Raw genomic sequence first — 56,825 nt, 5'->3', positions numbered from 1 at the left:
GGATTTCTAGCAGGTCGATGGAGCCTTCGCCCCAAGCGGTGGTCGGCTCCACCCACAGGCTTGGGCGTTTGCTGTACCAGTCCACAGTGTCCTGATAGCTGGCGAATTCGTGGTCGGTCTGCACCAGCCCGAAGCCTTTCGGGTCGGTGTCGGCGAACGCATTGAATTGCAGCTTGGCTGGGTTATTCAGAGGGCGGCAGACCCACTCGCCATTGCCGCGCCACATGGCCAGGCGGTCCGAGTCGTGGATCTGCGGGTGGATGGTGTCGCACATGCGGCGCTCGTGGGTGCCGCAGCTGAACATGCTGGTCATCGGTGCGATGCCCAATTGTTCGATGGCCGTGCGCGCATTGATATGCGCGTCAATGGCCATCACCACCTGGTTGGCCTGGCAGTCGATATCGAAGCGGTAGGCACCAGTGGCGCTCGGCGAGTCGAGCAGGGCATAGACCACGAAGCGGGTAGCGTTCTTATCCGGGGTTTCGAACCAGAACTGCGTGAAATCTGGGAATTCTTCGCGTTTTTTCGCGTAGGTGTCGATTGCCAGGCCACGCGCGGACAGGCCGTACTGGCCGGTGGAATCCACCGCGCGGAAATAGCTGGCGCCGAGAAACGACAGCACATCATGACGGTCCAGCTCCGGCGCCTTGAACAGTTTGAAGCCGGAGAAACCCAGGTCGCCGGTCAGTTGCTTGGTGTCGACCGTAGTTTTTTCATAGTTGAACAGCGAAGGGCGGAAATGCACCTCACGGGCTTGGCGGGTCTTAGGGTCGACGCTGTGCATGCGCACCGGCGTCTTGAAGCCCATGCCGACGTGGAAGAACTGCACGTCCAGTTGGCCATTCAGCTCTTTCCACAGCGAATGGTTTCGGTCGTAGCCGATGGCGTTGAAATTCTGCGGGGTCATGCTCGCCAGGGTCGGCGGCAGCACCTGTTTGGTGTCTTTGTAGGCGGTTGCGGCCAGTTGTTTGGCCTGGGCCTTGAGCGATTCGAAGTCGAACGCCACGGCTTTCCCATCGGCGGCGCGGTTCCCGGCCCATGCTTGGGCGGCGAGCAGGCCACTGGCCGACAGACCGGTATAAGCCGCAATGGCCATGGACGCTTTGAGCAAATTCCTACGATGCATAGAGACAACCTGTCGTGAGCAAATCCCGCGCCGTTCCTGGCACGTGCTGGATCAGAAAGTACGGTTCGGACATGCCTTCGGCCAAACGCAACGAACATTAAACAGACGCCGGATAGCTTAAGCGGTTCGATGGTGTAGGAAAAATGATTGATGGCGGGGTGATAGCATTGCAAGTGCGACAAGACATTTCCGGGGCTGTGGGGCAACCACATTACTCACGAATTATGAAGATCCAATGTGGGAGAGGGCTTGCTCCCGATAGCGGTGCATCAGCCAACTATTTCAGTGCTGACCCACTGCTATCGGGGGCGAGCCCCCTCCCACAAACAGTTTTGTATTGCCTGTCAGAGGTGTGTTTCAGGCCACTTCGCCCACGGCTCGGTACGCCTCGTCGATCGCCGCATGCGCGTACGCACTCCAGGCCGCGTCCGAGTTGGCGATGCTCACATGCCCCAACGGTTTGCGCGCCAGGTTCATCAGCGCTTCACTTTCGTCGGCGTCATCGAACAGGCTGTTGGAAAAATACGCATAGCCATGGGACCAGCGATTCACGGTGATCGCCAGGATATCCGTCTCATGGTTGAACCCGCCCGGGCCTAGCATGCGTTGCAGTTGGTCACGTAATTGCGCTTCCAGTTGCTCGAATGTCTGCCCATACAACCGGCCGCGTCCGGCGCGGGCCTGGTCGCGGGCGTTCATGCCGCTGTTGGGGCTGGTGGGCACGTAGACCATGTGCAAGCCGATGGGCTGCGTCGGGTCGCGCGGGTGGTCGTAGCCGCCCATGCTCACCGGGTAGTCCAGCTTGATGCGGCTGTAAGGCTGGGTAGCTGCGTAGATTTCATGCACACCCAACTTCTCAAACGCCTGCCAGTTACGAATCACCACCTTGGTGTACACCAAGGGGAATTTCACGTTCTGGCTCAACGCATGGGCCTGGGGCGCGGGCAGGCCCTTGAGCAGGTACGGAATCATCATGTTGTAGCAGGCCAGGATGCAGCGTTTGCCGCGTACTTGTGCGAGTTGGCCGCCTCGGCTGTAGCCGATATGTACGCCGTCGCCGACATTGCGCACACTCACCGCCGTGCTGTTCAAGCGCAGGCGCACCGGCGCCTTGGGTTGGTCGAGCCTGGCATAGTCGAAGGGCGCCAGCACGATATCGTCCATGGTGTGCCCCGGCGCCACCCCCGGAATCAGGCTGCGCACCAAGAGGCGCGCCAGCGACGCGTTGCCGTCCGGGAAGTGGTAGATGTAGGGCTCTTCCATTTCTGCCGCAGCTTCTTCACTGATCGGCGTCAGGTTCATCCCCGCGAAGCCAGGGAAACCGACGTTATAAGCGTCGGACGCAGCCACGGCATCAATGCTCAAGGCCATAAAGTCATTGGTGCGGCTCTGGAAGTATTTCACCGCACCTTCCGACAACCCCACGTTCTTGAGCAGGAAGTCCCGGTAGCTGGTGGCCGCCAGATAATCGGCCTTTTCCTCGGCCGTTTTGCCCGGCAAGTAGTCCTTGGGCGCAGTGTGCAGTTCGATCAACGCCTGGCGGTCCGCAGCCGGCAGTGGGAAATCATTGATAAAGTCTTTCAGGGCGCGCCCATGCAGCTGTTCCGGGGCGATATCGTCGGCCACCATCGGCGTCGGGTCGCCGGTCACCAGTTTGTCTTCGCCGAAGTTTTCCTTGTCGAAAAATACCCCGCGCGACAGCCCCAGGCTGGGGTAGAACGGGCGGTCGAAGGCGGTTTCGAAGCGCTTGATATTCACCCCGAGCTTTTTCAACAAACCGTTCACTTGCTCGCTGAACAGGTGGGTGGGCGACTGGAAGGCTTCGCTGCCGCCATAGCCGATGATCATGCGGCCGCCGGCCTGGAACTCATTGCGTTTGGCATGGCCGCCGAAATCGTCATGGTTTTCCAGGATCAGGATTTTCGCCTTGGGGTGCTTCTCACGGTAGAACCACGCCGCCGCCAGACCGCTCAGGCCACCGCCGACCACCACCAGGTCATAGTCCTCGGTGATCGGCAAGGTATCGGTGTCAAAGACCTTCTTTTCCCAGCCCATCTGATGCGCCACTTCGAACGAACCGACATGACTGCCGCGCAGGCCGGTGAGGGCGGGTGGGTAATAGCGACCGTCGGGGGCGGCCTGGAGAATCTGCAGCGGCGTGATGCCGGCAGCAATGGTGATGGCGACGCCGTTGAGGAAGTCGCGGCGGGTGATGTCCATGGGGGATCCTGAAAATTATTGTTATTAGCCCCCCTGCAAGCGCCTGCTTGCAGGGGGGCGGCGAATCAATGCTTGAACATCACATGCCGGACCGTGGTGTAGTCCTCCAGCCCATACATGGACATGTCTTTGCCATACCCCGACAGTTTCTGACCGCCGTGGGGCATTTCGCTGACAAGCATGAAATGGGTGTTCACCCAGGTGCAGCCGTATTGCAAGCGTGCGGCCAGGCGATGGGCGCGTCCTACGTCGGCCGTCCACACGGATGACGCAAGGCCGTAGTCCGAATCGTTGGCCCAACCCAGCACCTGGGCTTCATCCGAGAATTTGGTAACCGACACCACCGGCCCGAACACCTCGCGGCGCACGATTTCGTCGTCTTGCTGGGCGTCGGCCAGCACGGTCGGTTCAAAGAAGAACCCGTTGCCTTCTACGGCCTTGCCGCCGGTGATCAGCCGGATATGCGATTGCGCCACGGCACGTTCGACAAACCCGGCCACGCGGTCGCGGTGTTGTGCGGTGATCAATGGCCCCAGCTCGGTGCTTGGGTCATCCTGCAAACCGTACTTGATGCTGGCGACCGCCGCGCCGAGTTTCTCGACAAAGGCGTCGTAGATGTCCGCCTGGGCATAGATGCGACACGCCGCCGTGCAGTCCTGGCCGGCGTTATAGAAACCGAAGGTGCGGATGCCTTCCACGGCGGCGTCGATGTCCGCGTCGTTGAAGATAATCACCGGTGCCTTGCCGCCCAGCTCCATGTGCATGCGCTTCACGCTGTCGGCGGTGTTGGCGATGATGTTCGCGCCGGTGGCGATGGAACCGGTCAGCGACACCATGCGCACTTTCGGATGCTGCACCAGCGGGCTGCCTACTGTCGGGCCGCGGCCAAACACCAGGTTGAGCACGCCGGCCGGGAAGATTTCCGACGCCAGTTCCACCATGCGCAATGCCGTCAGTGGGGTTTGTTCCGACGGTTTGAGCACCACGGTATTACCGGCGGCCAGGGCCGGGGCGATTTTCCAGGCGACCATCATCAGCGGGTAGTTCCACGGTGCGATGGACGCGATCACGCCCACCGGATCGCGGCGGATCATTGAGGTATGGCCGGGCAAGTACTCGCCGCCGGCCGAACCGCTCATGCAGCGACTGGCACCGGCAAAGAAGCGGAACACGTCGGCAATCGCCGGGATCTCGTCGTTCAGCGCGGCGCTGTAGGGTTTGCCGCAGTTGTCCGACTCCAGCTTGGCCAGTTCTTCGCCGTGGGCTTCGATGGCGTCCGCCAATTTGAGCAGCAACAGCGAGCGGTCCTTGGGCGCGGTTTGCGACCAGCTTTCGAACGCGGCATCGGCGGCGCGCACGGCGGCGTCGACCTGGGCTTCGCTGGCTTCGTTGATTTCCACCAGCACACGGCCCAGGGCCGGGTTGAAGATGGCCTGGGCCGGGCCTTCGCCTTGTACCAGTTGGCCGTTGATCAGCAGTTTGGTTTGCATGATTGAGTCCTCCAAAAAACGCGTGTTATTTCCCTGAAGAAACCGGATTTAAATGTGGGAGGGGGCTTGCCCCCGATGCCAGTGGCTCAGTGACAGCTGTGTTGGCTGTCACACCGCTATCGGGGGCAAGCCCCCTCCCACATTTGAACCGCGTTCCTTCAGTGGCCAAGTTATTTACCGCCGCTCCCCGCCACGCTTTCACCGCCGCGGGTCAAGTAATAGGCGCCCAGGATCGGGAACATCGTCACCAGCATCACCAGCATCGCCACCACGTTGGTCACCGGCACATCCCGTGGCCGGCTCAACTGGTTGAGCAGCCACAGCGGCAAGGTGCGCTCATGCCCGGCGGTGAAGGTGGTGACGATGATTTCGTCGAACGACAGCGCAAACGCGAGCATGCCGCCGGCCAGCAGCGCCGAGCCCAGGTTGGGCATGATGATGTAGCGGAAGGTCTGCCAGCCGTCGGCGCCCAGGTCCATCGACGCCTCGATCAGGCTGTGGGAGGTGCGGCGCAAGCGGGCGATGACGTTGTTGTAGACGATCACCACACAAAAGGTGGCGTGGCCGACGATGATGGTGAACATCCCCGGCTCGATGCCCAGGGTCTTGAACGTTGCCAGCAACGCGATACCGGTGATGATCCCCGGCAATGCAATCGGCAGGATCAGCATCAGCGACACGCCCTGTTTGCCGAAGAACTCACGCCGGTACAGCGCCGCGGAAGCCAGTGTGCCGAGCACCATAGCGATCAGGGTGGCGATGGCGGCGATCTGCAGCGACAACTTGATCGCTTCCAATACGTCGGGCCGTGCGAACGCCACGCTGAACCACTTCAGGGTGAAGCCCTGGGGCGGGAAGCTGAACGCCGCTTCTTCGGTGTTGAAGGCGTAGAGGAAGATGATCAGGATCGGGAAGTGCAGGAACACCAGGCCGCCCCAGGCGGCTATGCGCAAACCGAGAGATGCTTTTTCAGAGTGCATCGAAGGCCCCCAGGCGTTTGACGATGGACAGGTAAATCGCGATCAGCACGATCGGCACCAAGGTGAACGCCGCCGCCATGGGCATATTGCCGATGGCGCCTTGCTGGGCGTACACCATGCCGCCGACGAAGTAGCCCGGCGGGCCCACCAGTTGCGGCACGATAAAGTCGCCCAGGGTCAGCGAGAACGTGAAGATCGATCCGGCGGCGATCCCCGGCACCGACAGCGGCAAAATCACCTGCATAAAGGTCTGGCGCGGCTTGGCCCCCAGGTCGGCCGAGGCTTGCAGCAGCGACGGCGGCAAACGCTCCAGGGACGCCTGGATCGGCAGGATCATGAACGGCAGCCAGATATAGACGAACACCATGAACCGTCCTAAGTGCGAGGTGCTCAAGGTGCTGCCGCCCACGCCAGGAATGCCCAGCACAAAGTGCAGCAGCGGCTCCAACCCCAGGTGCTGCACAAACCACTGCGCCACGCCGCCCTTGGCCAGCAGCAAGGTCCAGGCGTAAGCCTTGACGATGTAACTGGCCCACATCGGCATCATCACGGCGATGTAGAAAAACGCCTTGGTCTTGCCGGTGGTGTAGCGCGCCATGTAATAGGCAATCGGGAAGGCGACGATGGCGCTGGCGATCGACACCACGATCGCCATGCTCAGCGTGCGCAGGATGATGTCGAAGTTCGACGGCTGGAACAGCGCGGCGAAGTTGGCCAGGGTCAGGTCCGGGGTAACCGCCATGGTGAAGTCGTCGAAGGTGTAGAAGCCTTGCCATAGCAAGGTCAGCAACGAGCCCAGGTAGATAGCGCCGAACCAGATCAGCGGCGGCACCAGCAGCATCGCCAGGTATAGATTGGGCTTGCGGTACAGCAGGTTGGAAAACCTGCGCATCGGCGCGTGTTGGGAAAGGGCCAGGCTCATGTCACACCTCGCCTGCGCTGTCAGTCAGCGGCGTCATGGCTTCCCGCGCCCAACGCGCGGTGAGGGGCTGGCCGACCTGATGGGCGCCGCTGGTGTCCAGCCACTGGTTGTTGGCCTGGCTGATGCTCAGGGTCTGGCCGTTGTCCAGTTTCAGCTCAAAACGGGTGGCGCTGCCCTGGTACTGGATGTCATGCAGCACGCCGCTGATCTCCACATCGCCAGCGCCCAGCGGGCCTTCGGCAAACCGCACATGTTCCGGACGGATCGAAAACGGTTGGGCGCTGCCGCTCAAGCGCTGGGCCAGTTCGCCCCGAATCACGTTGGAGGTGCCAACGAATTCGGCGACGAACGCCGTGGCCGGTTTCATGTAGAGGTTGCGCGGGGTGTCGACCTGTTCGATACGGCCTTTGTTGAACACCGCCACGCGGTCGGACATGGACAGCGCTTCGGTCTGGTCGTGGGTCACGAAGATAAAGGTGATGCCGAGCTGGCGTTGCAGCTTTTTCAGCTCGCTTTGCATCTGCTCGCGCAGCTTGAGGTCGAGGGCGCCCAGGGGCTCGTCAAGCAACAGCACGCGCGGGCGATTGACCAGCGCGCGGGCCAGGGCCACCCGTTGGCGCTGGCCGCCGGAGAGTTGCACCGGTTTGCGTTCGCCGTAACCGCCCAAGGCCACCATGCCCAGGGCTTCTTCGGCGCGGTTGAGCCGTTCGGCCTTGCCCACGCCTTTGACCTTTAGGCCATAGGCCACGTTGTCGCGCACATTCATATGGGGGAACAGCGCGTAATCCTGGAACACGGTGTTCACATCGCGCTGATACGGCGGCAAGCCGGCGGCTTCCTCACCATGAATGCGGATCGAGCCGGCGCTGGGTTGTTCGAAGCCGGCGATCAGCCGCAGGCAGGTGGTCTTGCCCGAGCCGGAAGGGCCGAGCATGGAAAAGAACTCGCCGTCCTCAATATCGATGCAAACCCGGTCAACGGCTTTCACTTCGCCGAACTGACGGGAAACGTGGGTGAATTGGACTGCAAGCGTCATGGTGCGGTGCTCCAAAAAGGCGCGGGTCGTCGCAGCGGCCCGGCCTGGACTTCTGAAAAAACAAAACATCTGTGAGTGCGGTCAATGTGGGAGGGGGCTTGCCCCCGATACCAGTGGTTCAGTGAAAGCTGGGTTGGCTGTCACACCGCTATCGGGGGCAAGCCCCCTCCCACAGTAGGTCTATGCCGTCTTGATGGTTTTAACGGCCGCCCATGATCGCAATGTAGTCCTGGGTCCAGCGGCTGTACGGCACGAACTTGCCGCCTTCGGCCTGTGGGGTTTTCCAGAAGGCGATCTTGTCGAACTGGTCGAAGCCATTGGTCTTGCAACCCTCGGCGCCGAGCAATTCGCTCTCCTTACACGCGGCCGGCACCGCTGGCAGCGAGCCGAACCAGGCGGCGACATCGCCCTGGACCTTCGGCTGCAGCGACCAGTCCATCCACTTGTAGGCACAGTTGGGGTGCTTGGCCTCGCTGTGCAGCATGGTAGTGTCGGCCCAGCCGGTGGCGCCTTCCTTGGGGATGGTCGAGGCGATCGGTTGTTTCTCATTGACCAGCCCGTTGACTTGGTACGGCCAGGCACTGGAGGCCACCACGCCTTCGTTCTTGAAGTCGCTCATTTGCACGGTGGTGTCGTGCCAGTAACGGTGGATCAGCGGTTGCTGGGCGCGCAGCAGGTCGAGCACGGCCTTGTATTGCGCTTCGGTCAGCTCGTAGGGGCTCTGGATTCCCAGCTCCGGTTTGGTGGCCTTGAGGTACAGCGCCGCGTCGGCGATGTAGATCGGGCCGTCATAGGCCTGCACGCGGCCCTTGTTCGGCTTGCCGTCCGGCAGGTTCTGCGGGTCGAACAGCACGCTCCAGCTAGTGGGCGCGGTCTTGAACACGCTGGTGTTGTACATCAGCACGTTCGGCCCCCATTGGTACGGGGTGCCATAAGTTTGCTGGCCGACCACGTACCACGGCGCATCCTTGAGGCGCGGGTCGAGGTTTTTCCAGTTGGGAATCAGCGCGGTGTTGATCGGCTGCACACGCTTGCCGACGATCAACCGCAGCGACGCATCGCCGGAGGCGGTGACCAGGTCATAGCCGCCCTTGGCCATCAGGCTGACCATTTCGTCAGAGGTGGCGGCGGTTTTCACATTGACCTTGCAGCCGGTTTCCTTCTCGAAACCGCTGACCCAATCGTAGGCTTTGTCGCTTTCGCCACGTTCGATATAGCCGGGCCAGGCGACGATATCCAACTGGCCTTCGCCGGCGCCGACCGCCTTGAGCGGTTCGGCGGCTTGCAGGCTGGCGCTGGCCAGCAGCGCGGTGGTCAAGGCACTGAGCAGTGCGGTCTTGTGCGCGGACATGGGGGTTCCCTCTTCTTTAATTATGGTCGGGGCAGTGTGTGAAGCCGTGATGCATGAGCTTAGTTGTTGTTTTAAAGGTGCTGACCGTGACGCGCCATGATGTGGCGCACCACGCTGTAGTCCTGTAACGAGTCGCTCGACAGATCTTTCCCGTATCCCGAGCGCTTCAAACCGCCGTGGGGCATTTCGCTGACCAGCATGAAGTGGCTGTTGATCCAGGTGCAGCCGTATTGCAGGCGTGCCGCCACTTGCATGGCTTTGTCCAGGTTCTGGGTCCACACCGAAGAGGCCAGGCCGTATTCGGAATCGTTGGCCCAGTCCACCGCTTGCTCCAGTTCGTCGAAGCGGGTCACGGTGACCACCGGGCCAAACACTTCGCGCTGCACGATCTCATCGCTTTGCTTGCAACCGGCCAGCAGGGTGGGCTGGTAATAGAAACCGGCACCGGAATGCACGGCGGCGCCGGTGACCCGTTCGATATGCGGTTGGCCGAGGGCGCGTTCGACAAAGCTGGCGACGCGGTCGCGCTGGCGTGTGCTGATCAGCGGGCCGAGTTCGTTATCGGCGTCGCGTTTGCCGGCAAAGCGCAGGCTGCCGACGGCCGCGCCCAGCTCGGCGACCAATTTGTCGTGAATCCCGGCCTGGGCATAGATACGGCATGCGGCGGTGCAATCCTGCCCGGCGTTGTAATAGCCATAGGCGCGCACGCCTTCGACCACGGCCTGCAGGTCGGCGTCGTTACACACGATCACCGGTGCCTTGCCGCCCAATTCCAGGTGCGTGCGTTTCAGGGTTTTGGACGCGGCTTGCAGAATCTTCTGGCCGGTGACGATATCGCCGGTCAGCGACACCATGCGCACCTTGGGATGACTGACCAAATGGCTGCCGACCCCTTCGCCGCCGCCGCACAAAATGTTGATCACGCCCCGTGGCAGCAGCTCTTTGAGCACGGGTGCCAGGGCCAGGATCGACAGCGGCGTGTGTTCCGACGGTTTGAACACCAGGGTATTACCGGCGGCGAGGGCCGGGGCGATCTTCCACGCGGCCATCATCAACGGGTAGTTCCATGGCGCAATGGAGGCCACCACGCCGATCGGGTCGCGGCGCACCATGCTGGTGTAGCCCGGCAGGTATTCGCCGCTCAATTGGCCAGTCTGGCAACGCACGGCGCCAGCGAAGAAGCGGAACACATCCACAGTGGCGCTCAAATCATCCTGACGCGCCAGGTGCAACGGCTTGCCGCAGTTCAGCGATTCCAGACGGGCCAGGTAGTCGGCTTGTTTTTCAATAGCATCGGCGATGCCCAGCAGCAGGTTGGCGCGTTGCTGCGGCGTGGTCCGCGACCAACCGGCAAAGGCGCGGTGGGCGGCAAGGATGGCGCTTTCGACTTGCTCGGTGCTGGCTTCGGCGATTTGAGTCAGCACTTCACCGGTGGCCGGGTTGAGGATCGGCTCGACAAACCCCTGGCCTTGAACCAGTTCGCCGTCGATCAGCAACGCAGTGAGCAGCGGGGTGGACGCGCCGGACATTTTTCGCGATCTCTTTTCTTGTGTGGCCATGGGCGTTCTCTTACAAGGCGCCCGGCTTTCTCTTATGGATGAGTCGAGAGTAGAGGGCGGGCGCGAGGTCAACAAATACTAAATACTGAATGCAGCATTCGATTAAATAGATGGCTTGCGTGGGTGCGGTTGTTCGCGTGCCACAGTGAGGAACGGGTCCACCAGGGTCGGACGCGCGGTGCCACGGCGCCAGGCCAGGCCGACATCCAGAGTCTGGCTGAGGTCTGCAATCGGCCGCGCTTCAATAATGTCGCCTTCCAGCGACCAGGGGCGGTAGGTCATGTCCGGCTGGATCGACACCCCCAGGCCCGCCGCCACCAAGCTGCGCACCGCTTCGGTGGATGCCGTGCGCAAGGTCACACGCGGTTGCAGGCCGGCGCCGGCCCACAGGCGCTGAGCGTTGTGGCCCATTTCATCGACGTTCAACTGAATCAACGGTTCGCGTGCCACATCAGCCAGGTTGATGCTGTCGTGCTCCAACAACGGGTGCTGCGCCGGCAGCCACAGGCGGTGGGGCGAGTGGGTCAGGACTTCGGTCTGCAGGGCATGACGGTCTTCGAGGTTGGACAGGATCAGCACGCCCACGTCGATTTCGCCGCTGACCAGCAGATGTTCGATATACGGGCGCTCGTCTTCCATTACGCGGATTTCCACATTGGGGTACGCGCGCTGGAAGCGGGTCAGCAGGTCGGCCAAGTAGTAGCCGGCCACCAGGCTGGTCACGCCGACGATCAATTGCCCGGCTACCTGGTCGGTGCTCTGTTGCAGGCTGCGCTTGGCGTTGTCGACGGTGGCCAGAATCAGGTGTGCCTGGCGCAGAAACTGATGGCCCTGGTGGGTGAGGGTCATGCCCTTGGCGTGGCGATTGAACAGGTTGACGCCAATCTCCTGCTCCAGTTGCTGGATCGCCAGGGTCAGGGTCGACTGAGAGATGAACGCGGTTTGCGCGGCGGCGGAGATCGAGCCGGTCTCGGCCACGGCAATGAAGTGGCGGATTTGACGCAAGGTCATCATGCTGGAATTACCAGAAGGCTGTTTTTATAGAAGTACCTGAGTGTATATCGATTTATACGATAGGCAGCGGCGTTACATCTGGAAGCACTCTAGATCCTGGTTTTTTGGCACTTAGTTTTACGCTGGCAGCCTATTGGTCCTATGAACCCAAGTGTCTGGAGGCTGTTATGAACACCCGTGGATTGCTCGATCAGTTGCTCAAGTCTGGTCAGGACATGTTGCAGAATAAGGCCGGCGGCCAGCGCAAACAGGAAGACAAGGGCGCCTTGGGCGGTCTGCTCGGCGGTGGCGGCCTGGGCAGCCTGCTCGGTGGCGCTGGCGGGGGAGCCCTGGCGGCGGGTGCCATGGGGCTGTTGCTGGGTAACAAAAAAGCCCGCAAATTCGGCGGCAAGGCCCTGACCTACGGCGGTTTGGCCGCCTTGGGCGTCATCGCCTACAAAGCCTATGGCAACTGGCAGGCGCAACAGGCCAGTGCGCCCCAAGGCGAACCGCAAACCATCGACCGTCTGCCACCGGCCCAGGTCGAGCAGCACAGCCAGGGCATCCTCAAGGCGTTGGTCGCCGCCGCCAAGGCCGACGGCCATGTAGACGAGCGTGAGCGCGCGCTGATCGAAGGCGAGTTCACCAAACTCGACAATGACCCCCAATTGCAACACTGGCTGCATGCCGAACTGAACAAGCCCCTGGACCCGGCGGATGTCGCCCGCGCCGCCGACACCCCGGAAATGGCCGCCGAGATGTACATCGCCAGCGTGATGCTGGTAGATGAGGAAAACTTTATGGAGAAGGCGTATCTGGATGAGTTGGCGCGCCAGCTCAAACTGGAGCCGGGCTTGAAGGTGGAACTGGAAAAACAAGTACGGCTTAACCAATAACCACCGGTTTAAAACAAAATGTGGGAGGGGGCTTGCCCCCGATAGCGGTGCATCAGTTGCAGGTTTTCCAACTGAGGTATCGTCATCGGGGCAAGCCTCCTCCCACAGGCGTTTTAGCGTTTATGTCGGTTGACCACCAAACCCATTCATAAATGAGCGCTGCTGCTCAGCTATACTCCCCTCCATTTGAATGGCCCTTCGAGGAAGTACTGTGAAGAATTGGACCTTGCGCCAACGGATCCTGGCAAGTTTTGCGGTCGTTATCGCCATCATGCTGTTAATGGTCGTGGTCTCTTATTCACGGTTACTGAAAATCGAGGCTGGGCAAGAAGCCGTGCGCGATGACGCTGTGCCGGGGGTTTATCTGAGCTCAATGATCCGCAGTGCGTGGGTCGACAGCTATCTGCAGACCCTCGATATCATCGGTATGCGCGAAGACAAAACCCTGACCAGTGCCGACAAGACCGATTACCAGGGTTTCGAAAAGCGCATCGAACAACAAATGGCCAATTACGAGAAAACGATCGGCAACCAGGCCGATCGTATGGAGTTCGATAACTTCAAGGCCTCGCACAGCAATTACAACAAGGTCCTGGCGCAAGTACTCGATCGCATCCAGGCCAACGATTTGCCGGCCGCCCACGAGTTGCTGGATGAGCAGTTGACGCCGATCTGGATTGAAGGTCGCATGAAACTCAACGACATCATCGCCGAAAATAAAGGCGTGTCCGATAACGCAACGTCCGCCATCGATGAAGCAGTGGTCTCCGCCAAGATCAGTTTGTTCGTGTCGCTTGCCGTGGCGATTCTGGCTGCTGGCCTGTGCGGTTTGCTGCTGATGCGCGCGATCATGTCGCCCATGCAGCGTATCGTCGAAATTCTTGAGGTCATGCGCACCGGCGACCTGAGCAAGCGTCTGAACCTGTCGCGCAAGGACGAGTTCAACGCGGTCGAAACCGGCTTCAACGACATGATGACCGAGCTGACCGCCCTGGTGTCCCAGGCCCAGCGCTCGTCGGTGCAGGTGACCACTTCGGTCACCGAGATCGCCGCCACCTCCAAGCAGCAACAGGCCACCGCCACCGAAACCGCGGCGACCACCACCGAAATCGGTGCCACGTCCCGCGAAATCGCCGCCACCTCCAAGGACCTGGTGCGCACCATGACCGAAGTTTCCACCGCCGCCGATCAGGCATCGGTGGCTGCCGGTTCCGGTCAGCAGGGCCTGGCGCGCATGGAAGAAACCATGCACTCGGTAATGGGCGCCGCCGACCTGGTCAACGCCAAGCTGGCGATCCTCAATGAGAAGGCCGGCAACATCAACCAAGTGGTGGTGACCATCGTCAAGGTCGCCGACCAGACCAACCTGCTGTCGCTCAATGCCGCTATCGAAGCCGAGAAGGCCGGTGAGTACGGGCGCGGCTTCGCTGTGGTCGCCACCGAGGTGCGGCGCCTGGCCGACCAGACTGCCGTGGCCACGTACGACATCGAGCAGATGGTGCGTGAGATCCAGTCGGCGGTGTCGGCCGGGGTGATGGGCATGGACAAATTCTCCGAAGAAGTGCGCCGCGGCATGTTCGAAGTGCAGCAGGTGGGCGAGCAGCTGTCGCAGATCATCCATCAGGTCCAAGCCCTGGCGCCGCGAGTGCTGATGGTCAACGAAGGCATGCAGGCCCAAGCCACGGGGGCCGAACAGATTAACCACGCGCTGGTGCAATTGGGCGACGCCAGCAGCCAGACGGTGGAGTCCCTGCGTCAGGCCAGTTTCGCCATCGATGAACTGAGCCAGGTTGCGGTGGGTCTGCGCAGCGGCGTGTCGCGTTTCAAAGTCTGATGAGCGAACTCGCGGCTAAACGCGGCGCCGTCCCGGCAGCGAAAAAAGCGTTGTTCCTGGTGTTTCATATCGGCAGCGAACGCTATGCCCTACGGGCCACCGAAGTGGCCGAAGTACTGCCGCGCCTGCCGCTCAAACCCATCGCCCACGCTCCTGTGTGGGTGGCCGGTATTTTCGCCCATCGCGGCGCGCTGGTGCCGGTCATCGACCTCAGTGCCCTGGCCTTCGGCACGCCGGCCCAGGTACGGACCAGCACGCGGCTGGTACTGGTGCATTACCAACCGCAGCCCTGGGTCGAGGCGCGCCGGCTGGGGCTGATTCTAGAGCAGGCCACCGACACCCTGCGTTGCGGCCTTGAAGAGTTCCAAGCGTACGGCCTGGACAACCGCGAGGCGCCCTACCTGGGGCCCGTGCGCGAAGATGCAGAGGGCCTGATGCAGTGGATCGGCGTTAATGATCTGCTCACCGATGACGTGCGCGCCCTGTTGTTTTCCAGCGAGCTGAGCCTATGAGCAACGACCCGCGCTTCTTTGCCTTCCTTAAGGAACGCATCGGCCTGGACGTGGCGTCGGTGGGCGAGGCCATCATCGAGCGGGCCGTGCGCCAGCGCAGCCAGGTTGTTGGGGCACTTACCCCGGACGATTACTGGCAGCGCCTGCAACGCTCCCACGACGAGCAGCAAGCGCTGATCGAAGCGGTGATCGTCCCCGAGACCTGGTTTTTCCGTTATCCCGAATCCTTCGCCACGCTGGCGCGCTTGGCCTGCGCGCGCTTGGCCGAGATCAAGCAGATGCGCGCCCTGCGTATCCTTAGCCTGCCGTGTTCCACCGGGGAAGAACCTTACTCGATCGCCATGGCCCTGCTGGATGCCGGGTTGGCGCCGCATCAGTTCAAGGTGCAGGGCATGGATGTCAGCCCGCTGTCGGTGGAGCGCGCCCGGCGCGGCGTGTATGGCAAGAATTCGTTTCGCGGCGGTGATTTGGCCTTTCGCGAACGCCACTTCACCGAGCACAGCGACGGTTACCACATCGCCGACCGCGTGCGCGAACAGGTGCGTCTGCAAGTGGGCAACCTGCTTGACCCGGCGCTGCTGGCCAATGAGGCCAGCTACGATTTTGTGTTTTGCCGCAACCTGTTGATCTACTTCGATCAACCGACCCAGCAGCAAGTGTTCGAAGTGCTCAAGGCCCTGACCCACGTCGACGGCGTGCTGTTTATCGGCCCGGCCGAAGGCAGCTTGTTGGGGCGCCACGGCATGCGCTCGATTGGGGTGCCGCAGTCCTTTGCCTTCAGTCGGCACGCGGAACCGGTCAGGCCCGAGCCGACCTTCATACCGATGCCCAAGCCGCAACGCACTGCGGCGCCGCTTCCGGCTAAACCACGGCCGTTCAGCACAGTGAGTGCCCAGGTAGTGCCGATCAAGGCGCCACCCTCCGAAGCGGGCGCCTTGCTCAGCCGTATCGCCACCCTGGCCAACCAAGGCAAAAGTGCCGAGGCCCGCGCCATGTGCGAACAGTATTTGAGCGACCATCCCCCGGCCGCCCAGGTGTTCTATTGGCTGGGGCTGCTCAGCGATGTGGAGGGCAGTGCCCAGCAGGCCCAGGGGTATTATCGAAAAGCCTTGTACCTGGAACCCCAGCATCCGCAGGCCCTGATGCAGTTGGCCGCGCTGCTGGAATCCCAGGGCGACAGTGCGGGGGCGCGTCGTTTGCAGGCGCGGGCCGCCCGCAGCGAGCGAGCTGACAGTGAGTCCAAACCATGAGTAGCCCCGACGCGCTCGACACCACCGGCCTGGACCTGACCCTGGCCGACACCCAAGCCATCGACGATTGCTGGAACCGCATCGGCGTCCATGGCGACAAATCCTGCCCGCTGCTGGTGGAACACATCCACTGCCGTAACTGCTCGGTCTATTCCGCCGCGGCCACGCGCCTGCTGGACCGCTATGCCTTGCAACAGGACGACCGTCGCGCTCACGTCGCCGAGACGGTCGACGAGGACGTGGCGACCCGCTCGCTGTTGATGTTCCGCCTCGGTGACGAGTGGCTCGGCATCGCCACCCGTTGCCTGGTGGAGGTGGCGCCGCTGCAACCGATCCATTCGCTGCCGCACCAGCGCTCGCGCGCCTTGCTCGGCGTGGCCAATGTGCGCGGTGCGCTGGTGGCGTGCTTGTCGCTGATGGAACTGCTCGGTCTGGATGCCACTGACAGTGGGCCTAGCGGCGCACGGGTCACACCGCGCATGTTGATCATTGCCGCGCAGGATGGCCCGGTGGTGGTGCCGGTGGATGAAGTGGACGGTATCCACGCCATCGACGAGCGTACGTTGAGCGCGGCGTCGGTGTCCGGCACCCAGGCCAGCGCGCGCTACACCCAGGGCGTGCTGCAATGGAAGGGCCGCAGCCTGCGCTGGCTGGACGAGGCACAATTGTTGTCTGCCGTGACACGGAGCCTTACATGACCCCCGACCAGATGCGTGATGCTTCGCTGCTGGAACTGTTCAGCCTGGAAGCCGATGCGCAGACCCAGGTGCTGAGCGCGGGCCTGCTGGCCCTGGAGCGCAACCCGACCCAGGCCGACCAACTCGAAGCCTGCATGCGCGCGGCCCACTCGCTCAAAGGCGCGGCGCGCATCGTGGGGGTGGATGCCGGGGTCAGCGTGGCCCATGTCATGGAGGACTGCCTGGTCAGTGCCCAGGAAAGCCGTCTGTATCTGCAACCTGAACATATCGATGCATTGCTGCAAGGCACCGACCTGCTGATGCGCATCGCCACCCCCGGCAACGACGTGGGGCCAGCGGATATTGAAGCGTATGTGGCGTTGATGGAGCGCTTGCTGGACCCCTCGCACCCGAGCCCCGGCGTTGCGCCGCCAACAGTACCCGAGCCAGCCCCCGAGCCGGTGCTTGAAGAACTGCCGCCGGAGCCCGAGCCCGCGCCGCCCGTCACCAGCGACCCACCGCGTCAGGGCAAGCGCATGACCGAAGGCGGCGAGCGCGTATTGCGCGTGACCGCCGAGCGCTTGAACAGCCTGCTGGACCTGTCGAGCAAGTCTTTGGTGGAAACCCAGCGCATCAAGCCCTACCTGGTCAGCCTGCAGCGCCTCAAGCGTATTCAGAGCCAGAGCGTGCGTGCCCTCGACACCCTCGATGGCCAGCTCAAGACCCAGCACCTGAGCCTCGAAGCCCAGGAGGCCCTGGCCGATGCGCGCCGCCTGCTGGGCGAAGCCCAGGCGCTGCTGGCGGAAAAAACCGCCGAGCTCGATGAGTTCGGCTGGCAGGCCGGGCAGCGCGCCCAGGTGCTCTATGACACCGCGCTGGCCTGTCGCATGCGCCCGTTTGCAGACGTGCTGGCGGGGCAGGTGCGCATGGTGCGCGACCTGGGCCGCAGCCTGGGCAAGCAAGTCCGGCTGGAAATCGAAGGCGAGAAAACCCAGGTCGATCGCGACGTACTGGAAAAACTCGAAGCGCCCCTCACTCATCTGTTACGCAATGCCGTCGACCACGGTATCGAAATGCCCGAGCAACGTGTGCTGGCGGGCAAACCGGCCGAAGGGCTGATCCGCCTGCGCGCCTCGCACCAGGCTGGTCTGTTGGTGCTGGAGCTGAGTGACGACGGCAATGGCGTGGACCTCGAACGCCTGCGCGGCACCATTGTCGAGCGCAAGCTGTCGCCGCTGGAGACCGCGCTGCGCCTGAGCGAAGAGGAGTTGCTGACGTTCCTGTTCCTGCCGGGTTTCAGCCTGCGCGACAAAGTCACCGAAGTGTCCGGGCGCGGCGTCGGGCTGGACGCGGTGCAGCATATGGTGCGCCAACTGCGCGGCGCGGTGGTGCTGGAACAAGCGGCGGGGCAGGGCAGCCGTTTCCATCTGGAGGTGCCGCTGACCCTATCGGTGGTGCGCAGCCTGGTGGTCGAGGTCGGCGAAGAGGCTTATGCCTTCCCGTTGGCGCATATCGAACGCATGTGCGATCTGGCGCCGGAAGACATCGTGCAACTGGAAGGTCGCCAGCATTTCTGGCACGAAGGCCGGCATGTCGGCCTGGTCGCCGCCAGCCAATTGTTGCAGCGACCGGCCGGGCAGAGCCCTTCGGAAACGCTGAAAGTTGTAGTGATTCGTGAGCGTGATGCGGTGTATGGGATTGCCGTGGAACGCTTTATCGGCGAGCGCACCCTGGTGGTGTTGCCGCTGGATGATCGCCTGGGCAAGGTCCAGGATATTTCCGCCGGTGCATTGCTCGACGACGGCTCGGTGGTGCTGATCGTCGACGTCGAAGACATGCTGCGTTCGGTGGACAAACTGCTCAATACCGGGCGCCTTGAGCGTATCGCCCGGCGCAGCCAGCAGACCGCCGAAGCTCCGCGCAAACGCGTGCTGGTGGTGGATGACTCGCTCACGGTGCGTGAATTGCAACGCAAATTGCTGCTTAATCGCGGCTACGAAGTGGCCGTGGCCGTCGATGGCATGGACGGCTGGAACGCCTTGCGTTCCGAGGATTTCGACCTGCTGATCACTGACATTGATATGCCTCGCATGGACGGTATCGAATTGGTCACACTCTTGCGCCGTGACAGTCGCCTGCAATCGTTGCCGGTGATGGTGGTGTCGTATAAAGACCGCGAAGAAGACCGCCGACGCGGGCTCGACGCCGGGGCCGATTATTACCTGGCCAAAGCCAGTTTCCACGACGACGCCTTGCTCGATGCCGTGATGGAACTGATCGGAGGTGCGCGGGCATGAAGATCGCCATCGTCAATGACATGCCGCTGGCCATCGAGGCTTTGCGCCGAGCGTTGAGTTTCGAGCCGGCGCATCAAGTGGTGTGGGTGGCCAGCAATGGCCTGGAAGCGGTGCAGCGCTGCGCCGAACTGACCCCGGACCTGATCCTTATGGACCTGATCATGCCGGTAATGGACGGTGTGGAGGCCACGCGCCAGATCATGGCCGAGACCCCGTGCGCGATTCTGATCGTGACCGTCGACCGCCAGGCCAATGTGAGCCGCGTGTTCGAAGCCATGGGCCATGGCGCCCTCGACGTGGTGGATACGCCGGCGTTGGGCGTGGGCAACCCCCAGGATGCGGCGGCACCGTTGCTGCGCAAGATCCTCAACATCGGTTGGTTGATCGGCCAGCGCGGCAGCCGTGTGCGCGCGGAAACCGCGCCGCCGCGCCACGAGGGCAAACGCCAGCGGCTGGTGGCCATCGGCTCTTCGGCCGGCGGCCCGGCGGCCCTGGAAACCCTGCTCAAAGGCCTGCCCCGCGACTTTCCCGCCGCCATTGTGCTGGTGCAGCACGTCGACCAGGTGTTCGCCGCCGGCATGGCCGAGTGGCTCAGCAGCGCGTCCAGCCTGCCGGTGCGCCTGGCCCGTGAAGGTGAGCCGCCCCAGAGCGGGGTGGTATTGCTGGCCGGGACCAACCATCACATTCGTTTATTGAAGAACGGTACGCTGGCCTACACCGCAGAACCGGTGAACGAGATCTATCGCCCGTCGATCGACGTGTTTTTCGAGAGCGTCGCCAGTCACTGGAATGGCGATGCTGTCGGCGTATTGCTGACCGGCATGGGGCGCGACGGGGCCCAGGGTCTCAAACTGCTGCGTGAACAAGGTTATTTGACCATCGCCCAGGATCAACAGAGCTCGGCGGTGTATGGCATGCCCAAAGCGGCGGCGGCAATCGATGCCGCTGTTGAAATTCGCCCACTGGATAGAATTGCGCCTCGACTGCTGGAGGTCTTTGCACAATGAGCAAGACCTTGCGCGGTGCTGGCTTGCAGGTGGTAATTCAGGTGACTGCAGATGAATGATTTACAGATCGACGACATCAAGACCGACGAAAACGCCGCCATGGTGTTGCTGGTCGACGACCAGGCCATGATCGGCGAAGCCGTGCGGCGTGGCCTGGCCCATGAAGAAAACATCGACTTCCATTTCTGCGCCGACCCGCACCAGGCCATTGCCCAGGCCATCCGCATCAAACCGACGGTGATCCTGCAGGATCTGGTGATGCCCGGCCTCGATGGCCTGACCCTGGTGCGCGAGTACCGCAACCACCCGGCCACGGCGAACATCCCGATCATCGTGCTTTCCACCAAGGAAGATCCGCTGATCAAGAGCGCGGCATTTGCAGCCGGCGCCAACGATTACCTGGTCAAGCTGCCGGACAACATCGAACTGGTGGCGCGCATCCGCTATCACTCACGTTCCTATATGACCCTGTTGCAGCGCGATGCGGCATACCGTGCGCTGCGGGTCAGCCAGCAGCAGTTGCTGGACACCAACCTGGTGCTGCAACGGTTGATGAACTCCGATGGCCTGACCGGGCTGTCCAACCGTCGCCACTTCGACGAATACCTGGAGCTGGAATGGCGGCGCGCCATGCGTGACCAGACCCAGCTGTCATTGCTGATGATCGACGTGGACTTCTTCAAGACCTACAACGACAGCTTCGGCCACGTCGAAGGCGACGAAGCCCTGCGTAAGGTCGCCGACACCATCCGTGACGCCAGCAGCCGCCCGTCGGACCTGCCGGCGCGCTACGGCGGCGAGGAGTTCGCTCTGGTGCTGCCCAACACCTCGCCGGGTGGCGCGCGCCTGGTGGCGGAAAAACTGCGCATGGCCGTCGCCGCGCTGAACATCCCCCACAATGCCCCGACCGAAGGTTCGTGCCTGACCGTCAGCATCGGCCTGTCCACCATGGTCCCGCAGCAGGGCTCCAGTTGCCGCCAGGTGATCATGGCGGCGGACAAGGGTCTGTATACGGCCAAGCACAATGGGCGCAATCAGGTCGGTATCGAATGACCTGAGGCTGTGCTCAACACAAGTTTCAAAGGCAGACTCCTAACTCTTTGGTGAGCAGACTTGCCCTGCGCCGGGCTGCGAAGCGGCCCCAAACCCAGGCACCTCGGTGTGTCAGCTAAAACCACATCGCCTGGAGTGGGGCTGCGTCGCAGCCCAGCGCGGGCGGTGCGACGATTCGACAAGCCCGCTCACCACGGCAACTCCCTTCCCACAGCGGGTTTTCATAGGGTTTGAAACCGCCTTTTCGGCTCAGCGGGCTGCCGTTTCCAGCGGTTTGCCGTTATACTCGCCGGCTTTCAAAAGTTCGCCAACGAGTGCTGCCCGCCATGGAAATCAACCCGATCCTTAACACCATCAAGGACCTGTCCGAGCGCTCCGAAACTATTCGGGGGTATCTTTGACTACGATCAAAAGCATGAGCGTCTGACCGAGGTCAACCGCGAGCTTGAAGATCCGAGTGTCTGGAACAAACCTGAATACGCCCAGGAACTGGGGCGCGAGCGCGCTGCGCTGGCGCAGATCGTCGACACCCTCGACGAACTGAACACCGGCCTGGCCGATTGCCGTGACCTGCTGGACATGGCCGTCGAAGAAAACGACGAAGGCGCAGTGGGCGATGTGGTCGCCGAGCTGGCCCGTCTCGAGGAAAACCTCGCCAAGCTTGAATTCCGCCGTATGTTCAGCCACGAAATGGACCCGAACAACGCCTACCTGGACATCCAGGCCGGTTCCGGCGGCACCGAGGCCCAGGACTGGGCCAACATCCTGCTGCGCATGTACCTGCGCTGGGCCGACAAGCGCGGTTTCGACGCGACCATCATGGAGCTGTCCGCCGGTGAAGTCGCCGGTATCAAGGGTGCTACCGTGCATATCAAGGGCGAATACGCCTTTGGCTGGCTGCGTACCGAGATCGGCGTGCACCGTCTGGTGCGCAAGAGCCCGTTCGACTCCGGCAACCGTCGCCACACTTCGTTCTGCGCGGTGTTCGTCTCGCCCGAGATCGATGACAAAGTGGAAATTGAGATCAACCCGGCGGACCTGCGGATCGATACCTATCGTTCCTCCGGTGCCGGCGGTCAGCACGTCAACACCACCGACTCGGCCGTGCGGATTACCCACGTACCGACCAACACCGTGGTGAGCTGCCAGAACGAACGCTCCCAGCACGCCAACAAGGACACCGCCATGAAAATGCTGCGGGCCAAGTTGTACGAGCAGGAGATGCAGAAGCGCAACGCCGCTTCCCAGGCGCTGGAAGACACCAAGTCGGATATCGGCTGGGGTCACCAGATCCGTTCCTATGTGCTCGACGCGTCGCGTATCAAGGATCTGCGCACTAACATCGAACGTAGCGACTGCGACAAGGTGCTCGACGGTGATATCGACGAGTACCTGGAAGCCAGCCTGAAGTCCGGCCTGTAATACCCTGTGTGGGAGCGGGCTTGCCCGCGATCCCCAGGCCGAAGGCCTGAGGGCAACGAACCTGTGATGGAAAATTTAAAGACATGAGCGACCAACAACTCGACCCGCAAGCCCTGCAACAGGAAGAAAACTCCCTGATCGCCCTGCGCAAGGAAAAGCTTGCTGCCGAGCGCGCCAAGGGCAACGCCTTCCCCAACGACTTCCGCCGCGACAACTACTGCGATGCCTTGCAGAAACAGTACGCGGACAAGACCAAGGAAGAGCTGGCGGAAGCGGCGATCCCGGTCAAGGTGGCAGGTCGCATCATGCTCAACCGTGGCTCGTTCATGGTGATCCAGGACATGACCGGGCGTATCCAGGTCTACGTCAACCGCAAGACCCTGTCCGAAGAAACCCTTGCCTCGGTGAAAACCTGGGACATGGGCGACATCATCGCCGCCGAAGGCACCCTGGCCCGTTCCGGCAAGGGCGACCTGTACGTGGAAATGACCAACGTGCGCCTGCTGACCAAGTCCTTGCGCCCGCTGCCGGACAAGCACCACGGCCTGACCGACACCGAGCAACGCTATCGCCAGCGCTATGTCGACCTGATCGTCAACGAAGACGTGCGCCACACCTTCCGCGTCCGCTCGCAGATCATCGCCCACATCCGCAGCTTCCTGATGCAGCGTGACTTCCTGGAAGTGGAAACGCCGATGCTGCAAACCATTCCCGGCGGTGCCGCAGCCAAGCCGTTCGAAACCCACCACAACGCGCTGGACATGGAAATGTTCCTGCGTATCGCGCCTGAGCTGTACCTCAAGCGTCTGGTGGTCGGTGGTTTCGAGAAGGTCTTCGAGATCAACCGCAACTTCCGCAACGAAGGCGTCTCCACCCGTCACAACCCAGAATTCACCATGTTGGAGTTCTACCAGGCTTACGCCGACTACGAAGACAACATGGACCTGACCGAAGAACTGTTCCGCGAGCTGGCGCAGTTGGTCCTGGGCAGCACCGACGTGCCGTACGGCGACAAGGTGTTCCACTTCGGCGAGCCGTTCGTGCGCCTGTCGGTGTTCGATTCGATCCTCAAATACAACCCCGAGCTGAGCGCCGATGACCTCAACGACATCGACAAGGCTCGCGCCATCGCCAAGAAAGCCGGCGCCAAGGTGCTGGGCTTCGAAGGCCTGGGCAAACTGCAGGTGATGATTTTCGAAGAGCTGGTGGAGCACAAGCTGGAACAGCCGCACTTCATTACTCAGTACCCGTTCGAAGTGTCGCCGTTGGCCCGTCGCAACGACGACAACCCGAACGTCACCGACCGTTTCGAGTTGTTTATCGGCGGCCGCGAAATCGCCAACGCCTACTCCGAGTTGAACGACGCGGAAGACCAGGCCGAGCGCTTTATGGCCCAGGTGGCCGACAAAGACGCCGGCGACGACGAAGCCATGCACTACGACGCCGACTTCGTCCGCGCCCTGGAGTACGGCATGCCGCCGACCGCCGGTGAAGGCATCGGCATCGACCGCCTGGTGATGTTGTTGACCAACTCGCCGTCGATCCGCGATGTGATCCTGTTCCCGCACATGCGGCCACAAGCGTAACCGTAGCGAAATCCAGAGCCGCCTTTTATAAGGCGGCTTTTTTATGTGGCGTCTATAAGCGTCAAGCAAACAGCGCCAGGTTTTGATCTGTTCAAGGATGTGAGTCGTGAACCGCGTAACCGCACAAGAAGGCGCCGCCGGCATTGCTGCTGCCGTGGCTGAAAGCGTCCAGTACCAGGGCCGCAAGGCCAGTCGCCAAGGCAGCGAGCAGCGCAGGCAAGACATTTTGGATGCGGCCATGCGCATCGTGGTGCGCGATGGTGTGCGGGCTGTGCGTCATCGTGCGGTGGCCGCCGAAGCGGGGGTGCCGCTGTCGGCGACCACCTACTACTTCAAGGATATCGACGACCTGCTCACCGACACCTTCGCCCAATACGTGGAACGCAGCGCCGCGTTCATGGGTAAATTGTGGGTGCGTAACGAGGGCCTGCTGCGCGAAATGGTCGCTTATGGCGATGGCAGCCCGCAGTCGCGCTCCCAGTTGGCGGACGACATCGCCCGCTTGACCGCCGATTACGTGATGCGTCAATTGACCAACCGCCGCGAGCACTTGATGGCCGAACAGGCCTTCCGTCAGGAAGCCTTGCTCAACCCGCGCCTGGCGGAACTGGTGCGCTCCCATCAACAGATCCTGCTGCAGGGCACCGGGCAGTTTTTCCAGGTATTGGGTTCCCGCGAGCCGCAACAGGATGCCAAAGTGTTGACGGCGATAATCGGTCGGATGGAATATCAGGGCCTGCTGGGCGGCCCAGAGCCTCTGACCGCTGACGAGATGCTTGAGATTCTCAAGCGTTACATGCATTTGGTGTTGGCCTCGGTCTGACACCGGGGGAGTCCAATGAAAACCTGGCGTTTGGCGGTACTGGCCCTGTCGTTCCTATTGCTCGGTGGTTGCCTGGTAACGTTCAAGGACCCGTTGCCCGCCCATGAGGCGGCGCCGGATGAATTGCTGGGCCATTGGACCAGCAAGAATGCCTGGGGCGAACCGCTCAATCTGCAAATCAGCCGCGTCGGTGAGCACCGCTATAAAGCGGTGAGCTACCCTAAAGCCTCGCCGGCCCAGCGCGATGAGTACCTGTTTACCGTTTCGCGCCATGGCAGCCGCTGGTACCTGTCGGCACCGTTGCCCGCCAGGTTGGGAGGGCATTACTTCCTGGCGGGGTTCGAGTTCGACGATAAGCACGAATTGGTGGTCTATAACCTCGATCTCGAACAGATTCACCAGGCTATCGGGCAACAGGTACTGCATGGCAGCACCGTGGATACCGTCGAAGGCGCCGGTGTACTGATCGACAGCGCCATGAGCCAGGTATTTGCCTACCTGGATGATCCGGCCAATGCCGATGTGTTCGTTGAAGCCGTGCGCTACCGGCGCGCGGGTCGATAACGTTTAAAGAGGAAGTACCGGGTGGACGATTACCAGCAGACGATACGCACCTTGTCCGATCGCATTGTGCTGGCGCAAACCCCGATCCGCGTCCTCGACGCCGTGAAGTGGGACGAGAACATCCGTCAAGGGTTTCTCAATGCCAAGGGCAAAGCCATGCCGGCCGTGGATCGCGACTATTACCTGAACCGGCCGCTGTCGTTCGATTCCAGCGCGGTGAAGCTGGAATTCCAGAATATCGAGCGTGACATCACCCGCCGGCTCGGCCAATTCAGCCCGGTGGGGCAGATCATGCGTCGCATGTGCAAGGAATACCGCATGGTGGTGCGCATGCTGGAGGCCCGCGGCACCGAGGACTTCGGGCTGATCTCCCAAGAGCTGTACGGCGCCGCCTCCGATGCGTTCCACGCCGGCGACCCGACCCTGGCCGATCTGGGCCTGATGCTGTCCGATTACCTGAACAACATCGACGGCCGTGGCGACCTCAAGGACGAAGCCAAGACCCTGACCGCCAAGGACGCCGTGGCCCTGCTGCAAACCCGCCTGAACAAGGTATTCGGCGAGGCCGAAGAAACCATTCGTGTGTTCGAGTCCGACGGTATCGTCGCCGACGCGGCGGCGGGTGCCGACTACATCAAGATCCGCGCCGACGCGATGTTCAACGACCGCGATGTGCGCGCCTTGGAAGTGCATGAAGGCCTGGTGCATGTGGGCACCACCCTCAACGGCCAGAACCAGCCGATCTGCACATTCCTGTCCAAGGGCCCGCCGTCGTCCACCGTGACGCAGGAAGGTCTGGCGATCCTGATGGAGATCATTACCTTCGCCTCCTACCCCAGCCGCCTGCGCAAATTGACCAACCGCACGCGGGCCATCCATATGGTGGAGGAGGGCGCCGACTTCCTGCAGGTATTTGAGTTCTTCCGCGAACAAGGCTTTGAGATGGCGGAAAGCTATGGCAACGCCAGCCGCGTATTCCGTGGCTCGGTGCCAACCGGTCTGCCGTTCACCAAGGATTTGTCCTACCTCAAGGGCTTTATCATGGTCTACAACTACATCCAGTTGGCTGTGCGTAAAGGCAAGCTGGAACAAGTGCCGCTGCTGTTCTGCGGCAAGACCACCCTGGAGGACATGCGCACCCTGCGCCAACTGGTGGACGAGGGGCTTGTGGTGCCGCCCAAGTACCTGCCCGAGCAATTCCGTGACATGAACGCCCTGGCGGCGTGGATGTGCTTTTCCAACTTCCTCAACCATCTGAGCCTGGATCGGATCGAGGCTGACTACTCCAATATCCTTTAAATGCTGTTATTTGCGAGGCTTCAACGGATGAGAATCCTCGGCATTCTGTGCCTGCTCCTCACACTGAACGGCTGTAGCTCGCTGCTGTTCTACCCCGAACCCGGCCTGCCGTTCACGCCACAAAAAGCACACTTGGACTACCGCGACGTCACCTTGACCACCGCCGATGGCGTCAAGCTGCATGCTTGGTGGTTGCCGGCCAAGCCCGGCGTGCCGCTCAAGGGCACGGTGCTGCACCTGCACGGCAACGGTGGCAATTTGGCCTGGCATCTGGGCGGCAGTTGGTGGTTACCGGAGCAGGGGTATCAAGTGTTGCTGCTGGACTATCGCGGTTATGGGCTGTCGGAAGGCAAGCCCTCATTGCCGGCGATTTATCAGGACGTGGACGCGGCTTTCAGCTGGCTCGACAAGGCCCCCGAAACCCAGGGGCAGCCGCTGATTGTGCTCGGCCAAAGCCTGGGCGGCGCGCTGGCCGTGCATTACTTGGCGGCGCACCCGCAGCGTCAGACCCAGCTCAAAGCGCTGGTGCTGGACGGCGTACCGGCTAGTTATCGTGACGTAGGACAATTCGCGCTGAGCACCTCCTGGCTAACATGGCCATTGCAAGTGCCCTTATCCTGGCTCGTGCCCGACGCGGACAGTGCGATCAACGCCATGCCCCAGTTGAGTGGCGTGCCGAAACTGTTGTTTCACAGCCTCGATGACCCGATCGTGCCCGTGGCCAATGGCATCCGCTTGTATCAGGCGGCGCCGCCGCCCAGAGTCTTGCAATTGACCCGTGGCGGGCATGTGCAGACCTTTGCCGATAAAACCTGGCAAACCGTGATGCTGCGCTATCTGGATGACCCGCAACATTTCAATGGCCTGCGGCGCCTGGGCGAAATTCCAAACTATCCGACTCCTAACGTTGATCCATCAGAGAGCCCGCAATGAGCGAAGAACGCAACATGATCCCGCTGATCCTCACCGGCATCGGCACCATCATCGGTACCGTCGGTTGCCTGTGGTACTACGGCTACCTGCACTTCGCCAAACCGGAAGATGCGTTGCTGCTCAGTGACTTCACCATGCTCAAGACCGTGCCGGGCGAGGATTACAAGATCTCCCTGACTCCGGCCGCCCAAGTGGCGCAATGCGTCGATGGCGTGCTGGTGATGTTTGATACTGAGCAGAAAGGCTTGAGTGGCGTGCTGGTGAACAACAAGAAGCAAGCCGTGCGCTGCATGGGGCAGGAAACGCCGCAGTTGCAGCAGTAAGCTTTCACATCATTGTTGTGGGAAAACGCCACGAGACTTGGTGATTAAGTCTTCAGTGCAATGGTAAACCTGCGCAACCCGGAACTGTCTCGATTAACCGGCCACAGATTCTGGACTGATTGGTATCACTGATCGGTCTTTATTTCAGTTATGTGGAGTTAGCATCTATGGCAGCTATTAATGGACCGTCGAGTGTTGGGAATGCGGGCTATGCCGGCGCAGTGGGGCAAGATAGTCTCGATCAGCAGATCCAAGATACACGAAACAAAATTCAACAACTGCAATCGCAAGGTTCCCAAGGTGGATCGGGAAGCAGTGGTGCCGGTGGCGGCGAAACCCTTGAGGAGCTTTTGAAGCTGCTGAATAAGCTACTTGAACAAAAAAAGAATGAAGGGGCAAAGAGCGGTCAAGAAGCTCAAAGCGGCAACGCTCAGCAAGACGGTCAATCTGGCGCGCAGTCTGCCTCTCAAATCCAGCAGGGAGACTATCAGGGGAACACCCCGGTATCTTTCTGACTGCCGTCTCACAAAAGCAGCTCTCGCCGATGGGCTTTTTATCGCGCTTGTAGCGATCAGTCCACGAACAAGTTGGCGCTGGCGGTAGTCACTGGCGACGGAATTAACTGGAACCCTATCGCGTATTCAAACCACAGAAAGCGGAGTTGCTTACACAGATCGAGGCTGAGAACGTGGCGATACGGATTGCTGCAATCGACAACATGCTGGACATGATCAGAGGGCATCAGACGCTGGAAAGGCGAGATGCTCGGGATCATGAGCTTGCGCAACTGATGGACAAGCTATCGCAAAATACCTACGGTTCCAGAATTGAAATGCCCGCTGAGGATACTCATCGCACTATCGAGTTTGGCGAACCGAAAAAAAACCCACCGTAAGGTGGGTTTTTCTATCCAAGCTCAATCAATCAGTTTGCCATCGACGAACGTGGCTTGACCGGTTGGTTGTCGTTGGAGATGGTCACTTCAACGCGGCGGTTCATGGCGCGGCCCGATGCACTGCTATTGTCGGCAACCGGATATTCCTTGCCATAGCCCTGGGTCACGATGCGCGAAATATCCACACCTTGCTGAGCCAGTGCGCGTTGTACGGACGCTGCACGGCGCTCCGACAGGCTCTGGTTGTAGGAATCGGAACCGGTGCTGTCGGTGTAGCCTTCGACGATCACTTTACGATCTGGATTGTCGCGCAGGAACTGAGCCAGTTTGGTGATATTCACCAGACCACTGGATTTCAGGTCGGATTTGTTGGTGGCGAACAGTACGTCACCGAAAGTCACCAGCGTACCGCGATCGGTCTGCTTGGCGTTCAGGCTATCCTGCAGCTGCTTGATCTGCGCATCGCGAGCATCCAGCAGGGCGCGAGCGCGTTCGTCACCGGCGTTTTTCAGCTTGGCTTCGGATTCGCGCAGGGCGATGGTGTCTTTGGCCACTTCAACGCGCTGATTGGTCAGGTAAGCCAACTGGTCGACCTTCTTCTGGTCTTCCTTGTCGCGGTAGGCTTTGTCGGCCTTATCCAGCCATTCCTGAGCGTCCTTGGTTTCCAGCGCCGCAAGCTTGGTGGCTTGAGGGTTGGTTTGCAGGGCGGAGAAGTTGGTGCGGGCGTTTTCCAGGTTGGCGTTCGGCGGGGTGGAGCAGGCCGCCAAGGCAACGCTCATTGCCAACAGGGCAGGGATCATCAGTTGTTTACGCATAATCGTGTCGTCCTTTCAATTCAGTATCGGGTGCGGTGCGATCAAGGGGCTCGGTTTATTTCTGCTGGATAGCAGCCGGGCGCATACCTTCCTTACGCAACTCGTCAACGGCCTTCTGGGAATCCTTTACCGCTTGCTCAGCTTTGGCAGCCTGGGCTTTACGTTCTGCGACACGGGCGTCCCACTCGGCTTGCTCAGCCAACATACGAGCCTTCTCGTAGTTTTTGTCGTGCATCGCGATTTCAGCTTCTTTGAGCTTGTCCTGAGCCGACTTCATTTCTACAGCGGCGTACTCGGTGCCGCCGGCGCTGACAGCGCTGTTGACCGCCGACTGGGTCACTGCGTACTGCTCAGTCGGAGGGTTACCGGCGCAGCCAGCCAGAACGAAGCTGGTACCGATTGCCAGCGCGGCCAATTTAAGCCCGCGCAGATGGTTAAACGAGGATTTGGCAGTGCTGGTCTTCATCGTCTTCAACTCCATTGGATAACTCCTGAAAAACATCAAAATCCATCTCAGTCAGTGAACGGCTGCGAGCCCGGTCCTAAAGCGCCTGGTGCTCTTTCAAACGGCCGTTCCAAGTGATGGCTTACTGGCTGTGACCGGAGGCTTTTTTCAAAAGTTCAGAAGAGATGGCGATTTGCCTAAAAAAATAACTGACTGAGCGGTCAGCGAAAAAAATTGGAACTTTTGCAGTGCCAGGAAGTATTTCGGGCCTGCAATAGGCCCGGAATACAAGGGGAGTGTGGATTAAACGACAGCAGATCAGTGCTTCGATTCGTCCGCACTGGTAGACAAATCATGTAGATAGCGACGCGACAGCGACAAAAAGCGCGGGGTCGGGCCGACGTCTTCGTACAGCGGGTCGCCCTCTTCATCGGTCGCAATCACCTGCTGACCTTTGATATAGGGAAAGCTGGCTTCCAGCTCTTCAAGGGCGGCGCCGATCAGCTCGCCCAGCAGCTCTTCGGTGTTGCGCTTGGGGTACATCTCGGCGATGGCCGCCAGCCGGGCGGCGGACTCCACGTCCAGGTGGATCGCATATTCGGTCTTGGTCAAGCGACCCTTGGCGTTCTCTTCCCAATGCTGGGCCAATTCTCGGATTTTCATGGCAACCTCAATAAAACCCACGGCAAGCGGGCGGTGATGAGTGACCAGCCGTTCGCCTATCGCGACGGCTTACGGTTGAGACTAGCTGCAACCCACAAGGTTTAAAGTCTTGTCTTAAAACAACGCGGGCGGCACTCTGGCAGATCTGCGCGTCCCGGATTTCTGGCTGGAGATTGGCTGATGAGTGATATCGATGCACGCTTGCGTGAGGATGTTCACCTGCTGGGTGAGCTGTTGGGCAACACCATTCGAGAGCAGTACGGCGATGATTTTCTCGACAAGATCGAGCAGATCCGCAAAGGCGCCAAGGCCGATCGGCGTGGCGCCGACTCTGAGAAAACCGCCGGCGATGAACTGAGCGCCAGCCTCAATCAGTTGCAGGAAGACGAACTGCTGCCGGTGGCGCGGGCGTTCAACCAGTTTCTCAACCTGGCCAATATCGCCGAGCAGTATCAATTGATTCACCGCCGCGATGAGTCGCAACCGGCACCCTTCGAGGCGCGCGTGCTGCCCGAGTTGCTGGCGCGCCTGCAACGCGAAGGCCACAGCAACGAATCCCTGGCCCGCCAGTTGGCGCGCGTGGAGATCGAGCTTGTCCTCACCGCCCACCCGACCGAAGTGGCGCGCCGCACCTTGATCCAGAAGTACGACGCCATCGCCGCGCAGTTGGCCTTGCAGGATCATCGCGACCTCACCACCGCCGAGCGCGAGCAGATCCGCCAACGCCTGCAACGGTTGATCGCCGAAGCCTGGCACACCGAAGAAATCCGCCGCACCCGCCCCACACCCGTGGACGAAGCCAAATGGGGCTTTGCGGTGATCGAGCATTCGCTGTGGCACGCCATTCCCAACTATTTGCGCAAGGCCGATCAGGCGTTGCACGCGGCCACCGGCCTGCGCCTGCCCCTGGAAGCGGCGCCGATTCGCTTTGCATCGTGGATGGGCGGCGACCGTGACGGCAACCCGAATGTCACCGCGCCGGTCACCCGCGAAGTCTTGCTGCTGGCGCGGTGGATGGCGGCCGACCTGTACCTGCGCGATATCGATCAGTTGGCTTCCGAGCTGTCCATGCGCCACGCCAGCCCAGCGTTGCAGGCCAAGGTCGGCGACAGCGTCGAGCCGTACCGGGCCGTGCTCAAGCAACTGCGCGACCGCTTGCGCGCCACGCGGCAATGGGCCCACACCGCGTTGAGCAGCAGCACACCGGCGCCCGCTGAGGTGTTGCAGAACAACCGTGACCTGCTTGAGCCGCTGGAGCTGTGCTATCAGTCGCTGCATGAATGCGGCATGGGCGTGATCGCCGACGGGCCGCTGCTCGATTGCCTGCGCCGCGCCGTGACGTTTGGCCTGTTCCTGGTGCGTCTGGATGTCCGCCAGGATTCCAGCCGACACTCGTCAGCCATGACGGAGATCACCGATTACCTCGGCCTGGGTCGCTACGAAGACTGGGATGAGGACGCGCGCATCAGCTTCTTGATGAAGGAGTTGACTAACCGTCGTCCGTTGCTGCCGGGGTATTTCAAACCGTCGGCCGACACCGCCGAAGTGCTCAACACCTGTAAGGAAATTGCCGCGGCCCCGGCGGCTTCGTTGGGCTCGTATGTCATCTCCATGGCCGGTGCGGCGTCGGATGTGCTGGCGGTGCAATTGCTGCTTAAAGAGTCGGGTGTACAGCGGCCAATGCGCGTGGTGCCGCTGTTCGAAACCCTGGCCGACCTGGATAACGCCGGCCCGGTGATCGAGCAATTGTTGCAACTGCCGGGTTATCGCGCGCGTCTGCAAGGCCCGCAGGAAGTGATGATCGGCTACTCCGACTCGGCCAAGGACGCCGGCACCACCGCTGCCGCCTGGGCGCAATACCGGGCGCAGGAGCGCCTGGTGGATATTTGCCGCGAACAGCAAGTGGAGCTGCTGTTGTTCCATGGTCGCGGTGGCACCGTGGGCCGTGGCGGCGGCCCGGCCCACGCGGCGATCCTGTCGCAGCCACCAGGTTCGGTGGCCGGGCGTTTCCGCACCACCGAACAAGGCGAAATGATCCGCTTCAAGTTCGGTCTGCCGGACATCGCGGAGCAGAACCTCAACCTTTACTTGGCTGCAGTGCTGGAAGCAACGCTGTTGCCGCCGCCACCGCCCGAGCCGGCCTGGCGTCATTTGATGGACGAATTGGCCGCGGATGGTGTGAGGGCTTACCGCGCGGTGGTGCGAGAAAATCCGCAATTCGTCGAGTATTTCCGCCAGTCCACCCCCGAACAGGAGCTGGGCCGCCTGCCGCTGGGCAGCCGTCCAGCCAAGCGGCGTGCGGGCGGTATCGAAAGCCTGCGCGCCATCCCTTGGATTTTCGGTTGGACCCAGACACGCTTGATGCTGCCGGCCTGGCTCGGCTGGGAAGCGGCGTTGAGCAATGCCCTGGCGCGGGGTGAAGGTGAATTGCTGGGGCAGATGCGCGAACAGTGGCCGTTCTTCCGCACCCGCATCGATATGCTGGAAATGGTGCTGGCCAAGGCCGATGCCGATATCGCGCGTCTCTATGATGAGCGCCTGGTGCAGCCCGATCTGTTGCCATTGGGTGCGCACTTGCGCGACCTATTGTCGCAGGCGTGCTCGGTGGTGCTCGGTCTGACCGGCCAGTCGCAACTGTTGGCACACAGCCCTGACACCCTGGAGTTCATCCGCCTGCGCAACACCTACCTTGACCCCTTGCATCTGTTGCAGGCCGAGTTGCTGGCGCGCTCGCGCCGGCAGGAAGCCGCGCAGGACAGCCCTCTGGAACAGGCGCTGCTGGTATCCGTGGCCGGTATCGCGGCCGGCTTGCGCAACACCGGCTGAGGTTTTTCGCATGTTCTCAATGGCTTGCGCTTGAACCACGCTGGCCGCCCGGAACCGGGCGGTCATCGTTCAAGGGGCAGGGTTGCACTCTGGAATACCCTACCTATGACGCATGCGCGGCGCGGGTTCTTCCGACTTTTGGCGGCTTGTGTGGTTAGGGCCTGCTGTGTATCTTGATCAGCCTTTGGCCGTTTGGGCGGCCCGAATCACATTTTTACGCGATTGGCCCCACGCGGCGAATCCGAGCGTCATCTCTATAAAAAATTGAGGAGCACATCGATGCGCGTCATTCTGCTGGGAGCTCCCGGGGCCGGTAAAGGTACTCAGGCAAAGTTCATCACTGAAAAATTCGGCATTCCACAAATCTCCACCGGTGACATGCTGCGCGCTGCGGTAAAAGCAGGCACCGAGCTGGGCATCAAGGCCAAGAGCATCATGGACGCCGGTGGCCTGGTTTCCGATGACCTGATCATTGCCCTGGTCAAGGACCGTATCGCGCAGCCTGACTGTGCCAACGGTTTCCTGTTCGACGGTTTCCCACGCACTATTCCTCAGGCCGAAGCTTTGGTCACGGCCGGTGTCGAGCTGGACGCCGTGGTTGAAATCGCGGTGGAAGACGAAGAAATCGTCCAGCGTATCGCAGGCCGTCGCGTTCACGAGGCCTCGGGCCGCGTGTACCACACCGTCTACAACCCGCCGAAAGTTGAAGGCAAAGACGATGTCACCGGCGAAGACCTGGTACAGCGCAAGGACGACACCGAAGAAACCGTGCGTCATCGCCTGTCGGTCTACCATTCCCAGACCAAGCCGCTGGTGGATTTCTACCAGAAGCTTTCCGCTGCCAACGGCAAGCCGAAGTACAGCCATATCCCTGGCGTCGGTTCGGTGGAAGCGATCACCGCCAAGGTGATGCAAGCCCTGAGCTGATCACCTGATCGGCGTCTCATACAACGGCCCGCTTGCGGGCCGTTGTTGTTTATACTGGCGCACTTTTTTCGACTTGGACACCGACACCGATGAGCACCCTGCTGGCCCTGGACACCGCAACCGAAGCTTGCTCCGTTGCCTTGCTGCACGATGGCAAAGTAACCAGCCACTACGAGGTGATCCCACGCCTGCACGCGCAAAAGCTGTTGCCGATAATCAAGCAACTGCTCGAAGACGCCGGCACCACGTTAGCGGCGGTGGACGCTATTGCTTTTGGTCGCGGCCCGGGCGCCTTTACCGGTGTGCGCATTGCTATCGGCGTGGTGCAAGGCCTGGCCTTTGCCCTGGAACGCCCGGTGTTGCCGGTCTCCAATCTTGCCGTATTGGCCCAGCGCGCGTTGCGTGAGCAGGGCGCCTCGCAGGTAGCGGCCGCCATCGACGCGCGGATGGACGAAGTCTACTGGGGCTGTTACCGCGCGGTGGCCGGTGAAATGCGCCTGGTCGGCGCGGAAGCGGTGCAGCCGCCCGAAGCGTCGGCACTGCCGGAGGATGCCAGCGGCGATTGGTTCGGCGCGGGCACAGGTTGGGGGTATGGCGAGCGCATTGCGGTGAAACTGGCCGGCCAGGACGCTGCCATGTTGCCCCATGCCGAAGACCTGCTGACCCTGGCGCGTTTTGCCTTCGAGCGCGGTGAAGCGATCCCAGCCGATCAGGCGGCGCCGGTGTACTTGCGCGATAAAGTGGCGCAAACCAAGGCCGAACGCGGGCTCATTTGACGCCAAAGTGATGGCAACTTTCGCCAATCGTCAGAATTTGCCCTTGGTTTTAAACCTTTTTCAAATTATGTGTTCTAGTTATCACCAGAGCATTTGCGCGCAACGGAAGTCGCCACTAAAATGCCATCACTGATAGCGAGTTCGCATCGATGCGTATAGACGGATTTTCCTCACAGTCGTACCCCCTCAAACGTAAGCCGCGCAAGGCGAGCGTGACGGTAGACGATTCGGTCGAAGATTCGCCGGACTTCATCGAAGTCCAGTCCGAGGCGGCGACCGCTACGCAAGGTGCTGGCAGTGCGCGTATCAGCGGCCTGCCTGCCCGTCAGCAGGATATGGTCTTCCCCCGCTCCATGAGCAAAAGCGTTGCCACCGCCTTGGCCAGTTACCTGACCACCGCCGGTTTTGTCGAGTGGGATATGGAAGTGCTGGGTCTCGACGTTCATATCTGATGCTTCTGCCTTACTACCTCGGTTGCCCGTCCTGGAGTGAAAACGCCTGGCGCGAGTACCTGTACCCAGCCGATGCTCGCGCCAGCGATTACCTCGCCCTCTATTCTCAGGTCTTCAACGCCGTTGAAGGCAACACCACATTCTACGCTCGCCCCTCGGCCGCCACCGTGCAGCGCTGGGCCGAAATCATGCCCGCCGATTTTCGCTTTACCGCCAAATTCCCCGGGGATATCAGCCACGGGGGCGATTTGCGTGAGCAATTACCGGCGGCGGAAAGTTTCGTCGGCCTGATGAGCCCGTTGGGTGAGCGCGTAGCGCCGTTATGGCTGCAACTGTCGGCCGCGTTCTCGCCGCAACGTCTGGCGGAGCTGGCCGGGTTTATCGACGGCCTGGAGCGTCCGATGGCGGTGGAAGTGCGCCATCCGGAATTTTTCGCCAAGGGCGATGCCGAGCGCATGCTTAACCGCCTGTTGCGCGACCGGGGTGTCGAGCGTATCTGCCTGGACCCCAGGGCGCTGTTCAGTTGCACCTCGACGTCGCCGGCGGTGCTGCATGCGCAATCGAAAAAGCCCAAAGTGCCGCCGCGGCCGGCTGCGCTGACTCAGTTTCCGCAGGTGCGCTTCATTGGCCATCCGGAGCTGGAGGCCAACGACCCGTTTCTGGTGCCTTGGATTGAAAAAATCGCCGGCTGGATCGAAGAGGGCCGCACTCCCTACGTGTTTCTGCACACCTCGGACAATCGCCTCGCCGCCCAATTGGCCATGCGCTTTCATACCCAACTGATGGCACGCTTGCCCGGCCTTGCACCATTACCCACGTTGGATCGCGAGCCCGAAGCGGAGCAACTGGGGTTACTCTAGGGCTCCTTTTCCCGCCAGGAGCTTGCCATGGATGCTCAAACCCTTCGCGCCGAAACCTTCAAGCGCCTGCATGAACGCGACCGCGCTTTCGTGATGCCCAACCCGTGGGACGCAGGTTCCGCCGTGATGCTTGCCAGCTTGGGGTTCGAAGCCTTGGCCACCACCAGCGCGGGTTATGCCTTCAGCCTTGGTCGGCCGGATGCGGAGGGCGCGCTGTCTCTGGACGACACCTTGCTCAACGCGCATCAGATCGCCCAGGCCACAACACTGCCGGTGGCGGCCGACTTGGAAAACGGTTTCAGCGACAGCCCGGACGGCTGCGCCCAGACCATCCTGCGTGCAGCGGCCACGGGGATTGTCGGCGGTTCCATCGAAGACGCCACTGGACACTCTGGCGACCCCATTTATGCCTTCGACCTGTCTGTGGAGCGTGTACAAGCGGCGGCTACCGCGGCCCGCAGTTTGCCGTTTGCGTTCATGCTCACCGCCCGCGCGGAAAACCTATTGCACGGTCGTCTGGACCTGCCCGATACCCTCCGCCGCCTGCAAGCCTACGCCGAGGCCGGTGCCGACGTGCTTTACGCGCCGGGCCTGCGCACCGCCGATGAGGTGTTGGCGGTGGTCAAGGCGGTCGCGCCCAAACCGGTGAATGTGTTGATGTCCGGTGCGCTGAAACTCAGCGTCGCGCAATTGAGCGCCATGGGCGTCAAGCGCATCAGCGTGGGTTCGGCGATGGCGTTGGCGGCCTATGGCGAGTTCTATCGCGCGGCCCAGGAGGTCTATGAGTTGGGCACCTTTACCTTTACCGAGCGCTCCATGCCCTTCAGCACGGCCAATCAGTTTTTCAAGGTCTGACCCATGCGGTTTATCAAGGTGGTGGGTGTGCTGCTGATGCTGGGCGGCGCGGTGGTGGTCGGTGTATGGCGCGGCTGGGTGCCGTTGGCGCCGGAATGGAATCCATGGGCGCCGCTGGATGTGCGCGCCAGCCCAAACCTGTTGACGCGTTTTAAGCTGGGACGTCTGCAGGACGACCCGGCGCTGTGCGACCAGGTGCTGAAAACTTCAGGCTTGCGCGTGAGCCATCAAGCTGATTCATCCGCCGATGTCGCCTGCCCGTTGCGCAACACCTTGCGCGTGCAGGGTGCAGAGGTGGGATTGAGCAGCAGCTTTCTTGCCAGTTGCCCGCTGGCCGTGGCGTTCGCGCTGTTCGAGCGCCATAGCCTGCAACCGGCGGCGCAGACGGTGTTCGGCCAGGCGGTGACGCGGGTCGATCATCTGGGCAGTTTTGCCTGTCGCACGATGTATAACCGTGCCAACGGGCAACTGAGTCAGCACGCCTCGGCCAATGCGTTGGATATCGCCGGTTTTCGCTTGGCCGATGGGCGCAGTATCAGCGTGCTCAAGGATTGGCCGGGGGAGGGCGCGAATGCGCGGTTCCTGCGTCAGGTGCGCGACAGTGCCTGTGATGATTTCAACGTGGTGTTAAGCCCGGACTACAACGCCGCGCACCGCAATCACTTCCACTTCGATATGGGGCGCTGGTGGGTGTGTCGCTGAGGGTCAGGCGGCCAGGCGCAGGTTGTGGGTGATCAACGGGCGTGCCCAGTAGTAGTCGAAGTCCAGGGCTTTTTGCTGCTCCACCAACGCTTCTTCGGGGTAAGGCGTAGGCGGCGGTGGCAACAGGTCCAGTTCGAACTCAGCGATCGGCAAGTGCAGGGCGCGCGGTTCCGGCGCGGGGCCTGGCTCCGGCAATGGCTGCCCGGCGGCCAGCACGATAGGGCGTACCCAACCGCTTTCGAAATTCTGCTGACGTTGCTGGGCGACGATTTCTTCTTCAGGAAACGGCGTCGCAGCCGGTGGCAGCAGCTCGGTTTCAAATTCGGCGATGGGCAGGAACAGCGGTTCTGGCGGGGCGATTTCGGTGTCTTTAACGTCGCACTCACGCTGGGTGAGGATCTGCGACAACAGGTCAGCGCCTGCGCTGGGTTCTACCGCCGGGTCCAGCGGTGCCGTCGCCTCGGCTGCTGGCGCGTCCGGCATTTCGCCGAGCTGCTCGGCCAATGCCCGGGCGAAGAAGTCCTGCCACACATGACTCACACCGGCCAGCGCTTGAGTGTTGCGCAAGCCGTAGTGGTTGTGGGTCGGCAGTACACCGATGGTTAGGGGGAGAATGTCTGACATTTTCTTCGGTCGACGCTCAGCTCTGGCAAAATACCTGACTGTTGGTTTTATCGGCCGGTGTTGGCCGATCCTTAATATTTTTGAGCGTAGCGATTGATGAGCGAACAACCAGCGGCCAGCCGCATCCGGGTCGAGGCCATGGCCGATGCTTTCCAGGCCCGCGCCGAACAGTGGGCTGCCCAACTTGGCTTGCCGTTAGTGCTGGCGGATGCGGATTTTTCCTTGCAGGTCGGCGAACATGGCTTGCAGTTGCAGCAACTGGGGGCAGACGCGCCGGGGCCGGTGCGTGTGGACTTTGTCGAAGGCGGCGCGGCGCATCGGCGTTTATACGGCGGTGGCAGTGGGCAGATGATCGCCAAGGCCGTGGGCATCGCCCAAGGCGTACGCCCACGGGTGCTGGACGCCACCGCCGGCCTGGGCAAGGACGCCTTCGTGCTGGCGAGCCTGGGTTGCGACATGAGCCTGATCGAACGCCAGCCGTTGATTGGCGCTTTGCTCGAAGACGGCCTGGCGCGCGGCGCGGATGATTTCGAGGTGGCGCCGATCGTGGCACGCATGCAGCTGCTCAAGGGCAACTCCATCGAGGTGATGCGCAACTGGGAGGGCGAGCCTCCCCAGGTGATCTACCTCGACCCTATGTTCCCTCATCGTGAGAAAACCGCCCTGGTGAAGAAGGAGATGCGCCTGTTCCGCCCGCTGGTGGGCGATGACCCAGACGCACCGGCCTTGCTCGCCGCAGCGCTGGCCCTGGCCAGTCACCGTGTTGTGGTCAAGCGCCCGCGCAAGGCGCCGTGTATCGACGGGCCCAAGCCGAGCCATGCGCTGGATGGCAAGTCCAGCCGCTACGACATTTACCCCAAGAAAGCGCTCAAGCCCTAATAACCGCTATGGCTTGTAGGCCCGCATAAACAACCCCACCACATCCTGCACATGGGCTTCGGCGGCTTCCTCACTCAACTTGCCGCCGCAGCCATACAGCAGGCAGAAGTTCGCCGTGCCTTTGAGCAGGCAGAAGAAATGCTCGGCCGCCTTGAACGGTTTATCGATACTCAGGGCGCCGCTCTGGTCAATGGTGCTGAGCAGGCGTTCCATGCCTTGCAACATGCGCATGGGCCCGGCTTCGAAGAAAATCTGCGAGAGTTTCACGTCCTGATTGCCGGTGGTCATCATCAGCCGATGCAGGTTCACCGACTCTTCGCTGTTGATCAGCCGATGAAAGCCACGGGCGATGGTCAGCAGGACCGTTTCCACCGGTACACCCGCGGGCATCTCGAAATACATCACCGGTAATTGTTCCTCGCACTTGGCCACGACGGCGGCGGTGAACAGGGTTTCTTTGTCGGTGAAGTGGTTGTAGACCGTGAGTTTCGACACGCCAGCCTCCAAGGCCACCGCGTCCATGCTGGTGCTGGCGTAACCATTGCTCAAAAACAGAAACTTGGCTGCTTCGAGGATTGCCTGGCGTTTTGCCATGTCCTTGGGACGCCCGGGGCTATTGGTGTTCAGAGGATTGTCGGACATTTTCACCTTTAATACTGGACTGGCGAGTTTGGTATTAATAACATACCGGCAAGTATAATTATTCCTAGCATCATTTGCGAAAGGTCCTTCAGCATGCGCAGCACTTTCCTGCCCCTTGCGTTGCCTTCGTGTCTGGTCCTCCTATTGGCCGCCTGCGGTCATGAAGAAGCGCCCCAGACCACCATCCGCCCGGCCATGGTGGTGCAGCCACAGCCTTCTGCGCAGACGACGGACAGCTACCCCGGAGAAGTGCGTGCGCGCTACGAGCCGGACCTGGCTTTTCGCATTGGCGGCAAAGTCAGTAAGCGCTGGGTGGAGGAGGGCGAGCGGGTCAAGGCCAATCAGGCGTTGGCCGAACTCGACCCTCAGGACGTGCGCCTGCAACTGGACGCCGCCCGCGCTCAGGTCGCCGCCGCCCAGGCCAACTTGAGTCTGGTGCGTGCCGAGCGTGATCGCTACAAAACTTTGCTGGATCGTCAGATGGTCAGCCGGTCCCAGTACGACAATTCCGAAAATCTTTACCGTTCGGGCGAAGCCCGCCTCAAGCAAATCAAAGCCGAGTTCGATGTGGCCAGTAACCAGGCGGCCTATGCGGTGTTGCGCGCGCCGCAGGATGGCGTGGTGGCCAAGCGTGCGGTGGAAGTCGGGCAAGTGGTGTCCGCCGGGCAAACGGTGTTCACCCTGGCCACCGATGGCGAACGTGAAGTGCTGATCAGCCTGCCCGAACAAGGCTTTGCTCGCTTCAAGATCGGCCAGCCGGTGTCTGTGGAGCTGTGGAGCCAGCCGGATCAACGCTTCGCTGGGCGCATTCGCGAGTTGTCCCCTGCCGCCGACCCCAAGTCGCGTACTTTTGCTGCGCGCGTTGCGTTTACCGGCGGCAAAGTCCCGGCGGAACTCGGCCAGAGCGCTCGCGTATTTATACAGGGCGACGGCAGTAATCCGCTGTCCGTGCCGTTGTCTGCCATCAGCGCGGAGAACGGTGAGTCCTACGTCTGGCGCGTGCAGCCGGACAACACCCTCAAGCGCACACCGGTGCGTATCGGCGCGTTCGGCGATAAAACCGTGCCTGTGCTGGAGGGCTTGAGCGCCGATGATTGGGTTATCGCAGCCGGTGTGCATGTGCTCCACGAGGGCCAGCCAGTGCGCCCGGTGGATCGCGCCAACCGTGTGGTGAATCTGGCGGCCAAGGAGTAGTCCCAATGGGTTTCAATCTTTCAGAATGGGCGCTACGTAATCGCCAGATCGTGCTGTTCCTGATGATCCTGCTGGCAGTGGTGGGCACGTTGTCCTACACCAAGCTGGGGCAGAGCGAAGATCCGCCCTTCACCTTCAAGGCCATGGTGATCAAGACCAACTGGCCTGGCGCCACCGCGCAGGAAGTCTCACGGCAAGTCACCGAGCGCATTGAGAAAAAACTCATGGAGACCGGCGACTACGAGCGCATTGTCTCGTTTTCCCGGCCGGGCGAGTCCCAGGTGACCTTCGTCGCCCGTGATGCCATGCGCTCGGCGCAGATACCCGAACTGTGGTACCAGGTGCGCAAGAAAATCAGCGACATCCGCCAGACCCTGCCGCCGGATATCCAAGGGCCGTTTTTCAACGACGAATTCGGCACCACCTTCGGCAATATCTACGCCCTGACCGGCGATGGTTTCGACTACGCCGTGCTCAAGGACTACGCCGACCGCATCCAGATCCAACTGCAACGCGTAGCGGATGTGGGCAAGGTCGACTTGCTCGGTTTGCAGGACGAGAAGATCTGGATCGAGCTGTCCAACCTCAAACTCGCCACCTTGGGTTTACCCTTGGCCGCTGTGCAACAGGCGTTGCAGGAACAGAACGCGGTGACTACCGCCGGGTTCTTTGAAACGCCAAGCGAGCGTGTGCAGTTGCGGGTGTCGGGCAATTTCAAGACGGTGGACGAAATCCGCAGTTTTCCCATTCGCGTGGGGGATCGCACTTTCCGTATCGGCGATGTGGCTGATATTCACCGTGGCTTCAACGATCCACCGGCGCCACGCATGCGCTACATGGGCGAAGACGCCATCGGCCTGGCCGTGGCCATGCGCGAGGGCGGCGATATTCTGGTGCTGGGCAAGGCGCTTGAGGGTGAATTCGCACGTCTTCAGAAGAACCTTCCGGCGGGCATGCAGTTGCGCAAAGTGTCGGATCAGCCCGCAGCGGTCAAAACCGGGGTCGGCGAATTCGTCCAGGTGCTGGCTGAAGCGTTGGCCATCGTGTTGCTGGTGAGCTTCTTCTCCCTGGGACTGCGCACCGGCATGGTAGTGGCACTGGCGATTCCGCTGGTGCTGGCGATGACGTTCGCCACCATGTATTACCTCGGCATCGGCTTGCACAAGATTTCCCTCGGCGCCCTGGTACTGGCCCTCGGGCTGCTGGTCGATGACGCCATCATCGCCGTGGAAATGATGGCGATCAAAATGGAGCAAGGCTACGACCGGCTCAAGGCCGCCAGTTTTGCCTGGACCAGCACCGCATTTCCGATGCTCACCGGTACGCTGATCACAGCGGCCGGTTTTCTGCCCATCGCGACGGCCCAGTCGAGCACCGGCGAATACACCCGCTCGATATTCCAAGTGGTGACCATCGCGCTGCTCGCGTCCTGGGTGGCCGCCGTGGTGTTCGTGCCCTACCTGGGGGAAAAACTCCTGCCGGACCTGGCGAAGATTCATGCCGCCAAACACGGCCATGATGGCCCCGACCCCTACGGCACACCCTTCTATCAGCGTGTAAGGCGGTTGGTGGAGTGGTGTGTGAATCGGCGTAAAACCGTGATCGTGCTGACGCTGCTGCTGTTTATCGGTTCGGTGGCGTTGTTTCGGTTCGTGCCGCAACAATTTTTCCCGGCGTCTGGTCGCCTGGAACTGATGGTCGATTTGAAATTGGCCGAGGGCGCATCCCTGAGCAACACCGCCGAGCAGGTCAAACGCCTGGAGGCGCTGCTCAAAGAGCATGCCGGCATCGACAATTATGTGGCCTATATAGGCACCGGCTCGCCGCGCTTTTACTTGCCTCTGGATCAGCAGTTGCCGGCCACCAGCTTCGCCCAGTTCGTGGTGTTGGCTAAGACCATCGAGGAGCGCGAAACCCTGCGCACCTGGCTGATCGAAACCCTCAACGAACAGTTCCCTGACCTGCGCTCGCGTGTCACACGCTTGGAGAACGGCCCGCCCGTGGGTTACCCGGTGCAGTTTCGCGTGACGGGGGAACATATCGAAGAGGTGCGCGCCCTGGCCCGCAAGGTCGCCGCGAAAGTCCGCGAAAATACTCATGTGGTTAACGTGCACCTGGACTGGGAGGAACCGAGCAAAATCGTCTACCTCAATATCGATCAGGACCGCGCCCGGGCGCTGGGCGTCAGCACCGCCAACCTGTCGAAATTCCTCCAGAGTTCCCTGACCGGCTCCAGCGTCAGCCAGTACCGGGAGGATAACGAGTTGATCGAAATCCTCCTGCGCGGCACCCGGCATGAACGCACCGAACTGACGTTGCTCCCCAGCCTGGCGGTGCCCACCGACAATGGTAAAAGCGTCGCGCTGTCGCAGATCGCCACCCTTGAGTACGGCTTCGAAGAAGGTGTGATCTGGCATCGCAACCGCCTCCCCACGGTGACCGTCCGCGCCGATATCTACGGCAAGGAACAACCGGCGACCCTGGTGCAGCAGATTTTTCCGACCCTCGCCGAGGTGCGCGCCGAATTGCCGGACGGTTACCTGCTGGAGGTCGGCGGCACCGTCGAAGACTCCGCGCGCGGCCAGAACTCGGTGAAGGCCGGTGTGCCGCTGTTCATCGTGGTGGTGTTGACGTTGCTGATGCTGCAATTGCGCAGTTTCTCACGCACCGCGATGGTGTTTCTGACGGCGCCGCTGGGGCTGATCGGTGTGACGCTGTTTCTGCTGGTATTCCGCCAGCCTTTCGGCTTCGTGGCGATGCTCGGCACTATCGCATTGTCCGGGATGATCATGCGTAACTCGGTGATCCTGGTGGATCAGATCGAGCAAGACATCAAGGCGGGGCTGGCGCCGTGGCAGGCGATCATCGAGGCCACGGTCCGACGCTTCCGTCCGATAGTGCTGACGGCCCTGGCAGCGGTGCTGGCGATGATCCCGCTGTCGCGTAGCGTGTTCTTCGGGCCGATGGCAGTGGCGATCATGGGCGGGTTGATTGTCGCCACGGCATTGACCCTATTGTTCCTGCCGGCCCTGTATGCTGCGTGGTTCCGAGTGAGGAAGGGTGACGTGTAAGCATGCTGGCCACAGTTTTGAGTTTGATGTTGTTACTGTCTGCCCCCGGGCCGACTAACACATTGCTTTTTCGCGCCGGTGTGCTCTTCGGATTTCGGGGCGCATGGCGCTTGGTGCTGATTGAGGGCGCGGCTTATCTGCTGCAGGTGTCGTTGTGGGGGGCCGCCCTGATCCATTTCGCGTTCTATTCCCCATGGGTAATGCGGTGCGCGCAATGGGTTGCCGTCTCCTACTTACTCTACGTCTCGTATCAGCTTTGGCAGCGTAAAAGCGAAAACACCCGTTTAGACCGAGACGGTTTTTCAGGTCGCTATTTCTTTCTGATGACGTTGATGAACCCCAAGGGTTTATTGATTGCTTCATTCATCGCGCCCGCCGATGCGTTCAGCAGTCCGCGAGGCTACTTGGCGTTTATGGTTGTGCTGGCCATGGTGATCGTGCCGGTTGGCGCGACCTGGTTACTGCTGGGCAGCCGTCTTGAACGACGCCGAGGAAACTGGCTGACACCCGTTGCCATCAATCGAGCCACTGCTGTGACGATTTGCTGTTTCGCGGCCGTTCTGCTGGGACGACTGGCAGATGAGCTGATCCACTGAGGTCTTGCTGTACGCTATTTGTGGACGCGTCAGGATATTTGAATACAGGCCAGAGGAACTGTTTACAAGCGAATTGCCACACATGGCTACCTGATCTGCAGGTGCTCTCTCATGTTGATGGGGCCGCTGCGGGATAAGGTTTCATTGAATTCGTGAGGAGTTGCCTATGCTTTTTCCTGTGTTCCTAGGCCCGCTTTCGTTGTTAGGGCTCAACTCGTTGTTTAATGAGGCGAAGAGGGGCGATAAGCATTGCCACTCGCACAAACCCGAACCTGCAAAGCCATGCGAAGACAACGCCAAGCCTTGCCAAAAAACTGCGACGATTGAGACCAAAATCACTTGGTGATGCAGTTGCGATACCAACGGTTTTTTTCGCTCGCTCAGTAATGCGAACGCCCCGACTGATCGGGGCGTTTGCATAAGTGCGGGGTTTGCTGACGCGTGCCTACAGTGCGCCGAATACTTTCTTCGCCAAACTGGTGGCAGCCGCCGCGGGATTCTTGCGAATCGTCTCTTCCTGTTGCGCAATCATCTTGAACAAACCATCCAGTGCCTGTTCGGTCACGTAGTTCTCGACATTAGCGCTCTTGGCATCCAAGGCGCCGAAGGCGGCGGCTTTGCCGGCCAGGGCGTTGTACTGCTGGGCTACGCCGACTTTGTCGGTGGCAGCCTTGACGATCGGCAGGAACTTAGCGCGAATGGCTTCGCGACTGCTTTTGTCCAGGTACTGAGTGGCCGAATCCTGGCCGCCGCTGAGGATGCCCTTGGCGTCGGTCACGCTCATGTTTTTCACAGCGTTTACCAGAATCGGCTGGGCTTGGGTCACAGCCGTTTCAGCCGCTTTGTTCATGCTGGTTTCCAGTTGGGTGACCTGATCACCCATGCCGAACATCTTCAGCTTGTCCGCGACTTTGCCCAACTTGCCCGGCAGGCCGATCTTGACCTCCGGGTTGTTGCTGAAACCGCCGGGTACGCCCAGTTGTTTCACAGCGATCTGGGCACCTTGGGTCAGTGCATCCTTGAGTCCGCCGGTGGCGTCGCCCTGGGACAGGCTGCCCAGGTCCAGGGCCATAGCGTTGGCGCCGAGCAGCAGGCCGGCACACAGGGCAGTGAAGCGAAGGGATTTACGGAGCATGGGCGCTTCCTTATGTTCGATGTTCGAAATCAGGGGGCTACGGCGTTGACGCGCACGCGCAGCGGCTGGGCGTCCTGGCCGTCGAGCCGCACGGTGTGGCGATCAGTGGTGATGAACAGTAGCTTGCCCTCCAGCTCGATGCGAGCACTCACCGCGTAACTGTGGCCGGGCTTGACCTGTGCCGGGTCGTAACTCAGGTGGAACGGCAGGGGCACCTGGCCTTTGACCGGGCCTTTCTGTTCGGCCAGAACCACGGCGGGAGCGTCCGCCAGGGACACGTCCTGCAGGCTCACGCTCAACGTGGCCGCAGGGGGCAGGGCGATGCGTTGCAGGTAGAACACTTCGCCGTCGAGGCTGGCCTTGGGCGCGGGACTCATGGATTGGCAGGCTCCGAGCAGGGCGGTGAGGCCCAGGAGAATGATCTTTTTCATGGTGCAGCTCCTTTTCAACGGGGCCGGAGGCTCTCCGGCCCTTATTCAATCTAGCGGCTTTCTTCTGGTTCCACCGGCGCATCACCCGCACCGTCCACCCGGTGCAAGGCCACCTGGCGGATCGACAGGCGAATCTCGGCCGGCAACACGCGTTTGGCCGCGCCTTCGGCCAGTTCACCGAGCAGGTCGTGGTAGCTCAATTTGCCGGCCTCATCGCGGCGCAGCACATCTTGCTCCAGCAACGTCTGAATAAAATGTCGGAAAAGACTCTTATCGAAGAACTCCGGGGCATTGAGCCCATGCAGGATCGACAGGCGCTGGGCCATGATCGTGCACAGGTCTTCCAGCTCCTCGGCGCTGATGCTGTTCTGGCCGCTGTTGAGCAACAGCGAGATCGCCATATAGAAGCGTTGCAGGGTCTGGGCGATGCTCTTGGACAGCAGCGTCAGCAGCACAAAGTGTCGCGAGCTGGGGGCCGGGCGCAGGTACACATCTTTCTCGAAGCGCAGCAGGCCCTGTTCGACGAACGCCTCCAGCCACTGGTCGATCACGTTGTCCAGATCGTCCAGGGACCAGCGGATAAACAGTTCCGATTGCAGGTACGGGTACAGCGCGTGGGTATAGCGCAGGATCTGTTCGCGGCTCATGCGCGAGCTGCTCTGGAAGAAGCTCGCCAGCAGCGCGGGCAGGGCGAAGATGTGAAGTACGTTGTTGCGGTAGTAAGTCATCAGAACGGCGTTCTGTTCGTCCAGGTACAAAATCTTGCCCAGGGCGTCGCTCTGTTCCGACAACAGCTTCATATCTTTGACGTGCTGGATCAGCGCCATGCCATCGCCTTCCGGCACGGTGGTATGGGGCGAGTACGGCACGCGGCGCAATAGCGTCAGGTACAAGTCCAGCTGACGGGCCATGGCCTGTTCATCCAGGGCCAGGCGCGTGGTGGACAGCAGTGCCAGGGCCACCAGATTCACCGGGTTCACGGCGGCGGCTTCGTTCAAGTGGCGAGCCACTTGTTCGCCCAGGCGATGGGTGGTTTGGTTGAGCCACGCCGGCTTGTAGTTCGGGCCCAGGTCCTGGGCGCGCCAGTCCGGTTGCTCGGCGTCGAGGAATTCCGCCAGCTTGATCGGCTCGCCGAAGTTCACCGCGACCTGGCCGAAGCGCTGCTTGAGGGCGCCGACCACTTTGAAAATATCGAAGATCGACTCTTTCTTCTTGCTCGCCCCGCGCAGTTCGCCGAGGTAGGTGCGGCCTTCGAGCACGCGCTCATAACCGATGTACACCGGCACGAATACGATCGGCATACGCGAAGAGCGCAGGAAACTGCGCAAGGTGATCGCCAGCATTCCGGTCTTGGGTTGCAACATGCGCCCGGTGCGCGAGCGTCCGCCTTCGACGAAATACTCCACCGGGAAGCCCTTGGTGAACAGCGTATGCAAGTACTCGTTGAATACGGCGGTGTACAGCGGGTTGCCCTTGAAGGTGCGGCGCATGAAAAATGCACCGCCACGGCGCAGCAGGCTACCGATTACTGGCATGTTCAGGTTGATACCGGCGGCGATATGCGGCGGCGTCAGACCGTTCTTGAACAGTAGGTAGGACAACAGCAGGTAGTCGATATGGCTGCGGTGGCACGGGACGTAGATCACCTCGTAACCCTGGGCAACCTGTTGCACACCTTCGATGTTATTGACCTTGATGCCGTCGTAGATCTTGTTCCAGAACCAGCTCAGCACCACTTCCAGAAACCGGATCGCGGTGTAGGTATAGTCCGAGGCGATTTCGTTGCCGTAGCGCAGGGCCTGGGCCTTGGCTTTTTCCGGGCTGATTTTTTCGCGTTCGGCTTCGTCGGCGATGGCCTGGCGCACCAGCGGCATGTTGACCAGACCCTTCACCAAGTTGCGGCGGTGGGACAGGTCGGGGCCGATCACCGCAGTCTTCAGGTTACGAAAGTGCACACGCAGGATGCGCTGGGCCATGCGCACGGTGCGTTCGTGGCCTTTATTGTGCTCGATCAATTCACGCAGGTTGATAGGCGCGGAGAATTGCACGCGAGTCTTGCGCCCCAGGATCAGGATGCTCAACAGCCGGCGCAGACGCCCGGTGACCGCCCAACTGTCGGCGAACAGCAGCTTCCATGGGCTGGACTCGCTCTCGGGGGACTGGCCCCAGAACACGCTGACCGGAATGATTTGTGCATTCTCTTCGGCGTGCTCGCTGAGGGTGTTGACCAGGCGGGTCAGGGTCGGCGGCGCACCGCGCTTGTCCTGGCGGCCCAGCCAATCCGGTTCCGGCGTGAGGTAGAAGAACGCCGCCGGCTCCATCAGTGGGCCTACCGACACCGGCAACACCGGGCGCGGCAGGCCGGCCTTGGTGCACTCGGCGTCGACCACCGCCAGTTCGGTGAGGGAGGGTGATTGCAGGACGTAAAACACCGGCCGGCTGCGGTCCAGGTTGAGGGTTAGGGACGACTGGTTGATCGTCTCCGAGCGAACCCAGAGGTACAACAGTCGGCGCAAGGTGCCGAACACCAGACGGCGGAACGGGGAGCGGGTCATAGGCGAGCTGCTTCAAGTGGGAAAAAACCGAGCAGGCGCTCGGGCGGGTAGTGTGCCGTATTCGCCGAAAATCGGCAAAAAAGCAGCGATGTAAACTTGAGTTGAACGCTTTTGAGCCTGCCATATACTCGGCAGTTCAACGCGTACCGGCTCAATAATAAAAACCGAAGTGGGAGTAAACAGATGGCAACGCGCGAAACCGGCAATGTGAAGTGGTTCAACGATGCAAAGGGCTATGGCTTCATTCAGCGTGAGGACGGCCAGGATGTGTTTGTGCACTACCGCGCCATCCGCGGTGAAGGCCACCGCTCCCTGGCCGAGGGCCAGCAGGTGGAATACGCCGTGGTGAGCGGCGAGAAGGGCTTGCAGGCCGAGGATGTGGTCGGCCTATAGGCGGAGTGGCAGGTTTAAGCGGCAAGCTACAAGCGCTTCGGCTTGCCGCTTGCCGCTTGCCGCTTGAAGCTGCTTTTCAACCCGTCCTCCAAGTAATCTGCTCTTCGCCGTCTGCGCTGATGCGAATCCAGATGTCGGCGCTTTCTTCACCTTCTTCCTCGACCCACGTGCCCGGCGCGCAGCGCACTTCCACGTTCAGCGCGGCAAATGCGGCGCGGGCGCAGGCGATGTCGTCGTCCCATGGGGTCTGGTCGCTTTCTAGGTACAGGCTGTTCCACTTGCCAACGGCCTTAGGCAGCCAGGTGACAGGCACTTTGCCGGCCTTGCACTTGTAGGTCTGGCCTTTCTGGACCCAGTCGCTGCATGGCCCCAGGGCCGCGCCCAGCCAGGCGGCGATGGCTTTGTGGTCGACGTCGGCGTCCTTCAGGTAAATCTCGATATCGGGTTGGCGCATGGATGTTCCTCGTTGCGGGATTCGAAAATCCATTCGCGAAAATAAAGTCGGTTATTGAAGCACGAAATAATCGTAGCGCATCGACACCGTGACCTTCAGCGGCTCGGCCGCCTCGATCACTTCGGCGCGGCGCTCGGCACTGGCCCGCCAGCCGTGGGGTGTCATGGCCAGCAGGTTGGCGCGGTCCTTGGGATCGGCCAGGCTCAGTGTGAATTCCAGGATCTCGCTGTGCGCCAGGCTCATGCCCGACGGCACCAGGGCCAGGTGCTTGTCGTCGGTGTATTCGCGCACTTCGTCGTACAGACGTTCACGTAGCTCCATCAGGTGACCACTGGTAGGGCCGACCTTCATCAAGCCGCCGCCAGGGCTTAGCAGGCGCTTGGCTTCCTGCCAGTCCAGCGGGCTGAATACGCTGGCCAGGAACTGGCAACTGGCGTCGGCCAACGGCACGCGGGCCATGCTGGCGATCAACCAGGTCAGCGCCGGGTTGCGCTTGCACGCACGTTTGACCGCTTCCTTGGAGATATCCAGCGCGTAGCCGTCGGCATGGGGCAGGGCCTCGGCGATTTGCGCGGTGTAGTAGCCCTCGCCACAGCCGATGTCCACCCAGCGCTGCGGCGCACGTTCTGCGGCCAGTTCGGCCAGGCGTTTGGCCACCGGGGCGTAGTGCCCGGCGTTGAGGAAGTCGCGACGCGCCTCGACCATGGCCAGGTTGTCACCCGGGTCACGGCTGTTCTTGTGCTGTACCGGCAACAGGTTCAGGTAACCCTGGCGTGCCCGGTCGAAACGGTGCCCGGCCGGGCACGCCACGCCATTGTCCACCGCGTTGAGCGGGGCGCTGCAAAGAGGGCAGGCGAGCATCAGGCGAGCAACTTGATCAGGGTCTGATAATAGATTTCGGTCAGCACATCGAGGTCGCTGGCCAGAATGCGCTCATTGACCTGGTGGATGGTCGCGTTGACCGGCCCCAGCTCGACCACTTGGGTGCCGAGGGTCGCAATGAAGCGGCCATCGGAAGTGCCGCCGCTGGTGGACGCCTGGGTCTCGCGACCGGTGACTGCCTTGATGCTGGCCGATACGGCATCGAGCAGGGCGCCCGGTTCGGTCAGGAACGGCAGACCCGACAGCGCCCATTCCACGTGCCAGTCCAGGCCGTGCTTGTCGAGAATCTGCGCAACGCGATGCTGTAGACCCTCCACGGTGGACTCGGTGGAGAAACGGAAATTGAACACCGCCGTCAGCTCGCCGGGAATCACGTTGGTGGCGCCGGTGCCGGAATTGAGGTTGGAAATCTGGAAACTGGTGGGCGGGAAAAACGCGTTGCCGTCATCCCAATGCTCGGCGGCCAGTTCGGCCAGGGCCGGCGCGGCCAGGTGGATCGGGTTCTTCGCCAGGTGCGGATAGGCCACGTGGCCTTGCACGCCGCGCACGGTCAGGGTCGCGCCGAGGGAGCCGCGACGGCCGTTCTTGACCACATCGCCGACCAGCGTGGTGCTTGACGGTTCGCCGACGATGCACCAGTCCAGGCGCTCCTTGCGCGCTGCCAGGCGTTCGATCACGGCTTTGGTGCCGTGGTGTGCCGGGCCTTCTTCATCGCTGGTGATCAGGAAGGCCACCGAACCCTTGTGGTCCGGGTAATCGGCGACGAAGCGCTCGGACGCTACCAACATCGCCGCCAGGCTGCCTTTCATGTCGGCTGCACCACGCCCGCAGAGCATGCCGTTTTCGTCGATCAAGGCGTCGAACGGGTCGTTCTGCCAGGCCTGCACCGGGCCGGTCGGGACCACGTCGGTGTGGCCTGCGAAGCACAGCACTGGGCCTTCATGCTTACCGTGGGTGGCCCAGAAATTGTCCACGTCTTCGATGCGCATCGGCTCAAGTTTGAAGCCGGCGTCGCCCAGGCGCTGCATCATCAGCTTCTGGCAATCGGCGTCGATCGGCGTCACCGAGGGGCGGCGGATCAGGTCGATGGCAAGTTGAAGGGTGGGCGAAAGGTCGGCATGGGCCGTCATGGGAAAACTCCGGAAAGCATGTTTGGAAGAGCAGGGCGGGCAGACAAAACGGCCGTTATCTTATAGCAAAACGGCGGCCAGAGGCCGCCGTTTAGTGCATTGCGCAAGTTTTTACGCGGCCGGAGCGGGCTGTGGCGCCGGCGCCGGTTTCGGCAGCGACGACAAGAACGCCATGATCAGCGCCGCCACGTACGGCAGGGACTGTACCAGCAACATCACCACCCAGAAGCGCATGTCATTGCTCGGCAGGCCCTGCACCAGGTAGATCCCCAGCGCGGCGCCCCACAACAACAGCATGATGAACATTTCTTCGCGGGCTTCGGAAATCGCGACCCAGAAGCCGTGGTTATCCGCGTTTTTCGGTGTACGAAAGAACGGAATACTGGTGGTGAAGAAGCCATACAGCACCGCCTTGGCGATGGTGTGGGACAACGCCAGCCCGGCCAGGGCCGCGCAGAACGCGTCCTTGAGGTTCACGCCCACCGCACGGCGGTACAGGAAGATGATCTTGCCCACCTTAAACACGAACAGCGCCAACGGCGGAATCGCGAAAATCAGCAATGGCGGGTCGACCCGGGTCGGTACGATGATCATCGCCGCCGACCACAACAGCGCGCCGACCGTAAAGAAGATGTTCATGCCGTCCGCCACCCAAGGCAACCAGCCCGCCAGGAAGTGATAGCGCTGGCCACGGGTAAGTTCGGTGTCCTTGCCGCGCAGCAGGCTGGCGGTGTGACGCTTGATGATCTGAATCGCGCCGTAAGCCCAGCGGAAGCGCTGCTTCTTGAAGTCGATAAAGGTATCCGGCATCAGACCTTTGCCGTAGCTGTCGTGGTAATACGCCGCCGACAGACCTTTCTCGAATACCCGTAGGCCCAGTTCGGCGTCTTCACAGATGCACCAGTCGGCCCAGCCCAGTTCTTCGAGCACCGAGCGGCGGGTCATGGTCATGGTGCCGTGCTGGATAATCGCGTCGCGGTCGTTGCGGGTCACCATGCCGATATGGAAGAAGCCTTTGTATTCCGCATAGCAGAGCTTCTTGAAGGTGCTTTCGTTCTGATCGCGATAATCCTGCGGCGACTGCACCACGGCGATTTTCGGGTCTGCGAAGTGCGGCACCATGTGCTTGAGCCAGTTGGGCGAGACGCAGTAGTCCGAGTCGATCACGGCGATCACTTCGGCGTCTTTGGCGGTGTGCGGAATCAGGTAGTTCAACGCACCGCCCTTGAAACCGGCCAGGGGCGCGACGTGGAAGAACTTGAAACGCGGCCCGAGGGTGGCGCAATAGTCGCGCACCGGTTCCCACACGGCCGGGTCCTTGGTGTTGTTGTCGATGATCAGGACTTCGTAGTCCGGGTAATCGAGCGCGGCCAGGGCGTCGAGGGTCTGTTTGACCATCTCCGGCGGCTCGTTGTAGCACGGCACATGGATCGATACTTTTGGGCGGTAGTCCGAATCGCCGACCACCGGCAGGAATTCACGCCGACGTTTGTGGGTCCATACCGCTTCGGCCAGTTCGTGGGCTTCGGTCAACAACACGATGAACACGCCAAGGGCGCCGAGCGCCAGCAAAAAGCCCACGGTCAGGCTGAACCAGGTGCTGTATTGCTGGCTGTAGTCGTAGCCGATCCATACCAGCACCGAACCGCACAGGAACGCAATAAAGGTCAGGAACGTGCGGCCGCGCTGGCGCAGGGCCGAGCCGTCGATCATCAGCAGGGTCAGGGACAGCAGCGCCAGCACCACCGAACCGATAGCCAGCACGCGCCATTGCGGAATCGCCACCACCGGTCCTTCGAAGTTGAATTTCTGCTGGCGCGCGGCGTTGAACACGCCCCAATACGCACCGACCGAGCCTTCGTCGCTGGCCTTCCACGGCTGGTCGAACGCCTCGATCACAAAGTAGTTGTAGCCTTGGCGGTTGAGCTTGTTCACCAGCGTGCGCAGGTAAATGGCCTGGTCGGCCGGGGACGCGTCAGCCCCACCGCGCATGCGCCCGTTGCTCGGCCAGCCGACTTCCGACAGCAGCAGCGGCTTTTTCGGGAAGGTCTTCTTCAGATCCTTGGCGCGGTCGAGTACGAATTGGCCGGCCTTATCCACCGGAATATGTTCCCAATACGGCAGGATGTGCGCGGCGATCAGGTCGACGTGCTTGGCCAGTTGTGGATTGTGTTCCCAGATGTGCCATTGCTCGGAGGTGGTTACCGGTACTTTGACGGCAGCGCGCACACGGTCCAGCAGCACGATCAGCGCCTCGGGCGTGATTTCCTCACGGAACAACGCTTCGTTGCCCACCACCACGCGCACGACGCTGCGCGAGTTGTTGGCGATCTCGATGGCGCGCTGGATTTCGCGTTCGTTACGCTCCAGGTCCGGGCTGATCCAGATCCCCAGGGTCACCCGCAGGCCGAATTCTTCCGCCAGTTTGGGGATATCCCCCAGGGTGCCGTCGACCGAGTAGGTGCGGATGTTGTCCGTCAGCTTGCTCATGATCGCCAAGTCTTGACGCATCTGTTCGTCGGTGGGGTATTGGTCTTTCTGGGGGTACTGGCCTTGTTGGAACGGCGAGTAGGAAAAACCGGAGATTTGTTCAGGCCAGTTGGGGGCTGAGACCGGGCGATTGATCAGCGCCCAGAAACCGGTGAATAGCGCGGCAATTGCCAACACCACCACCAGGTTGAGTCCAAATTTACGCGATGCCATGGTTATGCGGGTTCCAAAGGGTGTGGAACGAAATGAGGTGCCGGGCTGCGCCGAACGGCGCGCATCCTACACCGGCCTTTCCCTGACCGTACAGCAAGCCGAGAAAAACCGGACATTGGGCAGCGAAAGTACATCTAAGTTCTTAACTTGTAGCTTGTAGCTTAAAACTTGTCGCTGCGTAGCCCTATAATGCGCGCCGGTTTTTGGGGTAATGGTCATGAGTACAGAAGATCCGCGGTTTGCAGGCGTTGCCCGCTTGTATGGCATTGAGGGCCTGCAACGCTTGAAAGCGGCCCATGTGGCGATCGTCGGCGTGGGCGGCGTGGGTTCCTGGGCGGCCGAAGCCATGGCCCGATGCGGGGTGGGCGAAATTTCGCTGTTTGACCTGGACGATGTCTGCGTCAGCAACAGCAATCGCCAGTTGCACGCCTTGGACAGCACCGTGGGCAAGCCCAAGGTCGAGGTTATGGCCGAACGCCTGCGCGGCATCAACCCGGACTGCACCGTGCATGCGGTGGCGGACTTCGTCACCCGCGACACCATGGCCGAGTACATCACGCCCAACATCGATTGCGTGATCGACTGCATCGACGCCGTCAACGCCAAAGCCGCGCTGATTGCCTGGTGCAAGCGCCGCAAAATCCAGATCATCGCCACTGGCGGCGCCGGCGGGCAGATCGACCCGACGCTGATCCAAGTCTGCGACTTGAACCGCACCTTCAACGACCCGCTGGCCTCCAAAGTCCGCTCCACGCTGCGCCGCGATTATGGGTTCTCCCGCACCGTGACTCGCCATTACAGCGTGCCATGCGTGTTTTCCACCGAGCAACTGCGCTATCCCAAACCAGACGGCAGCATCTGTTTGCAGAAGAGTTTTGTCGGCGATGGCGTGAAGCTGGACTGCGCCGGAGGATTTGGCGCGGTGATGATGGTCACGGCCACCTTCGGCATGGTGGCCGCGACTAAAGCGGTGGACAAAATTGTGGCGGGAGTGCGCAGGCCTTCGGAGCGGGTCAAACCCACCTGAATCTCACGGCCTTGCACAAATCAAAATGTGGGAGGGGGCTTGCCCCCGATTGCAGGGTGTCAGGCACTGAATAACTGACTGACCCGCCGCTATCGGGGGCAAGTCCAATCCTCGCACCGGCCCTCTCACATTTAGCTCTGTGTCTGGCTTAGGGTTCGCATGCGCTGCAGGACTGCATTCAAGCCATTGCTGCGCGACGGCGACAGTTGGCGGGAAAGCCCGAGTTGATTGAACCAGTCGGGCAAGTCGACCCCCTGCAACTCAGCAGTCGATAACCCGTTGACTCGCGCCAGCAGCAGTGCCACCAACCCACGAATCATTCGCGCATCGCTGCTGGCGGCAAACTGCCAATGACCGTTCTCCAAACGGCCAACCAACCACACCAGGCTTTCACAGCCCTGCACCAGATTGGCGTCGACCCTATCTTCATCCGCCAACGCCGGCAGCCTCTCGCCCCACTGCATCAGCATGCGCGCGCGTTGCTCCCAGCTGCCGACGGCTTGAAACGCTTCGAGCGCCTCTACGGCATCAACGGGCAGGGTCATCGCAGCATATCCAGCGCTTGGTCCAGGGCCTCGAAAAAGCGCTCCAGATCGTCGGAATCGTTGTACAGCGCCAGGGACACACGGATCGCCCCCGACAAGTGCATCGCCTTGAGTAGGGGCATTGCGCAGTGATGGCCGGCGCGTACGGCAATTCCTTGCTCGGTGAGCAAGTGCGCGAGGTCGGCGTTATGGATG

Annotated in this window: 53 protein-coding genes (2 of these 53 running past the window's edge); 30 read left to right on the top strand and 23 right to left on the bottom strand. The window is 61.3% G+C overall.

Going from position 1 to position 56,825, the window contains the following annotated elements; all coding sequences use genetic code 11:
• From ABX75_RS05095 to ABX75_RS05055, 9 genes are all read right to left on the bottom strand, one after another.
• Positions 1-1,126, bottom strand: partial view of a glucan biosynthesis protein D gene (locus tag ABX75_RS05095; RefSeq protein WP_047881563.1) — the 5' portion only. 500 nt of this gene lie to the left of the window's left edge; only the first 1,126 of its 1,626 coding nucleotides appear in the window; the start codon lies at positions 1,124-1,126; its stop codon lies off the left edge, out of view.
• A 357-nt stretch (positions 1,127-1,483) separates the two neighbouring features.
• A complete protein-coding gene (locus ABX75_RS05090) occupies positions 1,484-3,346 on the bottom strand; it encodes an NAD(P)/FAD-dependent oxidoreductase (protein WP_047881562.1) in 1,863 nt (620 codons plus the stop codon).
• A 65-nt stretch (positions 3,347-3,411) separates the two neighbouring features.
• Positions 3,412-4,836 (bottom strand): gamma-aminobutyraldehyde dehydrogenase, encoded by a 1,425-nt coding sequence (locus tag ABX75_RS05085; protein ID WP_034096185.1) that lies wholly within the window; start codon positions 4,834-4,836, stop codon positions 3,412-3,414.
• Between the two features lie 170 nt (positions 4,837-5,006).
• Positions 5,007-5,816 (bottom strand): ABC transporter permease, encoded by an 810-nt coding sequence (locus ABX75_RS05080; protein WP_034096186.1) that lies wholly within the window; start codon positions 5,814-5,816, stop codon positions 5,007-5,009.
• Positions 5,806-6,738 (bottom strand): ABC transporter permease, encoded by a 933-nt coding sequence (locus ABX75_RS05075; RefSeq protein WP_047881561.1) that lies wholly within the window; start codon positions 6,736-6,738, stop codon positions 5,806-5,808. Before ABX75_RS05075 ends, ABX75_RS05080 begins: the two co-directional genes overlap by 11 nt.
• A gap of 1 nt (position 6,739) precedes the next feature.
• A complete protein-coding gene (locus ABX75_RS05070) occupies positions 6,740-7,774 on the bottom strand; it encodes an ABC transporter ATP-binding protein (RefSeq protein WP_047881560.1) in 1,035 nt (344 codons plus the stop codon).
• 199 nt (positions 7,775-7,973) lie between these two features.
• The gene (gene ydcS / locus ABX75_RS05065; protein ID WP_034112087.1) at positions 7,974-9,125 is read right to left on the bottom strand and encodes a putative ABC transporter substrate-binding protein YdcS; all 1,152 of its coding nucleotides are present in this window, start codon (positions 9,123-9,125) and stop codon (positions 7,974-7,976) included.
• A 71-nt stretch (positions 9,126-9,196) separates the two neighbouring features.
• On the bottom strand, positions 9,197-10,654 hold the full coding sequence (locus ABX75_RS05060) for a gamma-aminobutyraldehyde dehydrogenase (RefSeq protein ID WP_047881559.1): 1,458 nt from the start codon (positions 10,652-10,654) through the stop codon (positions 9,197-9,199).
• A gap of 132 nt (positions 10,655-10,786) precedes the next feature.
• Positions 10,787-11,698: a LysR family transcriptional regulator gene (locus ABX75_RS05055; protein WP_034096190.1), complete on the bottom strand. Its 912-nt coding sequence runs from the start codon at positions 11,696-11,698 to the stop codon at positions 10,787-10,789.
• A 167-nt stretch (positions 11,699-11,865) separates the two neighbouring features.
• Here ABX75_RS05055 and ABX75_RS05050 point away from each other — a divergent pair, with 167 nt between their 5' ends.
• The 17 genes from ABX75_RS05050 (at position 11,866) to ABX75_RS04965 (ending at position 29,048) form a co-directional block, all read left to right on the top strand.
• Positions 11,866-12,573 carry a tellurite resistance TerB family protein gene (locus ABX75_RS05050; RefSeq protein ID WP_047881558.1) on the top strand — a complete coding sequence of 236 codons (708 nt, stop codon included), beginning with the start codon at positions 11,866-11,868 and terminating at the stop codon, positions 12,571-12,573.
• 211 nt (positions 12,574-12,784) lie between these two features.
• The gene (locus ABX75_RS05045) at positions 12,785-14,407 is read left to right on the top strand and encodes a methyl-accepting chemotaxis protein (RefSeq protein ID WP_047881557.1); all 1,623 of its coding nucleotides are present in this window, start codon (positions 12,785-12,787) and stop codon (positions 14,405-14,407) included.
• The gene (locus ABX75_RS05040) at positions 14,407-14,919 is read left to right on the top strand and encodes a chemotaxis protein CheW (RefSeq protein WP_034096193.1); all 513 of its coding nucleotides are present in this window, start codon (positions 14,407-14,409) and stop codon (positions 14,917-14,919) included. The genes ABX75_RS05045 and ABX75_RS05040 overlap by 1 nt, the downstream gene beginning before the upstream one ends.
• Complete coding sequence (locus ABX75_RS05035) at positions 14,916-16,169, top strand: protein-glutamate O-methyltransferase CheR (protein WP_034112090.1); 1,254 nt, start codon at positions 14,916-14,918, stop codon at positions 16,167-16,169. The genes ABX75_RS05040 and ABX75_RS05035 overlap by 4 nt, the downstream gene beginning before the upstream one ends.
• A complete protein-coding gene (locus ABX75_RS05030; protein WP_047881556.1) occupies positions 16,166-16,867 on the top strand; it encodes a chemotaxis protein CheW in 702 nt (233 codons plus the stop codon). The genes ABX75_RS05035 and ABX75_RS05030 overlap by 4 nt, the downstream gene beginning before the upstream one ends.
• Positions 16,864-19,143, top strand: a complete 2,280-nt coding sequence (locus ABX75_RS05025) for a hybrid sensor histidine kinase/response regulator (protein ID WP_047881555.1) — start codon at positions 16,864-16,866, stop codon at positions 19,141-19,143. Before ABX75_RS05030 ends, ABX75_RS05025 begins: the two co-directional genes overlap by 4 nt.
• Entirely contained in the window at positions 19,140-20,150 is a 1,011-nt protein-coding gene (locus ABX75_RS05020; protein ID WP_034096197.1) for a chemotaxis response regulator protein-glutamate methylesterase, read from the top strand. The genes ABX75_RS05025 and ABX75_RS05020 overlap by 4 nt, the downstream gene beginning before the upstream one ends.
• Positions 20,151-20,201: 51 nt before the next feature.
• On the top strand, positions 20,202-21,203 hold the full coding sequence (locus tag ABX75_RS05015) for a diguanylate cyclase (RefSeq protein WP_034096198.1): 1,002 nt from the start codon (positions 20,202-20,204) through the stop codon (positions 21,201-21,203).
• 326 nt (positions 21,204-21,529) lie between these two features.
• A protein-coding gene (gene prfB / locus ABX75_RS05005; RefSeq protein ID WP_098100956.1) for a peptide chain release factor 2 occupies positions 21,530-22,625 on the top strand; the annotation gives its coding sequence in 2 pieces (ribosomal slippage) (positions 21,530-21,601 and positions 21,603-22,625; 1,095 coding nt in all).
• An 83-nt stretch (positions 22,626-22,708) separates the two neighbouring features.
• On the top strand, positions 22,709-24,211 hold the full coding sequence (gene lysS, locus ABX75_RS05000; protein WP_034112093.1) for a lysine--tRNA ligase: 1,503 nt from the start codon (positions 22,709-22,711) through the stop codon (positions 24,209-24,211).
• Between the two features lie 106 nt (positions 24,212-24,317).
• Positions 24,318-25,034, top strand: coding sequence for a TetR/AcrR family transcriptional regulator (locus ABX75_RS04995; protein WP_034096200.1), 717 nt, complete (start codon positions 24,318-24,320; stop codon positions 25,032-25,034).
• A 15-nt stretch (positions 25,035-25,049) separates the two neighbouring features.
• Positions 25,050-25,598 carry a hypothetical protein gene (locus ABX75_RS04990; protein ID WP_034112094.1) on the top strand — a complete coding sequence of 183 codons (549 nt, stop codon included), beginning with the start codon at positions 25,050-25,052 and terminating at the stop codon, positions 25,596-25,598.
• A gap of 21 nt (positions 25,599-25,619) precedes the next feature.
• Positions 25,620-26,897: a flavohemoglobin expression-modulating QEGLA motif protein gene (locus tag ABX75_RS04985; RefSeq protein ID WP_034096202.1), complete on the top strand. Its 1,278-nt coding sequence runs from the start codon at positions 25,620-25,622 to the stop codon at positions 26,895-26,897.
• Positions 26,898-26,924: 27 nt separating this feature from the next.
• On the top strand, positions 26,925-27,830 hold the full coding sequence (locus ABX75_RS04980; RefSeq protein ID WP_034112098.1) for an alpha/beta hydrolase: 906 nt from the start codon (positions 26,925-26,927) through the stop codon (positions 27,828-27,830).
• The gene (locus tag ABX75_RS04975; protein ID WP_003172217.1) at positions 27,827-28,153 is read left to right on the top strand and encodes a hypothetical protein; all 327 of its coding nucleotides are present in this window, start codon (positions 27,827-27,829) and stop codon (positions 28,151-28,153) included. Before ABX75_RS04980 ends, ABX75_RS04975 begins: the two co-directional genes overlap by 4 nt.
• Before the next feature lie 167 nt (positions 28,154-28,320).
• Positions 28,321-28,668 carry a hypothetical protein gene (locus ABX75_RS28040; RefSeq protein ID WP_034096204.1) on the top strand — a complete coding sequence of 116 codons (348 nt, stop codon included), beginning with the start codon at positions 28,321-28,323 and terminating at the stop codon, positions 28,666-28,668.
• 146 nt (positions 28,669-28,814) lie between these two features.
• Complete coding sequence (locus tag ABX75_RS04965; RefSeq protein ID WP_080758681.1) at positions 28,815-29,048, top strand: hypothetical protein; 234 nt, start codon at positions 28,815-28,817, stop codon at positions 29,046-29,048.
• A gap of 29 nt (positions 29,049-29,077) precedes the next feature.
• On the opposite strand, the gene ABX75_RS04960 is transcribed toward ABX75_RS04965, so the two are convergent.
• The 3 genes from ABX75_RS04960 to ABX75_RS04950 all read right to left on the bottom strand — a co-directional run bounded on the left by ABX75_RS04960 (position 29,078) and on the right by ABX75_RS04950 (position 30,971).
• Entirely contained in the window at positions 29,078-29,863 is a 786-nt protein-coding gene (locus ABX75_RS04960; RefSeq protein WP_034096205.1) for an OmpA family protein, read from the bottom strand.
• A 55-nt stretch (positions 29,864-29,918) separates the two neighbouring features.
• Positions 29,919-30,344 carry a DUF4398 domain-containing protein gene (locus tag ABX75_RS04955; protein WP_034096206.1) on the bottom strand — a complete coding sequence of 142 codons (426 nt, stop codon included), beginning with the start codon at positions 30,342-30,344 and terminating at the stop codon, positions 29,919-29,921.
• 282 nt (positions 30,345-30,626) lie between these two features.
• The gene (locus ABX75_RS04950; RefSeq protein WP_034096207.1) at positions 30,627-30,971 is read right to left on the bottom strand and encodes a hypothetical protein; all 345 of its coding nucleotides are present in this window, start codon (positions 30,969-30,971) and stop codon (positions 30,627-30,629) included.
• Between the two features lie 180 nt (positions 30,972-31,151).
• Between ABX75_RS04950 and ppc the strand changes: the two genes are divergently transcribed.
• From ppc to ABX75_RS04915, 7 genes are all read left to right on the top strand, one after another.
• Complete coding sequence (ppc, locus tag ABX75_RS04945) at positions 31,152-33,797, top strand: phosphoenolpyruvate carboxylase (protein WP_047881554.1); 2,646 nt, start codon at positions 31,152-31,154, stop codon at positions 33,795-33,797.
• Between the two features lie 279 nt (positions 33,798-34,076).
• Positions 34,077-34,724, top strand: coding sequence for an adenylate kinase (gene adk / locus ABX75_RS04940; protein WP_034096209.1), 648 nt, complete (start codon positions 34,077-34,079; stop codon positions 34,722-34,724).
• Positions 34,725-34,813: 89 nt separating this feature from the next.
• Entirely contained in the window at positions 34,814-35,500 is a 687-nt protein-coding gene (gene tsaB / locus ABX75_RS04935) for a tRNA (adenosine(37)-N6)-threonylcarbamoyltransferase complex dimerization subunit type 1 TsaB (RefSeq protein WP_047881553.1), read from the top strand.
• 149 nt (positions 35,501-35,649) lie between these two features.
• On the top strand, positions 35,650-35,952 hold the full coding sequence (locus ABX75_RS04930; RefSeq protein WP_034096211.1) for a hypothetical protein: 303 nt from the start codon (positions 35,650-35,652) through the stop codon (positions 35,950-35,952).
• Entirely contained in the window at positions 35,952-36,812 is an 861-nt protein-coding gene (locus ABX75_RS04925) for a DUF72 domain-containing protein (RefSeq protein WP_034096212.1), read from the top strand. Before ABX75_RS04930 ends, ABX75_RS04925 begins: the two co-directional genes overlap by 1 nt.
• A gap of 27 nt (positions 36,813-36,839) precedes the next feature.
• Positions 36,840-37,667 carry an oxaloacetate decarboxylase gene (locus ABX75_RS04920; RefSeq protein WP_034096213.1) on the top strand — a complete coding sequence of 276 codons (828 nt, stop codon included), beginning with the start codon at positions 36,840-36,842 and terminating at the stop codon, positions 37,665-37,667.
• Between the two features lie 3 nt (positions 37,668-37,670).
• The gene (locus ABX75_RS04915; protein ID WP_047881552.1) at positions 37,671-38,369 is read left to right on the top strand and encodes an extensin family protein; all 699 of its coding nucleotides are present in this window, start codon (positions 37,671-37,673) and stop codon (positions 38,367-38,369) included.
• Positions 38,370-38,372: 3 nt separating this feature from the next.
• Here the strand turns inward: ABX75_RS04915 and ABX75_RS04910 are convergent, their stop codons facing one another.
• Positions 38,373-38,993 (bottom strand): hypothetical protein, encoded by a 621-nt coding sequence (locus ABX75_RS04910; protein WP_034096215.1) that lies wholly within the window; start codon positions 38,991-38,993, stop codon positions 38,373-38,375.
• A 96-nt stretch (positions 38,994-39,089) separates the two neighbouring features.
• Here ABX75_RS04910 and ABX75_RS04905 point away from each other — a divergent pair, with 96 nt between their 5' ends.
• Positions 39,090-39,872 carry a class I SAM-dependent methyltransferase gene (locus ABX75_RS04905; RefSeq protein ID WP_047881551.1) on the top strand — a complete coding sequence of 261 codons (783 nt, stop codon included), beginning with the start codon at positions 39,090-39,092 and terminating at the stop codon, positions 39,870-39,872.
• A 6-nt stretch (positions 39,873-39,878) separates the two neighbouring features.
• Here the strand turns inward: ABX75_RS04905 and ABX75_RS04900 are convergent, their stop codons facing one another.
• Positions 39,879-40,514, bottom strand: a complete 636-nt coding sequence (locus ABX75_RS04900; RefSeq protein WP_047881550.1) for a TetR/AcrR family transcriptional regulator — start codon at positions 40,512-40,514, stop codon at positions 39,879-39,881.
• A 93-nt stretch (positions 40,515-40,607) separates the two neighbouring features.
• Here ABX75_RS04900 and ABX75_RS04895 point away from each other — a divergent pair, with 93 nt between their 5' ends.
• The 3 genes from ABX75_RS04895 to ABX75_RS04885 are packed head-to-tail and all read left to right on the top strand — an operon-like array spanning position 40,608 to position 45,375.
• A complete protein-coding gene (locus ABX75_RS04895) occupies positions 40,608-41,708 on the top strand; it encodes an efflux RND transporter periplasmic adaptor subunit (protein WP_034112102.1) in 1,101 nt (366 codons plus the stop codon).
• 5 nt (positions 41,709-41,713) lie between these two features.
• A complete protein-coding gene (locus ABX75_RS04890) occupies positions 41,714-44,779 on the top strand; it encodes an efflux RND transporter permease subunit (protein ID WP_040267471.1) in 3,066 nt (1,021 codons plus the stop codon).
• A 2-nt stretch (positions 44,780-44,781) separates the two neighbouring features.
• On the top strand, positions 44,782-45,375 hold the full coding sequence (locus ABX75_RS04885) for a LysE family translocator (protein WP_047881549.1): 594 nt from the start codon (positions 44,782-44,784) through the stop codon (positions 45,373-45,375).
• A 445-nt stretch (positions 45,376-45,820) separates the two neighbouring features.
• Here ABX75_RS04885 and ABX75_RS04875 read toward each other — a convergent pair whose 3' ends face one another.
• Genes ABX75_RS04875 through plsB form a run of 3 tightly spaced genes read right to left on the bottom strand, consistent with a single transcriptional unit; the run spans position 45,821 to position 49,496 of the window.
• Positions 45,821-46,510 carry a DUF4197 domain-containing protein gene (locus ABX75_RS04875; protein ID WP_034096222.1) on the bottom strand — a complete coding sequence of 230 codons (690 nt, stop codon included), beginning with the start codon at positions 46,508-46,510 and terminating at the stop codon, positions 45,821-45,823.
• Between the two features lie 29 nt (positions 46,511-46,539).
• Complete coding sequence (locus ABX75_RS04870; protein WP_034096223.1) at positions 46,540-46,941, bottom strand: YbaY family lipoprotein; 402 nt, start codon at positions 46,939-46,941, stop codon at positions 46,540-46,542.
• 50 nt (positions 46,942-46,991) lie between these two features.
• Positions 46,992-49,496, bottom strand: a complete 2,505-nt coding sequence (gene plsB / locus ABX75_RS04865) for a glycerol-3-phosphate 1-O-acyltransferase PlsB (protein WP_034096224.1) — start codon at positions 49,494-49,496, stop codon at positions 46,992-46,994.
• A 183-nt stretch (positions 49,497-49,679) separates the two neighbouring features.
• On the opposite strand from plsB, the gene ABX75_RS04860 reads away from it, so the two are divergent.
• A complete protein-coding gene (locus ABX75_RS04860) occupies positions 49,680-49,889 on the top strand; it encodes a cold-shock protein (RefSeq protein WP_034096225.1) in 210 nt (69 codons plus the stop codon).
• 76 nt (positions 49,890-49,965) lie between these two features.
• On the opposite strand, the gene ABX75_RS04855 is transcribed toward ABX75_RS04860, so the two are convergent.
• The 4 genes from ABX75_RS04855 to ABX75_RS04840 all read right to left on the bottom strand — a co-directional run bounded on the left by ABX75_RS04855 (position 49,966) and on the right by ABX75_RS04840 (position 55,058).
• Positions 49,966-50,343: a hypothetical protein gene (locus ABX75_RS04855; protein WP_047881548.1), complete on the bottom strand. Its 378-nt coding sequence runs from the start codon at positions 50,341-50,343 to the stop codon at positions 49,966-49,968.
• 51 nt (positions 50,344-50,394) lie between these two features.
• On the bottom strand, positions 50,395-51,204 hold the full coding sequence (locus ABX75_RS04850) for a putative RNA methyltransferase (RefSeq protein WP_034096227.1): 810 nt from the start codon (positions 51,202-51,204) through the stop codon (positions 50,395-50,397).
• A complete protein-coding gene (gene dapE / locus ABX75_RS04845) occupies positions 51,204-52,355 on the bottom strand; it encodes a succinyl-diaminopimelate desuccinylase (protein ID WP_034096228.1) in 1,152 nt (383 codons plus the stop codon). Before dapE ends, ABX75_RS04850 begins: the two co-directional genes overlap by 1 nt.
• 111 nt (positions 52,356-52,466) lie before the next feature.
• On the bottom strand, positions 52,467-55,058 hold the full coding sequence (locus tag ABX75_RS04840; protein WP_034096229.1) for a glycosyltransferase: 2,592 nt from the start codon (positions 55,056-55,058) through the stop codon (positions 52,467-52,469).
• A gap of 217 nt (positions 55,059-55,275) precedes the next feature.
• Here ABX75_RS04840 and tcdA point away from each other — a divergent pair, with 217 nt between their 5' ends.
• Positions 55,276-56,085 (top strand): tRNA cyclic N6-threonylcarbamoyladenosine(37) synthase TcdA, encoded by an 810-nt coding sequence (gene tcdA, locus ABX75_RS04835; protein ID WP_047881621.1) that lies wholly within the window; start codon positions 55,276-55,278, stop codon positions 56,083-56,085.
• Positions 56,086-56,216: 131 nt separating this feature from the next.
• Here tcdA and ABX75_RS04830 read toward each other — a convergent pair whose 3' ends face one another.
• Both ABX75_RS04830 and ABX75_RS04825 read right to left on the bottom strand, forming a co-directional pair.
• Positions 56,217-56,630 (bottom strand): SufE family protein, encoded by a 414-nt coding sequence (locus ABX75_RS04830; RefSeq protein ID WP_047881547.1) that lies wholly within the window; start codon positions 56,628-56,630, stop codon positions 56,217-56,219.
• Positions 56,627-56,825: the end of an aminotransferase class V-fold PLP-dependent enzyme gene (locus ABX75_RS04825; protein ID WP_034112161.1), read on the bottom strand. 1,007 nt of this gene lie beyond the right edge of the window; the window shows 199 of its 1,206 coding nt (coding positions 1,008-1,206); its start codon lies off the right edge, out of view; the stop codon is at positions 56,627-56,629. The genes ABX75_RS04830 and ABX75_RS04825 overlap by 4 nt, the downstream gene beginning before the upstream one ends.

Origin of the sequence: Pseudomonas sp. ARP3, assembly GCF_001029595.1 — a bacterium.
GTDB classification, from domain to species: Bacteria; Pseudomonadota; Gammaproteobacteria; order Pseudomonadales; family Pseudomonadaceae; genus Aquipseudomonas; species Aquipseudomonas rhodesiae.
The sequence above is the reverse complement of the archived record's forward strand: the minus strand, read 5'-3'. Positions and strand labels throughout refer to the sequence as shown.

Coding starts and splice junctions, on each gene's coding strand:
- ABX75_RS05090 (WP_047881562.1), bottom strand. CDS start 3,346: ATGGACATCACCCGCCGCGACTTCCTCAACGGCGTCGCCATCACCATT.
- ABX75_RS05085 (WP_034096185.1), bottom strand. CDS start 4,836: ATGCAAACCAAACTGCTGATCAACGGCCAACTGGTACAAGGCGAAGGC.
- ABX75_RS05080 (WP_034096186.1), bottom strand. CDS start 5,816: ATGCACTCTGAAAAAGCATCTCTCGGTTTGCGCATAGCCGCCTGGGGC.
- ABX75_RS05075 (WP_047881561.1), bottom strand. CDS start 6,738: ATGAGCCTGGCCCTTTCCCAACACGCGCCGATGCGCAGGTTTTCCAAC.
- ABX75_RS05070 (WP_047881560.1), bottom strand. CDS start 7,774: ATGACGCTTGCAGTCCAATTCACCCACGTTTCCCGTCAGTTCGGCGAA.
- ydcS (WP_034112087.1), bottom strand. CDS start 9,125: ATGTCCGCGCACAAGACCGCACTGCTCAGTGCCTTGACCACCGCGCTG.
- ABX75_RS05060 (WP_047881559.1), bottom strand. CDS start 10,654: ATGTCCGGCGCGTCCACCCCGCTGCTCACTGCGTTGCTGATCGACGGC.
- ABX75_RS05055 (WP_034096190.1), bottom strand. CDS start 11,698: ATGATGACCTTGCGTCAAATCCGCCACTTCATTGCCGTGGCCGAGACC.
- ABX75_RS05050 (WP_047881558.1), top strand. CDS start 11,866: ATGAACACCCGTGGATTGCTCGATCAGTTGCTCAAGTCTGGTCAGGAC.
- ABX75_RS05040 (WP_034096193.1), top strand. CDS start 14,407: ATGAGCGAACTCGCGGCTAAACGCGGCGCCGTCCCGGCAGCGAAAAAA.
- ABX75_RS05035 (WP_034112090.1), top strand. CDS start 14,916: ATGAGCAACGACCCGCGCTTCTTTGCCTTCCTTAAGGAACGCATCGGC.
- ABX75_RS05030 (WP_047881556.1), top strand. CDS start 16,166: ATGAGTAGCCCCGACGCGCTCGACACCACCGGCCTGGACCTGACCCTG.
- ABX75_RS05025 (WP_047881555.1), top strand. CDS start 16,864: ATGACCCCCGACCAGATGCGTGATGCTTCGCTGCTGGAACTGTTCAGC.
- ABX75_RS05020 (WP_034096197.1), top strand. CDS start 19,140: ATGAAGATCGCCATCGTCAATGACATGCCGCTGGCCATCGAGGCTTTG.
- ABX75_RS05015 (WP_034096198.1), top strand. CDS start 20,202: ATGAATGATTTACAGATCGACGACATCAAGACCGACGAAAACGCCGCC.
- lysS (WP_034112093.1), top strand. CDS start 22,709: ATGAGCGACCAACAACTCGACCCGCAAGCCCTGCAACAGGAAGAAAAC.
- ABX75_RS04990 (WP_034112094.1), top strand. CDS start 25,050: ATGAAAACCTGGCGTTTGGCGGTACTGGCCCTGTCGTTCCTATTGCTC.
- ABX75_RS04980 (WP_034112098.1), top strand. CDS start 26,925: ATGAGAATCCTCGGCATTCTGTGCCTGCTCCTCACACTGAACGGCTGT.
- ABX75_RS04975 (WP_003172217.1), top strand. CDS start 27,827: ATGAGCGAAGAACGCAACATGATCCCGCTGATCCTCACCGGCATCGGC.
- ABX75_RS28040 (WP_034096204.1), top strand. CDS start 28,321: ATGGCAGCTATTAATGGACCGTCGAGTGTTGGGAATGCGGGCTATGCC.
- ABX75_RS04960 (WP_034096205.1), bottom strand. CDS start 29,863: ATGCGTAAACAACTGATGATCCCTGCCCTGTTGGCAATGAGCGTTGCC.
- ABX75_RS04955 (WP_034096206.1), bottom strand. CDS start 30,344: ATGGAGTTGAAGACGATGAAGACCAGCACTGCCAAATCCTCGTTTAAC.
- ABX75_RS04950 (WP_034096207.1), bottom strand. CDS start 30,971: ATGAAAATCCGAGAATTGGCCCAGCATTGGGAAGAGAACGCCAAGGGT.
- ppc (WP_047881554.1), top strand. CDS start 31,152: ATGAGTGATATCGATGCACGCTTGCGTGAGGATGTTCACCTGCTGGGT.
- adk (WP_034096209.1), top strand. CDS start 34,077: ATGCGCGTCATTCTGCTGGGAGCTCCCGGGGCCGGTAAAGGTACTCAG.
- tsaB (WP_047881553.1), top strand. CDS start 34,814: ATGAGCACCCTGCTGGCCCTGGACACCGCAACCGAAGCTTGCTCCGTT.
- ABX75_RS04930 (WP_034096211.1), top strand. CDS start 35,650: ATGCGTATAGACGGATTTTCCTCACAGTCGTACCCCCTCAAACGTAAG.
- ABX75_RS04925 (WP_034096212.1), top strand. CDS start 35,952: ATGCTTCTGCCTTACTACCTCGGTTGCCCGTCCTGGAGTGAAAACGCC.
- ABX75_RS04920 (WP_034096213.1), top strand. CDS start 36,840: ATGGATGCTCAAACCCTTCGCGCCGAAACCTTCAAGCGCCTGCATGAA.
- ABX75_RS04915 (WP_047881552.1), top strand. CDS start 37,671: ATGCGGTTTATCAAGGTGGTGGGTGTGCTGCTGATGCTGGGCGGCGCG.
- ABX75_RS04910 (WP_034096215.1), bottom strand. CDS start 38,993: ATGTCAGACATTCTCCCCCTAACCATCGGTGTACTGCCGACCCACAAC.
- ABX75_RS04905 (WP_047881551.1), top strand. CDS start 39,090: ATGAGCGAACAACCAGCGGCCAGCCGCATCCGGGTCGAGGCCATGGCC.
- ABX75_RS04900 (WP_047881550.1), bottom strand. CDS start 40,514: ATGTCCGACAATCCTCTGAACACCAATAGCCCCGGGCGTCCCAAGGAC.
- ABX75_RS04895 (WP_034112102.1), top strand. CDS start 40,608: ATGCGCAGCACTTTCCTGCCCCTTGCGTTGCCTTCGTGTCTGGTCCTC.
- ABX75_RS04890 (WP_040267471.1), top strand. CDS start 41,714: ATGGGTTTCAATCTTTCAGAATGGGCGCTACGTAATCGCCAGATCGTG.
- ABX75_RS04885 (WP_047881549.1), top strand. CDS start 44,782: ATGCTGGCCACAGTTTTGAGTTTGATGTTGTTACTGTCTGCCCCCGGG.
- ABX75_RS04875 (WP_034096222.1), bottom strand. CDS start 46,510: ATGCTCCGTAAATCCCTTCGCTTCACTGCCCTGTGTGCCGGCCTGCTG.
- ABX75_RS04870 (WP_034096223.1), bottom strand. CDS start 46,941: ATGAAAAAGATCATTCTCCTGGGCCTCACCGCCCTGCTCGGAGCCTGC.
- plsB (WP_034096224.1), bottom strand. CDS start 49,496: ATGACCCGCTCCCCGTTCCGCCGTCTGGTGTTCGGCACCTTGCGCCGA.
- ABX75_RS04860 (WP_034096225.1), top strand. CDS start 49,680: ATGGCAACGCGCGAAACCGGCAATGTGAAGTGGTTCAACGATGCAAAG.
- ABX75_RS04855 (WP_047881548.1), bottom strand. CDS start 50,343: ATGCGCCAACCCGATATCGAGATTTACCTGAAGGACGCCGACGTCGAC.
- ABX75_RS04850 (WP_034096227.1), bottom strand. CDS start 51,204: ATGCTCGCCTGCCCTCTTTGCAGCGCCCCGCTCAACGCGGTGGACAAT.
- dapE (WP_034096228.1), bottom strand. CDS start 52,355: ATGACGGCCCATGCCGACCTTTCGCCCACCCTTCAACTTGCCATCGAC.
- ABX75_RS04840 (WP_034096229.1), bottom strand. CDS start 55,058: ATGGCATCGCGTAAATTTGGACTCAACCTGGTGGTGGTGTTGGCAATT.
- tcdA (WP_047881621.1), top strand. CDS start 55,276: ATGAGTACAGAAGATCCGCGGTTTGCAGGCGTTGCCCGCTTGTATGGC.
- ABX75_RS04830 (WP_047881547.1), bottom strand. CDS start 56,630: ATGACCCTGCCCGTTGATGCCGTAGAGGCGCTCGAAGCGTTTCAAGCC.